Annotated in this window: 59 protein-coding genes and 1 tRNA gene (2 of these 60 cut by a window edge); 29 read left to right on the forward strand and 31 right to left on the reverse strand. The window is 61.8% G+C overall.

Features of this window, described 5'->3' with window-relative positions; genetic code table 11:
• The 4 genes in view from D6201_RS03170 to rsmI are tightly spaced (at most 23 nt apart) and all read right to left on the reverse strand, a layout consistent with a single transcriptional unit that may run on beyond the window.
• A protein-coding gene (locus D6201_RS03170) for a DedA family protein (protein WP_120047432.1) crosses the window boundary here: on the reverse strand, positions 1-295 show its start. 317 nt of this gene lie to the left of the window's left edge; the window shows 295 of its 612 coding nt (coding positions 1-295); its start codon is at positions 293-295; the stop codon falls past the left edge of the window.
• Positions 296-317: 22 nt separating this feature from the next.
• Positions 318-1,280: a glutathione synthase gene (gshB, locus tag D6201_RS03175; protein WP_120047434.1), complete on the reverse strand. Its 963-nt coding sequence runs from the start codon at positions 1,278-1,280 to the stop codon at positions 318-320.
• A 23-nt stretch (positions 1,281-1,303) separates the two neighbouring features.
• Complete coding sequence (locus D6201_RS03180; protein WP_120047436.1) at positions 1,304-1,654, reverse strand: YraN family protein; 351 nt, start codon at positions 1,652-1,654, stop codon at positions 1,304-1,306.
• A complete protein-coding gene (gene rsmI / locus D6201_RS03185) occupies positions 1,651-2,526 on the reverse strand; it encodes a 16S rRNA (cytidine(1402)-2'-O)-methyltransferase (protein WP_242447403.1) in 876 nt (291 codons plus the stop codon). The genes D6201_RS03180 and rsmI overlap by 4 nt, the downstream gene beginning before the upstream one ends.
• A 2-nt stretch (positions 2,527-2,528) precedes the next feature.
• On the opposite strand from rsmI, the gene D6201_RS03190 reads away from it, so the two are divergent.
• Positions 2,529-3,695 carry a penicillin-binding protein activator gene (locus D6201_RS03190; protein ID WP_120047438.1) on the forward strand — a complete coding sequence of 389 codons (1,167 nt, stop codon included), beginning with the start codon at positions 2,529-2,531 and terminating at the stop codon, positions 3,693-3,695.
• 62 nt (positions 3,696-3,757) lie between these two features.
• On the forward strand, positions 3,758-5,734 hold the full coding sequence (gene parE, locus D6201_RS03195) for a DNA topoisomerase IV subunit B (RefSeq protein WP_120047440.1): 1,977 nt from the start codon (positions 3,758-3,760) through the stop codon (positions 5,732-5,734).
• Here parE and D6201_RS03200 read toward each other — a convergent pair.
• On the reverse strand, positions 5,731-6,639 hold the full coding sequence (locus D6201_RS03200) for a class I SAM-dependent methyltransferase (protein WP_120047442.1): 909 nt from the start codon (positions 6,637-6,639) through the stop codon (positions 5,731-5,733). The genes parE and D6201_RS03200 overlap by 4 nt on opposite strands.
• A 101-nt stretch (positions 6,640-6,740) precedes the next feature.
• Here D6201_RS03200 and D6201_RS03205 point away from each other — a divergent pair, with 101 nt between their 5' ends.
• Positions 6,741-7,088, forward strand: a complete 348-nt coding sequence (locus D6201_RS03205; protein WP_133303926.1) for a hypothetical protein — start codon at positions 6,741-6,743, stop codon at positions 7,086-7,088.
• Here D6201_RS03205 and D6201_RS03210 read toward each other — a convergent pair.
• Positions 7,082-8,284, reverse strand: coding sequence for an exo-beta-N-acetylmuramidase NamZ family protein (locus D6201_RS03210; RefSeq protein ID WP_120047446.1), 1,203 nt, complete (start codon positions 8,282-8,284; stop codon positions 7,082-7,084). The two genes, D6201_RS03205 and D6201_RS03210, sit on opposite strands and share 7 nt — an antisense overlap.
• On the reverse strand, positions 8,281-8,748 hold the full coding sequence (locus D6201_RS03215; RefSeq protein ID WP_242447404.1) for a DOMON-like domain-containing protein: 468 nt from the start codon (positions 8,746-8,748) through the stop codon (positions 8,281-8,283). The genes D6201_RS03210 and D6201_RS03215 overlap by 4 nt, the downstream gene beginning before the upstream one ends.
• 137 nt (positions 8,749-8,885) lie before the next feature.
• Here D6201_RS03215 and tyrS point away from each other — a divergent pair, with 137 nt between their 5' ends.
• The 4 genes from tyrS (at position 8,886) to cysK (ending at position 12,819) form a co-directional block, all read left to right on the forward strand.
• The gene (gene tyrS, locus D6201_RS03220; protein WP_120047450.1) at positions 8,886-10,118 is read left to right on the forward strand and encodes a tyrosine--tRNA ligase; all 1,233 of its coding nucleotides are present in this window, start codon (positions 8,886-8,888) and stop codon (positions 10,116-10,118) included.
• 67 nt (positions 10,119-10,185) lie between these two features.
• Positions 10,186-10,524: a PilZ domain-containing protein gene (locus D6201_RS03225; RefSeq protein WP_120047452.1), complete on the forward strand. Its 339-nt coding sequence runs from the start codon at positions 10,186-10,188 to the stop codon at positions 10,522-10,524.
• Positions 10,525-10,596: 72 nt separating this feature from the next.
• Positions 10,597-11,895 (forward strand): MFS transporter, encoded by a 1,299-nt coding sequence (locus D6201_RS03230; protein ID WP_242447405.1) that lies wholly within the window; start codon positions 10,597-10,599, stop codon positions 11,893-11,895.
• A gap of 3 nt (positions 11,896-11,898) precedes the next feature.
• Positions 11,899-12,819 (forward strand): cysteine synthase A, encoded by a 921-nt coding sequence (cysK, locus tag D6201_RS03235; protein ID WP_120047454.1) that lies wholly within the window; start codon positions 11,899-11,901, stop codon positions 12,817-12,819.
• A 3-nt stretch (positions 12,820-12,822) separates the two neighbouring features.
• On the opposite strand, the gene hisI is transcribed toward cysK, so the two are convergent.
• Both hisI and D6201_RS03245 read right to left on the reverse strand, forming a co-directional pair.
• The gene (hisI, locus tag D6201_RS03240) at positions 12,823-13,200 is read right to left on the reverse strand and encodes a phosphoribosyl-AMP cyclohydrolase (protein ID WP_120049168.1); all 378 of its coding nucleotides are present in this window, start codon (positions 13,198-13,200) and stop codon (positions 12,823-12,825) included.
• Positions 13,201-13,520: 320 nt separating this feature from the next.
• Positions 13,521-14,264, reverse strand: a complete 744-nt coding sequence (locus D6201_RS03245) for a ComF family protein (RefSeq protein WP_120047456.1) — start codon at positions 14,262-14,264, stop codon at positions 13,521-13,523.
• A gap of 41 nt (positions 14,265-14,305) precedes the next feature.
• Here D6201_RS03245 and D6201_RS03250 point away from each other — a divergent pair, with 41 nt between their 5' ends.
• Positions 14,306-15,064, forward strand: coding sequence for a methyltransferase domain-containing protein (locus D6201_RS03250; RefSeq protein WP_120047458.1), 759 nt, complete (start codon positions 14,306-14,308; stop codon positions 15,062-15,064).
• On the opposite strand, the gene ppdK is transcribed toward D6201_RS03250, so the two are convergent.
• The 3 genes from ppdK to D6201_RS03265 all read right to left on the reverse strand — a co-directional run bounded on the left by ppdK (position 15,047) and on the right by D6201_RS03265 (position 21,192).
• Positions 15,047-17,719, reverse strand: a complete 2,673-nt coding sequence (ppdK, locus tag D6201_RS03255; RefSeq protein WP_120047460.1) for a pyruvate, phosphate dikinase — start codon at positions 17,717-17,719, stop codon at positions 15,047-15,049. The two genes, D6201_RS03250 and ppdK, sit on opposite strands and share 18 nt — an antisense overlap.
• 120 nt (positions 17,720-17,839) lie before the next feature.
• The gene (gene glyS / locus D6201_RS03260; RefSeq protein ID WP_120049169.1) at positions 17,840-20,248 is read right to left on the reverse strand and encodes a glycine--tRNA ligase subunit beta; all 2,409 of its coding nucleotides are present in this window, start codon (positions 20,246-20,248) and stop codon (positions 17,840-17,842) included.
• Entirely contained in the window at positions 20,245-21,192 is a 948-nt protein-coding gene (locus tag D6201_RS03265; protein WP_120047462.1) for a glycine--tRNA ligase subunit alpha, read from the reverse strand. Before D6201_RS03265 ends, glyS begins: the two co-directional genes overlap by 4 nt.
• A gap of 94 nt (positions 21,193-21,286) precedes the next feature.
• Here D6201_RS03265 and D6201_RS03270 point away from each other — a divergent pair, with 94 nt between their 5' ends.
• The 12 genes from D6201_RS03270 to pth all read left to right on the forward strand — a co-directional run bounded on the left by D6201_RS03270 (position 21,287) and on the right by pth (position 28,977).
• Positions 21,287-22,258, forward strand: coding sequence for a TraB/GumN family protein (locus D6201_RS03270; RefSeq protein WP_120047464.1), 972 nt, complete (start codon positions 21,287-21,289; stop codon positions 22,256-22,258).
• 307 nt (positions 22,259-22,565) lie between these two features.
• Complete coding sequence (locus D6201_RS03275) at positions 22,566-22,895, forward strand: UrcA family protein (RefSeq protein ID WP_120047465.1); 330 nt, start codon at positions 22,566-22,568, stop codon at positions 22,893-22,895.
• Positions 22,896-22,977: 82 nt separating this feature from the next.
• The gene (locus D6201_RS03280) at positions 22,978-23,376 is read left to right on the forward strand and encodes a hypothetical protein (protein WP_133303927.1); all 399 of its coding nucleotides are present in this window, start codon (positions 22,978-22,980) and stop codon (positions 23,374-23,376) included.
• A complete protein-coding gene (locus tag D6201_RS03285) occupies positions 23,376-23,816 on the forward strand; it encodes a hypothetical protein (RefSeq protein ID WP_120047469.1) in 441 nt (146 codons plus the stop codon). Before D6201_RS03280 ends, D6201_RS03285 begins: the two co-directional genes overlap by 1 nt.
• Positions 23,817-23,963: 147 nt before the next feature.
• Complete coding sequence (locus D6201_RS03290; protein ID WP_133303928.1) at positions 23,964-24,449, forward strand: hypothetical protein; 486 nt, start codon at positions 23,964-23,966, stop codon at positions 24,447-24,449.
• Positions 24,446-24,643: a helix-turn-helix transcriptional regulator gene (locus D6201_RS03295; protein WP_120047473.1), complete on the forward strand. Its 198-nt coding sequence runs from the start codon at positions 24,446-24,448 to the stop codon at positions 24,641-24,643. The genes D6201_RS03290 and D6201_RS03295 overlap by 4 nt, the downstream gene beginning before the upstream one ends.
• A 25-nt stretch (positions 24,644-24,668) precedes the next feature.
• Positions 24,669-25,289: a hypothetical protein gene (locus tag D6201_RS03300; protein WP_120047475.1), complete on the forward strand. Its 621-nt coding sequence runs from the start codon at positions 24,669-24,671 to the stop codon at positions 25,287-25,289.
• Between the two features lie 50 nt (positions 25,290-25,339).
• Entirely contained in the window at positions 25,340-26,296 is a 957-nt protein-coding gene (locus D6201_RS03305; RefSeq protein WP_120047477.1) for a TraB/GumN family protein, read from the forward strand.
• Positions 26,293-27,168, forward strand: a complete 876-nt coding sequence (locus D6201_RS03310) for a TraB/GumN family protein (RefSeq protein ID WP_165853484.1) — start codon at positions 26,293-26,295, stop codon at positions 27,166-27,168. Before D6201_RS03305 ends, D6201_RS03310 begins: the two co-directional genes overlap by 4 nt.
• A 100-nt stretch (positions 27,169-27,268) precedes the next feature.
• On the forward strand, positions 27,269-27,973 hold the full coding sequence (locus D6201_RS03315) for a 50S ribosomal protein L25/general stress protein Ctc (RefSeq protein WP_120047481.1): 705 nt from the start codon (positions 27,269-27,271) through the stop codon (positions 27,971-27,973).
• Positions 27,970-28,395, forward strand: a complete 426-nt coding sequence (locus tag D6201_RS03320; protein ID WP_133303929.1) for a hypothetical protein — start codon at positions 27,970-27,972, stop codon at positions 28,393-28,395. The genes D6201_RS03315 and D6201_RS03320 overlap by 4 nt, the downstream gene beginning before the upstream one ends.
• 12 nt (positions 28,396-28,407) lie before the next feature.
• Positions 28,408-28,977 carry an aminoacyl-tRNA hydrolase gene (gene pth, locus D6201_RS03325; RefSeq protein WP_120047485.1) on the forward strand — a complete coding sequence of 190 codons (570 nt, stop codon included), beginning with the start codon at positions 28,408-28,410 and terminating at the stop codon, positions 28,975-28,977.
• Here the strand turns inward: pth and D6201_RS03330 are convergent.
• A complete protein-coding gene (locus D6201_RS03330; protein WP_120047487.1) occupies positions 28,974-30,086 on the reverse strand; it encodes a tetratricopeptide repeat protein in 1,113 nt (370 codons plus the stop codon). The genes pth and D6201_RS03330 overlap by 4 nt on opposite strands.
• A 149-nt stretch (positions 30,087-30,235) precedes the next feature.
• Here D6201_RS03330 and D6201_RS03335 point away from each other — a divergent pair, with 149 nt between their 5' ends.
• The gene (locus tag D6201_RS03335; RefSeq protein WP_242447407.1) at positions 30,236-30,970 is read left to right on the forward strand and encodes a cistern family PEP-CTERM protein; all 735 of its coding nucleotides are present in this window, start codon (positions 30,236-30,238) and stop codon (positions 30,968-30,970) included.
• Positions 30,971-31,026: 56 nt separating this feature from the next.
• On the opposite strand, the gene D6201_RS03340 is transcribed toward D6201_RS03335, so the two are convergent.
• Genes D6201_RS03340 through D6201_RS03350 form a run of 3 tightly spaced genes read right to left on the reverse strand, consistent with a single transcriptional unit; the run spans position 31,027 to position 32,541 of the window.
• Positions 31,027-31,266, reverse strand: a complete 240-nt coding sequence (locus D6201_RS03340) for a hypothetical protein (RefSeq protein ID WP_165853485.1) — start codon at positions 31,264-31,266, stop codon at positions 31,027-31,029.
• Between the two features lie 39 nt (positions 31,267-31,305).
• The gene (locus D6201_RS03345) at positions 31,306-32,262 is read right to left on the reverse strand and encodes a tetratricopeptide repeat protein (RefSeq protein WP_120047491.1); all 957 of its coding nucleotides are present in this window, start codon (positions 32,260-32,262) and stop codon (positions 31,306-31,308) included.
• 36 nt (positions 32,263-32,298) lie between these two features.
• Positions 32,299-32,541 carry a hypothetical protein gene (locus tag D6201_RS03350; protein WP_120047493.1) on the reverse strand — a complete coding sequence of 81 codons (243 nt, stop codon included), beginning with the start codon at positions 32,539-32,541 and terminating at the stop codon, positions 32,299-32,301.
• A 124-nt stretch (positions 32,542-32,665) separates the two neighbouring features.
• Here D6201_RS03350 and ychF point away from each other — a divergent pair, with 124 nt between their 5' ends.
• Positions 32,666-33,766, forward strand: a complete 1,101-nt coding sequence (gene ychF / locus D6201_RS03355; protein ID WP_120047495.1) for a redox-regulated ATPase YchF — start codon at positions 32,666-32,668, stop codon at positions 33,764-33,766.
• On the opposite strand, the gene D6201_RS03360 is transcribed toward ychF, so the two are convergent.
• Positions 33,756-34,601: a DUF2167 domain-containing protein gene (locus tag D6201_RS03360; protein ID WP_120047497.1), complete on the reverse strand. Its 846-nt coding sequence runs from the start codon at positions 34,599-34,601 to the stop codon at positions 33,756-33,758. The two genes, ychF and D6201_RS03360, sit on opposite strands and share 11 nt — an antisense overlap.
• Positions 34,602-34,708: 107 nt before the next feature.
• Positions 34,709-35,983 carry a hypothetical protein gene (locus tag D6201_RS03365; RefSeq protein WP_120047499.1) on the reverse strand — a complete coding sequence of 425 codons (1,275 nt, stop codon included), beginning with the start codon at positions 35,981-35,983 and terminating at the stop codon, positions 34,709-34,711.
• Positions 35,984-36,272: 289 nt separating this feature from the next.
• Between D6201_RS03365 and gyrA the strand changes: the two genes are divergently transcribed.
• Complete coding sequence (gyrA, locus tag D6201_RS03370; RefSeq protein WP_120047501.1) at positions 36,273-39,113, forward strand: DNA gyrase subunit A; 2,841 nt, start codon at positions 36,273-36,275, stop codon at positions 39,111-39,113.
• Here the strand turns inward: gyrA and D6201_RS03375 are convergent.
• Positions 39,110-39,805: a lysoplasmalogenase family protein gene (locus D6201_RS03375; protein WP_165853486.1), complete on the reverse strand. Its 696-nt coding sequence runs from the start codon at positions 39,803-39,805 to the stop codon at positions 39,110-39,112. The genes gyrA and D6201_RS03375 overlap by 4 nt on opposite strands.
• 64 nt (positions 39,806-39,869) lie before the next feature.
• On the opposite strand from D6201_RS03375, the gene trmFO reads away from it, so the two are divergent.
• The gene (trmFO, locus tag D6201_RS03380; protein ID WP_120047505.1) at positions 39,870-41,237 is read left to right on the forward strand and encodes a methylenetetrahydrofolate--tRNA-(uracil(54)-C(5))-methyltransferase (FADH(2)-oxidizing) TrmFO; all 1,368 of its coding nucleotides are present in this window, start codon (positions 39,870-39,872) and stop codon (positions 41,235-41,237) included.
• 1 nt (position 41,238) lies between these two features.
• On the opposite strand, the gene D6201_RS03385 is transcribed toward trmFO, so the two are convergent.
• Positions 41,239-41,709, reverse strand: coding sequence for an EF-hand domain-containing protein (locus D6201_RS03385; RefSeq protein ID WP_120047507.1), 471 nt, complete (start codon positions 41,707-41,709; stop codon positions 41,239-41,241).
• 891 nt (positions 41,710-42,600) lie between these two features.
• On the opposite strand from D6201_RS03385, the gene D6201_RS03395 reads away from it, so the two are divergent.
• From D6201_RS03395 to D6201_RS03405, 3 genes are read left to right on the forward strand one after another with little or no spacing between them, the layout of a single operon-like run.
• Positions 42,601-44,112, forward strand: a complete 1,512-nt coding sequence (locus tag D6201_RS03395; RefSeq protein WP_120047511.1) for a TadE/TadG family type IV pilus assembly protein — start codon at positions 42,601-42,603, stop codon at positions 44,110-44,112.
• Positions 44,109-44,732 carry a TadE/TadG family type IV pilus assembly protein gene (locus D6201_RS03400; RefSeq protein ID WP_120047513.1) on the forward strand — a complete coding sequence of 208 codons (624 nt, stop codon included), beginning with the start codon at positions 44,109-44,111 and terminating at the stop codon, positions 44,730-44,732. The genes D6201_RS03395 and D6201_RS03400 overlap by 4 nt, the downstream gene beginning before the upstream one ends.
• Position 44,733: 1 nt before the next feature.
• Positions 44,734-45,363, forward strand: coding sequence for a TadE/TadG family type IV pilus assembly protein (locus D6201_RS03405; RefSeq protein WP_120047515.1), 630 nt, complete (start codon positions 44,734-44,736; stop codon positions 45,361-45,363).
• An 18-nt stretch (positions 45,364-45,381) separates the two neighbouring features.
• Here the strand turns inward: D6201_RS03405 and D6201_RS03410 are convergent, their stop codons facing one another.
• The 4 genes from D6201_RS03410 to D6201_RS03425 all read right to left on the reverse strand — a co-directional run bounded on the left by D6201_RS03410 (position 45,382) and on the right by D6201_RS03425 (position 48,704).
• Positions 45,382-46,785 carry a pyruvate dehydrogenase complex E1 component subunit beta gene (locus tag D6201_RS03410; RefSeq protein WP_120047517.1) on the reverse strand — a complete coding sequence of 468 codons (1,404 nt, stop codon included), beginning with the start codon at positions 46,783-46,785 and terminating at the stop codon, positions 45,382-45,384.
• Positions 46,785-47,135, reverse strand: coding sequence for a DUF4440 domain-containing protein (locus D6201_RS03415; protein ID WP_120047519.1), 351 nt, complete (start codon positions 47,133-47,135; stop codon positions 46,785-46,787). Before D6201_RS03415 ends, D6201_RS03410 begins: the two co-directional genes overlap by 1 nt.
• On the reverse strand, positions 47,135-48,232 hold the full coding sequence (pdhA, locus tag D6201_RS03420; RefSeq protein ID WP_242447408.1) for a pyruvate dehydrogenase (acetyl-transferring) E1 component subunit alpha: 1,098 nt from the start codon (positions 48,230-48,232) through the stop codon (positions 47,135-47,137). The genes D6201_RS03415 and pdhA overlap by 1 nt, the downstream gene beginning before the upstream one ends.
• Before the next feature lie 151 nt (positions 48,233-48,383).
• Positions 48,384-48,704 carry an FtsB family cell division protein gene (locus tag D6201_RS03425; protein ID WP_120047522.1) on the reverse strand — a complete coding sequence of 107 codons (321 nt, stop codon included), beginning with the start codon at positions 48,702-48,704 and terminating at the stop codon, positions 48,384-48,386.
• Between the two features lie 119 nt (positions 48,705-48,823).
• Between D6201_RS03425 and hppD the strand changes: the two genes are divergently transcribed.
• Positions 48,824-49,933: a 4-hydroxyphenylpyruvate dioxygenase gene (gene hppD, locus D6201_RS03430; protein ID WP_120047524.1), complete on the forward strand. Its 1,110-nt coding sequence runs from the start codon at positions 48,824-48,826 to the stop codon at positions 49,931-49,933.
• Between the two features lie 54 nt (positions 49,934-49,987).
• Here the strand turns inward: hppD and D6201_RS03435 are convergent.
• The 4 genes from D6201_RS03435 to grxC all read right to left on the reverse strand — a co-directional run bounded on the left by D6201_RS03435 (position 49,988) and on the right by grxC (position 51,667).
• Positions 49,988-50,064, reverse strand: a tRNA-Arg gene (locus D6201_RS03435).
• Positions 50,065-50,103: 39 nt separating this feature from the next.
• Entirely contained in the window at positions 50,104-50,580 is a 477-nt protein-coding gene (locus D6201_RS03440) for a DUF1178 family protein (protein ID WP_120047526.1), read from the reverse strand.
• Positions 50,577-51,407 carry a carbon-nitrogen hydrolase family protein gene (locus D6201_RS03445; protein ID WP_120047528.1) on the reverse strand — a complete coding sequence of 277 codons (831 nt, stop codon included), beginning with the start codon at positions 51,405-51,407 and terminating at the stop codon, positions 50,577-50,579. The genes D6201_RS03440 and D6201_RS03445 overlap by 4 nt, the downstream gene beginning before the upstream one ends.
• Entirely contained in the window at positions 51,404-51,667 is a 264-nt protein-coding gene (grxC, locus tag D6201_RS03450; protein ID WP_120047529.1) for a glutaredoxin 3, read from the reverse strand. The genes D6201_RS03445 and grxC overlap by 4 nt, the downstream gene beginning before the upstream one ends.
• Before the next feature lie 125 nt (positions 51,668-51,792).
• On the opposite strand from grxC, the gene D6201_RS03455 reads away from it, so the two are divergent.
• Positions 51,793-52,260: an Hsp20 family protein gene (locus D6201_RS03455; RefSeq protein WP_120047531.1), complete on the forward strand. Its 468-nt coding sequence runs from the start codon at positions 51,793-51,795 to the stop codon at positions 52,258-52,260.
• Positions 52,261-52,551: 291 nt separating this feature from the next.
• On the opposite strand, the gene D6201_RS03460 is transcribed toward D6201_RS03455, so the two are convergent.
• The 3 genes from D6201_RS03460 to tpiA all read right to left on the reverse strand — a co-directional run.
• A complete protein-coding gene (locus D6201_RS03460; protein WP_120047533.1) occupies positions 52,552-54,189 on the reverse strand; it encodes a CTP synthase in 1,638 nt (545 codons plus the stop codon).
• A gap of 90 nt (positions 54,190-54,279) precedes the next feature.
• The gene (gene secG, locus D6201_RS03465) at positions 54,280-54,672 is read right to left on the reverse strand and encodes a preprotein translocase subunit SecG (RefSeq protein ID WP_120047535.1); all 393 of its coding nucleotides are present in this window, start codon (positions 54,670-54,672) and stop codon (positions 54,280-54,282) included.
• A 62-nt stretch (positions 54,673-54,734) separates the two neighbouring features.
• Positions 54,735-55,062, reverse strand: the final stretch of a protein-coding gene (tpiA, locus tag D6201_RS03470) for a triose-phosphate isomerase (RefSeq protein ID WP_120047538.1). The gene runs 428 nt beyond the window's last position; the window shows 328 of its 756 coding nt (coding positions 429-756); the start codon falls outside the window, past its right edge; it ends in the stop codon at positions 54,735-54,737.

Consider the following 55,062-nt stretch of genomic DNA (forward strand, 5'->3'; position numbering starts at 1 on the left):
CCATATGCTCCCAATCCACCGTCAGCCAGCGGCCCCAGCGGTCGATAAAGGGCCGCAGCCGCTCATAGCCCCATTTGTCGCCGACCCAATACCAGGCGTAATTGCCCGCAGTCGTGCCCGCCGTGCCGATCAGCAGCAGCGGCCAGAAATCCATCGCCCCGCGCTGCACCAGCAATCCGCCGACGCCCATGATGACTTCGCTGGGTACAGGTGGCACGATATTCTCGAGCGCCATGAGCAGGAATATCCCGAGATAGCCGCCGCGCTCGATCAGATCGATGATCAGGTCGTCCATGTCGGCTGAACGGACGGCGCGGTCAGTCTTTCCCCATCTCGGCGTGGCGACGCTCCAGCGCGTCCCAGATTATGCCTGCCGTGTCGGTGCCGTTGAACGCGTCGATGGCGACGATGCCGGTGGGGCTGGTGACATTAATTTCGGTCAGCCATTCGCCGCCGATCACATCGATGCCGACAAAGGTCAGCCCGCGGCGCTTGAGATCAGGTCCCATCGCTTCGCAGATTTCCCGCTCGCGCTTGGTCAGGCCTGATGCTTCGGCCGATCCCCCTTGAGCGAGGTTCGAGCGGAACTCCCCCTTCCCCGGCTTGCGATTGATTGCGCCCGCCACTTCTCCGTCGACCAGGACGATGCGCTTGTCGCCTTCGGAAACGCTGGGGAGGAAGGGCTGCACCATGTGCGCCTCCGGCCAGGTCTGATTGAACACCTCGAACAGCGCGGACATGTTCGTGCCATCGGCGTCGATCTTGAAGATCGCCTTACCGCCATTGCCATGCAGCGGTTTCACGACCACCGCGCCATGCTCTCGCTGGAAATCGCGCACGTCTGCCAGTGTTCGGGTGATGAGCGTCGGCGGCATGAAATGCGCGTAATCGAGAACATACATCTTCTCCGGCGCGTTGATCACTTCGCGCGGATCATTGCTGACCAGCGTCTTGCCTTTCAGCCGATCGAGCAGCAGCGCGGCGCTGATATAGCCGAGGTGAAATGGTGGATCCTGCCGCATCAGGATGACGTCGATGTCTTCGCCGAGATCGATCTTCCGGCGCTTTCCGGCAGTGAAGTGGTTGCCCTCCTCCCGCTGCACGGTCACGGGCCGCGCCCAAGCGCATACTTTGCCAGCTTCCCAGCTCAGCGTTTCCACCTGATATTCCCACAGCGAATGCCCGCGTGCCTGTGCGGCGAGCATCAGCGCGAAGCTGGAATCGCCTGCTATTTTGATGCTTTCGAGCGGGTCCATCTGGACGGCGACGCGAAGGGACATTCGATAGGTTCTCCGATGGAAAGCTAGGGCATCCAGGCGTTTTCGATGTGGCGGGGCGGTGTGCCCGGTGCAAGCAGGATGACGTCGACCCGCAAATCCTCGCCTTCTCTCGCATATTCATGCGCGACCGCTTCGGCTGCCGCGGCGACGCGGCGCAGGCGATATTCGTCGATGGCGGTGTCGAGGTCGGCCGCGCGCTTGCGCCACTTTACCTCTACGAACGCCACAAGACCGTCGCGCTTGGCAATCATGTCCACCTCGCCGGCTTTCACCTTCACGCGGCGGGCAAGTATCTCCCAACCCTGCGCTTCGAGCCATTTGGCGGCCTCGTCCTCGGCCTTGCGACCGCGCGCCTCCGCCAGCTGACGCTTCATTCGCCCTTGATCTCCATCGCGCGGGCATAGAGCGCCTTGCGATCCATACCCGTCGCCTTGGCCACCTGTGCCACCGCTTTCGAGGCCTTCTCGGTTTCGAGCAAGTCGCGAAGCATCGCGTCTGCGTCATCCGCGCTCGTCTCGCGCTCCGGCGGCGGGCCGATGAGCAGCACGATCTCGCCCCTGGGTGGATGCGCGGCGTAGTGCGCGGAGAGGTCTTCAGCGGTGCCGGCGCGGCATTCTTCGTAAAGCTTGGTCAGCTCGCGCGCGACCGCAATTTCGCGGCCGGGCAATGTGGCCGCAACGGCGTCGAGGCTCTTGGTAAGACGCGGAGCTGTCTCAAAGAAAATCAGTGTAGCGCGAAGCTCTGCAAACTCTTCGAGCGCTTCGCGGCGTGCCTTGTCCTTGTTCGGCAGGAAACCGGCGAAAAGGAACCGGTCGTTGGGCAAGCCGGACAATGCCAGCGCAGTCAATGGAGCATTTGCACCCGGCAGAGCCGCGATCGGCACGCCCGCTTCCTTCGCATCCTGCACGAGACGATAACCAGGGTCTGACACTAGCGGCATGCCAGCATCGCTTACCAGCGCCACGGCGCGCTGCCGCATGCTGTCCACAAGCCGCGCGCGGTCTTTCGGAGCCGAATGGTCGTCATACCGCCAGAGAGGCTTGGAAATGCCGAGATGGCGGATCAGTTTCTGCGTCACCCGCGTGTCTTCGCAAGCGATGCCGTCGCAATTCGACAGCACTTCCACCGCCCGCCGGGTGATATCGCCGAGATTGCCAATCGGCGTCGCGACTATATAGAGACCGGGAGCAAGGGGATCGCCGTCTGACACGCGCGCACCCTTGGACTTGGGTAGCGGAGACTTCAACCATGTTCGGCAATGTGAAGCGTCTTGTGACCGTCGGCCTCGGCAGCGTGCTGCTGGGTGCTTGCTCGGTCATCCCCGGTGGCGATGACGGCATGGCGGATCGCGGCCCTGTTGCGGACGCGCCGCCGGTGGCAGGGCCCAGCGCGGATATGTTGCCGGACGACACCGGACGACACCGCGTCGCGCTGCTCGTGCCGATGAGCGGTGCGAATGGCGATGTCGGCCTGGCCATCGCCAATGCGACGACGATGGCACTGCTCGATACAGGGGCAGAGAACCTGCGGATTACCACATACGACACCTCAGGCGGCGCTGGTGCCGCTGCAAGCCGGGCGATCGGCGACGGCAATCGCCTTATCCTCGGCCCGCTAATGCGCGACAATGTCGGCGATGTACTCGGCCAGGCGCGCCCGTCCGATGTGCCGGTCATCACCTTTTCCAACGATACCACCGTCGCTCGCAACGATGTCTTCGTAATGGGCCATGTCCCTGAGCAATCTGTCGCGCGCGCCGTCAACTTCGCGATCGATCAGGGCGCACGCAATTTCGCCGTCCTCGCTCCGCGCGGCGATTATGGTGAGCGCACGCTGACCGCGACCGAGCGCGCGGTGAATGCGCGTGGTACCAGGGTCGTCGGGATCGAGCGGTACGATCGCACCAACACCGGGATTGCCAGCGCAGCGGATCGGCTTGCCGAGCGCGGCGGCTTCGACACCGTGCTTATCGCCGAAAATGGAAGGCTTTCCGCCATTGCCGCACCTCGCCTGAAGGAGGCCGGCGCGAGCCTGCCATCCATCCTCGGCACAGAGCTGTGGAGCCGGGAAACCGAGCTGACCCGTGTGCCCGCCCTTCGCGGCGCGTGGTTCGCGGCCGTGCCCGACGCGCGCTATCGCCAGTTTGCCGACAGCTATCAGAGCCGGTTCGGTGAAGAACCCTACCGCATTGCCACGCTCGGTTACGACGCCGTACTGCTTACGCTTCGGCTCACGCGCGACTGGCGCCCCGGACGCGCTCTCGACACGGCGTTGCTGACAGACAGCGAGGGTTTCCTCGGCCTCGACGGCTCTTTCCGCTTTCGTGACAATGGCGTGGGCGAGCGCGCCTTCGAAGTTCGCCAGATCGGAAACGGCGCCTTTACCGTGGTCGATCCCGCCGCGCAGGGTTTCTGATCCCCGGATAAGTCCGTCCGCGCCGCTTGTGGCGGGCCAGCGCGGGGGCCATATCTTCTTGCATGAGCGACGATCTTTTCGATGGCAGCACCGCCAGCGGCGGCGATTACGATTCCTCCTCCATCGAGGTGTTGGAAGGCCTCGAACCGGTGCGTCGGCGGCCCGGCATGTATATCGGCGGCACGGATGAGCGCGCCCTGCACCACCTTGCCGCCGAGGTGCTCGACAATGCGATGGACGAGGCCGTGGCGGGCCATGCGAGCCGGATCGAGGTGCAGCTCGAGGAAGGCAATTGCCTCACCATCACCGACAATGGTCGCGGCATCCCGGTGGACGAGCATCCGAAATTCCCCGGCAAGTCCACGCTGGAAGTGATCCTCACAACGCTGCATTCGGGCGGGAAGTTCTCCGGCAAGGCTTACGCCACCAGCGGCGGTCTGCACGGCGTCGGCGTCTCCGTTGTCAATGCGCTGTCCAGCCACACGCGTGTCGAAGTGGCGCGGAACAAGGAAGTCTTCGCGCAGGAATTTTCCAAGGGTCAGCCGCAGGGCAAGATCGCGAAGGTTGGCGATACGCCCAACCGCCGTGGCACGAGCGTCACCTTCGTACCCGATACAGAGATTTTCGGTGACCGCCAGTTCAAGCCCGCTCGCCTGTTCAAGCTCGCTCGATCGAAAGCCTACCTGTTTGCTGGCGTTGAAATCCGCTGGAAATGCGCGCCTGTCCTCGCCTCGGATGATGTGCCGGAAGAGGCGGTGTTCCAGTTTCCCGGCGGCCTTGCCGATCATCTGAGGGAACAGGTCGGCAGCCGCGAGTGTGTCACCGCCGAATTCTTCACCGGCAATCAGGACTTCCCCGAGCAGCAGGGCCGCGTGGAGTGGGCGGTAGCCTGGCCGCTATGGTCCGACGGATCGACAAGCTGGTACTGCAACACGGTGCCCACCCCCGACGGCGGCACGCATGAGCAGGGTCTGCGCGCCGCGCTGACGAAGGGTCTGCGCGCGTTTGGCGATCTCACTGGCACGAAGAAGGCGAAAGACATCACCGCCGACGACGTCATGACGGGCGCCGAGGTGATGCTGAGCGTCTTCATCCGCGATCCGCAATTCCAGAGCCAGACGAAGGACAGGCTCACCAGTCCCGAAGCCGCGCGGCTCGTGGAGAATGCGGTACGCGATCATTTCGATCATTACCTCGCCGACAACATGGAGCGTGGCAAAGCGCTGCTCGGCAATGTCATGGAGCGCATGGAGGAACGGCTCAAGCGTAAGCAGGAGCGCGAGATCAAGCGCAAGACTGCAACCAATGCCAAGAAGCTGCGTCTGCCTGGCAAGCTCACCGATTGCAGCGGCGACGGTGAAGGCGAGACGGAGCTGTTCATTGTCGAAGGGGACAGCGCCGGTGGCAGCGCCAAGCAGGCGCGCAACCGGAAGACCCAGGCGATTCTGCCAATTCGCGGAAAGATCCTGAACGTCGCCAGCGCCACCGCCGACAAGATCCGCGCAAACAGCGAGATCGCCGATCTCGTCCTCGCGCTGGGCTGCGGCACGCGAAAGGACTGCGATCCGGAGCAACTGCGTTACGACCGCGTCGTCATCATGACGGATGCCGATGTCGACGGCGCGCATATCGCTACGCTGCTGATGACCTTCTTCTTCCAAGAAATGCCCGAACTGGTGCGCCGCGGGCACCTTTATCTCGCGCAGCCGCCGCTATACCGTCTCACCGCCGGGAAGGAGAGCGTCTACGCACAGGACGACGCGCACCGCGAAAAGATCGAGAATGGCGTTTTCAAGGGCAAGAAGGTCGATGTGGGTCGGTTCAAAGGCCTTGGCGAGATGAACCCCGGTCAGCTGCGAGAAACGACGATGGATCCCGCCACCCGCAGCCTCATCCGCATCACTTTGCCGGACCAGCACGAGCAGCGCTTCGCAGTGAAGGAACTGGTCGATCAGCTGATGGGTCGCAATCCGGAACATCGCTTCAATTTCATCCAGAACCGTGCCGGCGAAATCGACCGCGAGATGATCGACGCCTAGCTTGGCGTGGCGGCCAGGTAGAGCCAGTCGCCCTTCCCGAGCCATTCTCCGATTATCGCCACCGGCGCGAACAGCGCGGCATAAGCGAGCATTTTCGGGCTGCGCTTCCAGCTCTCCATCGTGCCGAAATTGTAGGCCAGATCCATCGAGGTATGGCGCGCGCCTTCCACCGCGAAACCCGCCTTGTGGACCATTGCCGACAGCGTCGTTTCGGAGAACTGGAAGAGATGATGCGGGGGTTCGGGATGCGGCCAGTAATCGAGCCGCTTGGCCAATGGCTCCGATGCGCGCGGAAACAGGCCGTCGATATCGGGTGTCGATTGCAGCAACAGCCCGCCCGGCTTCAACAGGCGGCGGATTGCCTGCAGCTCCGACAGCGGGTCTGGCAAATGTTCGATGACGTCGAACAAGGTGACGACATCGAAACTGGAATCGGCATAGTCGCCATCGCGCCAGTCTCCCCGATGCACCGGCAGGTCGAAATGGAATCTGGCGAAATTCGCCGTTTCCGGTGAAAGCTCCGCCCCGTGCGCATCCATGCCGGCGTCGCGCGCTTTTGCCAAGAAGATGCCCGATGAACAGCCGATGTCGAGGACGCGCAGGCCCGATAGCTGGGGCCGAAAGATTTTCATCATGCGCAAATGCTGATCGGCGATCTCGCTCTGCCGCGCGAATTGTTCGGACGCGGGGTCGAGCAGCGCGTCGTGATAATCGGCAGCCGTGGTGTAGATCGCAGCGATGCCCTCCGCGTCGGGAGGATTGGCGATATAGGCGAGTTCGCAAGCCGTGCAACGCACGAGGTCGTAGCCTTTTTTCGTGAAGAGATGCTGCGCCTCACGCGCCCCGCACAGATTGCACGCGACGGATTGCGATGTGCCAATCGAGATCGAACCGAGCTGTTCCATATGCTCGGCGCTAACGGAAATATCGAAAAGCCGGGTTAACCGGGAAATTTGCCGATCGAGCCGATCGTGATATTATCGGGTGTCTTCAGGAGGTTCGCACCATGCATGCCGCTTTACCCGCTCTGATGTTCGTCGCCCCACTGCTGGTCGCAGCCGACCGCCCGCAACAGGAAACGCCCGACGCACCCTTTGATGAGATACCGGCGGAGCAAGCCGCGGGAATTGTCGCGGATCCCGACATAATCTGCCGCGACACGATTCAGCAGGTGCGTGAGGCACGCGACTTGCCGGAGCTGGAGCGTGAACCTGCCGACCCGAACGAAGCTATTCTATTCAAGGCCTTGGCGCATCGGATCGACGGGTGCGACGTGCTTCTGGTCGGCAATGGCGACATTCGTCCGATTCCGGCGCCCGCAGAAGGGCCGGTACGGCCAATTCCCGCTCAATAGAGCAGCAGTTCGGCGGTTTCTTCGCGCCAACGCGCTTCGTCAGGCGAGGCAAGCGCATCGAGATCGCCGGGAGCAGCTTCGGCGTCATCGACCCATTCCCGCAGTGACGGGCCACCATTGATCACGTCTATGGCGAGCATGTCCTCGGTATATTCGTATTTGAAGTCTGTGCCCCGCCAGATCGGATAATTCGGATATAGGGAGCGGACTGCTTTGAAAGCGAGCGCCTGCAGGCGCCACGGACGAAACGCGTCGTGATCGTAGAATGCCTTTTCCGCATGGATCATCAATGCATTGCAAAGCGTTCCTGCGTGTTTGTGAAAGGTGGGCTCGAACCAGCAGTCGCGCAATGCGCAACCTGACAGCCAATCAGGAGCAAGGCGCTGCATTTCCGCCAGCACAGCCTTCGCATCGATGTCCGGCGCGCCGAACAGCACTTCGAGCGGGCGGGTGGTCCCTCGCCCTTCGCTCAGCGTCGCGCCTTCCAGCATTACGGTTCCTGCATAGGCGCGGGCCATGTTGAGGCTGGCGGCATTGGGAGAGGGATTGATCCAGACGCGATTATCCGGCCAGCCATGGCCTGCGGCTTCGGGCAGCCAGTCGTGCATTTCGATGACACGATAATCGACGTCGAGATCGAAATGGCGGATGAACCAGTGGCCCATTTCGCCCAGCGTTAGGCCATGGCGCATCGGCATGGGCGCGGCACCGACGAAACTCTCGAAACCGGGTTGCAGCATCGTGCCTTCCACCGGTCGCCCGGCGGGGTTCGGTCGATCCAGCACCCAGACGCTCTTGCCGTGCTTTGCTGCCTCTTCCAGCATGTAGAGCAGCGTTGTGACGAAGGTATAGATGCGGCAGCCAAGGTCTTGAAGATCGAACAGAAAGATGTCGGCGCTGGACATCATCTGGCCCGTTGGCCGGCGCACTTCCCCGTAAAGCGAGAACACCGGAATGCCGTAAACCGGATCGGTCTCATCCTCGGTCTCGACCATATTGTCCTGCTTGTCGCCCTTGAGCCCGTGCTGCGGGCCGAAAGCGGCGGTGACGTTCACGCCCGCTGCGATCAGTGCATCCAGGCTATGCGTCAGGTCCGCGGTGACGGACGCGGGATGGGCGATGAGGGCCACGCGGCGGCCATCGAGGGGCGCGCGCAGGTCAGGTTCGGCGAGGAGCCGGTCTATTCCGAATTTCATGCAGCGCGGGTTCGCGCAAGTCCGGCGGTGAAGCAAGTGGGATCGTGAAAATCGGGCACGTCCTTTGCGTGGTCGAGCGCCCAGTAGCTGGTATGGCCGCCCTCCTCCTCGATCACCGCGGCAAGGCCGATCGCGCAAGGTGGTCCGGGCACTTGCACGCGCGGCAGGGCGGCATCGAAGATCGCCATCGAGAGCCCGGTCCGCATGGTGCAGTCCGGCTCGCGGGCGAATTCGCGATCCGTCCGCCCTTCGCGATAATCCTTGAAGTCGTACGCGGCCCAGCGCTCCGACGGGGACATGTTGAACTCGCTGTAGGAAGGCGTTCCGTCCTTCTCCATGATGAAAAGCTCGAAGCAGGTCGTCTTCCACAGACCGTCTTCCCGCCCGCGGCCGGCAAATGCGGGCACGACGAGTTTCTGCGGACCATCGATGCGCCAGCGAACGCGCATCCAGCTATCCGTCAAAGAGAGTATCCTTGCCTCGACCCGTCTTACGGCAAGTGGTGGATGCGCGGCATGTGCGACCAGTTCATGCGTTTGCAAGCGGAGTTCCCCGTGCTAATCGCCCCCGACCCTATTAATAAGGCGCCAAATCCCCCGAAATGACGACTTACGATTCCGATTTGCTTCAAGTGCTTAATGCGCGCGGCTATGTCCATCAGACGACCGATGCCGAGCGACTGGATGCCCTAGCCGCGCGACAAACCGTGCCCGGCTATATCGGTTTCGATGCGACCGCACCTTCCCTTCATGTCGGTTCGCTTGTCCAGATCATGATGCTGCGTCGCCTGCAGCAGACCGGCCATAAGCCAATCGTCGTAATGGGCGGCGGGACCACCAAGATCGGCGATCCTTCCGGCAAGGATGAGAGCCGCAAAATGCTCACCTCCGCGGATATCGACGATAATATCGCCGGTATCCGCAAGGTGTTCGAGCGGCTGCTGACTTTCGGCGATGGCGAGACCGACGCCGTGATGGTCAACAATGACGAATGGCTGAGCGAGCTCGGCTATATCGAGCTGCTGCGCGACGTTGGCCCGCATTTCACGGTCAATCGCATGCTGACCTTCGATTCGGTGAAGCTGCGGCTCGACCGGGAGCAGCCGCTCACCTTCCTCGAATTCAACTACATGATCCTTCAGGCTTACGATTTTCTCGAGCTTGCGCGCCGTTACGATTGCCGATTGCAAATGGGCGGCAGCGATCAGTGGGGCAATATCGTCAATGGTATGGAGCTCGGTCGCCGAATGGAGCAGCGCGAGCTCTTCGGGCTGACGACGCCGCTGCTGACGACGGCTGATGGATCGAAGATGGGCAAGACCGCATCGGGCGCGGTCTGGCTCAACGAAGAGCAATTGCCGTCATACGACTTCTGGCAATACTGGCGCAATGTGGACGACCGCGATGTCGGGCGTTTCCTCCGTCTGTTCACGGATCTTCCTCTGGACGAAGTCGCGAAGCTCGAATCGCCCGAAGGCAATGAGATTAACGCTGCGAAGAGCGTGCTCGCCGACGAAGTCACGGCGTTGGTACGTGGCCGCGAAGCGGCGCAGCTTGCTCGCGAAAGCGCGCATGCGACATTTGCCGGTGGCGGCATGGGAGAGGACTTGCCGACGCTCATGATCCCCGAAGAGGGCATGCGGATAGGCGCGGCCTTGACCCAATTGGGCTTCACCGCCTCCAATGGAGAGGCCAAGCGCAAATTGGCCGAGGGCGCGGTGAAATTGCACGGCGACATCATCACCGATCCTGGTTTCGTCATCGTGCTTCGCGACGACAAGGAAACTCGCCTCAGCCTTGGCAAGAAGAAGCATGCGATTATTCGCGCCGGCTGACTTTACAAAAAATCCACTATTTCCTGCCAGATAGCTGCTTCAGCCATTTGAAGGAGTTAGGCGGAACATGGCCGGGGGCGCACAACTTTCCGTAACCGACATGCGACGTGCATCGCGGCATCCTGTCGATTACTCCGTAATCAGCGAGCATTTGCTGCATGGCGATGTGAAGCTTCACGTCGCCAACATTTCCGCGCATGGCTTTATGGTGGACGAAATGTCCGGCATTTCGCGTGGCGATCGCATGATCATTCGCCTGCCGCATGTCGGCCGCATCGAAGCCTATTGCATCTGGACGACCGAAGACCGCGCCGGCTTCCAGTTCGAGCGCATAATCCGTCTCGACGATTTTCAGGCGATGATCACTGAAATGCAGCCCAACCCAGCCCTGCGCCGCCGCGGCTGATCGCGCCCAGGCTTTTGCGCCTGCAACCATAGCTAGCTTGGCAAGCCGCCGCCGCGCTGTCATGGCGCGGGGGTGAGCGAGGCGACCCACCCCCTGAGGATCGGCAATTTCCGCGCCTATGTCATCTCGCGCTTCGCGAAGATGCTGGCGCAATATGCGATGCTGCTCATCATCGGGTGGCAGACATACAACCTTGCCCGCGATGGCGGGATGGGCGTTGCCGAGGCGTCCGGCCAGCTTGCCCTGATCGGCCTGCTGCAATTCCTCCCGCTTTTCGTGCTCACGCCATTCACCGGTCTCGCGGCGGACGTCTTCGACAGGCGCAATCTCGCGCGGCTGACCCTGTTCGGGCAGATTGCATGTGCCGCCGTGCTGGCTGTGGCGACCTGGCAGGACGCCATCACCCTTCCCCTGCTCTTTGCCATCGCGGTGGTGCTCGGCGTGGTGCGCGCTTTTGCCGGACCGGCTTACTCGGCGCTTGCCCCCAATCTCGTGCCGCCCGCTATCCTGCCGCAGGCTATCGCCCTGTCGTCTATCGCCTGGCAGACCGGCATGATCGTCGGCCCGGCCCTTGGCGGTTATCTTTACGTTGTCGATCCCGCCTTGCCCTATGCAGTGGCGAGCGCGCTCTACGTCGTTGCGCTGATCGGCGTTTCGACGATCCGCAATTTGCCGCCGAGGAAGGCCAGCAGTCGCAAAAATTCGCTCAAGCAGATCCGCGACGGACTGTCTTACGTGCGCCGCAACAGGATGGTGCTGAGCACGATTACGCTCGACCTGTTTGCCGTATTTCTGGCCGGGGCAACGGCGCTGTTTCCCGTGTTCGCGCGCGACATACTGGAAGTCGGCGCAAGGGGTCTCAGCCAATTGGCGATGGCACCAGCGGTCGGCGCATCGGTGACGGCGATCTGGTTCAGCTTCCGCCCGCTCAAGAACAATGTTGGCCCGGCCATGCTGATCGCCGTCGCCATGTTCGGTTTCGCCACGATCGGATTTGCATTCTCGAAATCGATGACCCTTAGCCTCGCCCTGCTTTTCGTGGTCGGCGCGGCGGACATGTTCAGCGTCTATATCCGCCAATCGCTGATCCAGCTGCATACGCCGGATGAAAAGCGCGGGCGCGTTTCGGCAGTCTCGCAACTGACGATCAGCGCGAGCAACGAATTCGGCGATTTCTTCTCGGGCAGCCTGGCCTTCCTGGTCGGTCCAGTCGCCGCCGTCGCACTTGGCGGCGTGGGCGCGGTGCTGACGGTCGGTTTGTGGGCAGTGCTGTTTCCGGTGCTCCGCAACACCCGGACCTTCGACCCGCCCGAAGAGTTGCTAGACACAAACACATCATCCCATCACGAACCCGCGAAAGAAGGGGCCTGACCCATGAAATTCGACACCGTCCTGCAATCCATCGGCAACACGCCGCATATCCGCCTTGCCCGCATGTTCCCCGACCACGAGGTATGGGTGAAGAGCGAGCGTGCCAATCCCGGCGGATCGATCAAGGATCGTATCGCGCTGGCCATGGTCGAAGACGCCGAGCAATCCGGCGACCTGAAACCAGGTGGCACGATTATCGAGCCGACAAGCGGCAATACCGGTATCGGCCTTGCCATGGTGGCCGCAGTGAAAGGCTACAAGCTGATCCTCGTCATGCCGGAAAGCATGAGCCTGGAGCGCCGCCGCCTGATGCTGGCCTACGGCGCGAGCTTCGATCTCACGCCAAAGGAAAAGGGCATGAAGGGCGCGCTGGAACGCGCGGCGGAGCTGGTGGAGCAGACCGACGGCGCATGGATGCCGCAGCAGTTCGAGAACCCGGCGAATGTCGAAGTGCATGTGCGCACGACCTCGCAGGAAATCCTGAAGGATTTCGCAGACAGCCCGATCGACGCGATGATTACCGGCGTCGGCACTGGCGGTCACTTAACTGGTTGCGCCGAAGAGCTGAAGAAGCATTGGCCCGACATGAAGGCATGGGCGGTGGAGCCCGAGCTTTCCCCCGTCATCAGCGGCGGCCAGCCCGGCCCTCACCCGATACAGGGCATCGGCGCGGGTTTCATTCCCGGCAATCTGCATACGCAGGCGATCGATGGCGCGATCAAGGTCGGTGCCGAGCGGGCAAAGGAAATGGCGCGCCGCTGTGCTGCCGAGGAAGGTCTGCTCGTCGGCATCAGCTCGGGTGCCACGCTTGCGGCCATTGACGCGAAACTGCCCGATCTCGACAAGGGTTCGCGGATCATGGGTTTCAACTACGACACCGGTGAACGCTATCTTTCGGTGCCAGACTTCCTACCGACCGAGTAGCGATTACTCCGCCGGTTCGAGCCCATCGTCGGTTAGCGCGCGGTAGAAACAGCTGCGCGCGCCGGTGTGGCATGCCGGCCCGGCGGGTGTGACTTTGAGGACAAGAGCATCCTGGTCGCAGTCGACAAGGATGCTCTCGACCCGCAGCAGATTGCCGGACGTCTCGCCCTTTTTCCACAGCTTGCCGCGGCTGCGCGAGTAGAAATGCGCTTCGCCGGTTCGCTGAGTAGCCTCCAGCGCCTTTGCATTCATGAAGGCGAGCATCAGAATCTCACCTGTTTCGGCGTCCTGCGCGACCGCGCTCAGCAGCCCGGCGGCATCGAATTTGGGCATGAAAGCGGTGCCGGTTTCTCGATCGTTCTCGGGAGCAGTTTCAGTGATGCGAAGGCCCTTTCGATTATTTGCGACTGGTTGCAATTCGCATACGCATTTGTTGCAGGATAATCACATTTTTCGCGCAAAATCCATCGCCAACCAGATAGCGGTTTCCACGTTTACATTTCGGTGGGATGAATGCCCCTCGGCTTGACGGGCCGACTTTCATTTCAGGTCAGGTTGGCCGGGGAATGGGGGGCTTCGGAACCGTTCCTCGGATCCGATTCATGAGGGTTTGGGACTGCCGCGTCGCTGGGGGGCGATGCGAGGTTCCAGCGATATCGTCACGCGAACGCCCGGGGGGAAACCTCCGGGCGTTTTGCATTTCATAGCGCTTCGTCCAGAACCCGGGAAAAGCAGCCGATGACGACGCGCGAAGCACCCGACTGTTTGAGCGCCTTCACACAGGCATCGCTGGTCGCCCCGCTGGTCAGCACGTCATCGACAAGCAGCACTGGCGCTCCCCGAATAGCATCCGCGCGCGCCGGATTGACCTTGATCGCGCCTTCGAGCGTGCGCGCACGCTGCCGCTTTCCAAGCCCGCCGAGCGAGGGGGTGGCACGCGTTCGCAAAAGTCCATCCACCAGTAGGTTTGCAGGCGTTCGCTTCGCCAGCTCGGTCGCCAAAAGCGCCGACTGGTTATAGCCACGCTTCCACAATCTCGTGCGATGGAGTGGTACCGGTATCGCCAGCCAGCTCTCGTCCATAGGCGGCAGGCGAGCCGCAATCAGGCCGGCAAGCATCGGTGCCAGCGCGATCTTGCGGCCATGCTTGAAGTTCAGCACCAGTCTGCGCGCCGTGTCGTTATATAGCGTGCCAGCGGCAATTCCATCGTGGCGTGGCCTTGCCTGCTGGCACGGCGCACAGGTCAATCCGCTCGCCGCGTCTGCTGCGAAAGGGCGCTGGCAGGCGGAGCAGGCAGGCACTCCGGGTATTGCCAGCTCTCCCCAGCATCCGGCACACAGGCCGTTCTGCGCGGCAAGGCCGTCTCCGCAGATCGGGCAACGCGGCGGATAGACGGCGTCAACCAGCGGGGCGAGGCTTTCCGAGATTAGCTTGGCGGTGGACATCTGCGCTATGCTGCCCCGGGCGCGATGTGTAGGCAAGCGCCATGGCATCCACTCCGCCGCGCATCTTCTCCGACAGACGACGCGTCTCTCGCCGCCAGCGGGCGCTGTCGCAGCAAACCGAGCCGGGCTTCGTCCTCGACGACATGGTCGAAGACGTGCTCGATCGACTGGCCTTTACCCGGCACGAGCCAGAACGCTCGCTCATCGTGGGCGACACCAGCGGTCGCATCGCCGCATCTCTCGAAGGCGAGGTCATTACCCGCGACATCACCAGGCGAGACGCGCTCGATCTGGAGGCACCCTACCCGTCTTCCGACTTCGACCTCATCGCCGTCTTTGGCCTGCTCGACGCCGTGAACGATCTGCCCGGCGCGCTCGTCCATATCCGCAACGCGCTTGCTCCCGGCGGGATGGCGATCGCCAGCTTCGTCGGCGGGGCGAGCCTCAAGGCGCTGCGACGCGCCATGTTCGAGGCGGAGGCCGAGCGCCCGGCCGCCCGGATGCATCCGCTGATCGATCACCGTGCCGCCCCCGGACTGCTCCAGCGCGCCGGATGGGCCGATCCGGTGGTGGACAGCCACTCGCTCACGGTCCGCTATTCCTCGCTTGAGAGGCTGGTGCAGGACCTTCGCGAAATGGGCCTCGGCAACGTCCTTGCTTCGCCCGGCCCGCCGCTCACCCACGCTGCCTATCACCGTGCGCGGGACGCGTTCGCTGCGCAGGCCGATGCCGATGGCAAGGTCAGCGAGACATTCGAGATCATCACGCTGACCGGCCGCAAGTCACGCCCGCGCTTTTAGCGCCGCCTGCGCTGCGGCGAGCCGGGCAATCGGCACGCGGTAAGGCGATGCGCTGACGTAATCGAGACCGACTTCCTCGCAGAAAGCAATGCTCTGCGGATCGCCGCCATGCTCCCCGCAAATGCCGAGCTTGATATCGCCGCGGGTGGCGCGGCCCCGCTCGGCCGCGAGCTCCACAAGCTGGCCGACGCCATCGATATCGAGGCTGACAAAGGGGTCGCGCGCGTAAATGCCTTTCTCGACATAGGGGCCGAGGAAGCGTCCCGCATCGTCGCGGCTGACGCCGAGCGCAGTTTGCGTGAGATCATTCGTGCCGAAGCTGAAGAAGCGCGCTTCATTGGCGATTTCGCCTGCCATGAGCGCGGCGCGCGGCAATTCGATCATTGTGCCGACCAGGTAATCTACGCGCGCGCCTCTCTCTGCGAAGACCTCTTCGGCCACGCGGTCCACCAGCACGCGCAGGATTTCCAGCTCGCGCCGCGAAGCAACAAGCGGGATCATGATTTCGGGGACGACCGGCTCTCCACCGTCCCCGGTGACCTCGCACGCCGCCTCGAAGATCGCGCGCGCCTGCATCTCGTAGATTTCGGGAAAGGTGATGCCCAAGCGGCAACCGCGATGGCCGAGCATCGGGTTGAATTCGTGAAGCTCACTCGCCCTGCGCTTGAGGTGATCGGCGCTCACATTCAGCTCGTCGGCAAGCGCGTCGAATTCCTCATCGCGCGTCGGCATGAATTCGTGCAGCGGCGGATCGAGCAGGCGGATCGTGCAGGGCAGGCCCGCCATGGTGCGGAAGATTTCGGCAAAGTCGCCGCGCTGTTCGGGCAACAGGCGGTCGAGCGCGGCGCGCCTTCCAGCTTCGTCATCGGCTAGGATCATGGCGCGCACGGCGCTGATGCGGCCTGCGTCGAAGAACATGTGCTCGGTGCGGCAAAGGCCGATACCCTCCGCTCCGAACTGGCGCGCCGTGCGGCAATCCTCGGGCGTTTCGGCATTGGTGCGAACGCCCATGCGGCGATGGCGGTCCGCCCATTCCATCAGCGTGCCGAAGTCGCCTTCCATCTGCGGTTCGATGGTCGCGACCCGGCCAGCCATGATCTCGCCCGCCGCGCCATCCAGCGTCAGCACGTCGCCTTCCTGCAGCTCCCGATCCCCGATGCGCAGCGTGCGCGTGGCAAGGTTGATCGAGACGGCGGAGGCCCCGGAAACGCAGGGCCGACCCATTCCCCGTGCAACGACGGCGGCGTGCGACGTCATACCGCCACGAGCGGTGAGGATGCCCTTCGCCGCGTGCATGCCGTGGATGTCTTCGGGGCTGGTCTCGACACGGACGAGGATGACGGCTTCCTCACGCTTGGCCCACAGTTCCGCCGTGTCGGCATCAAGCACGATCTTGCCGGACGCCGCGCCGGGAGAAGCAGGCAGCCCCTTCGCCAACACATCTCGCGCCGCATCCGGATCCAGCGTCGGGTGCAGCAGCTGATCAAGCGCCATGGGATCGACGCGCAGAATGGCGGTTTCCTCGTCAATCAGCCCCTCGGCCACCATGTCCACCGCCATTTTCAGCGCGGCCTTGGCGGTGCGCTTGCCATTGCGGGTTTGCAACATCCACAGCGTGCCTTCCTGCACGGTGAATTCGATATCCTGCATATCCTTGTAGTGCGTTTCGAGCAGGTCGAAGACGCGCGCCAGTTCTGCAAATGCGTCCGGCATCGCCTCTTCCATGCTTGGAAGGGTCGCCCCGGCGGCCTCGCGGCGCGCTCTTGTCAGATATTGCGGCGTGCGTATGCCGGCGACCACGTCCTCGCCCTGCGCGTTGACCAGCCACTCGCCGTAATAGGCGCGTTCGCCGGTGGAGGGATCGCGGGTGAAGGCGACGCCAGTCGCGCTCGTCTCGCCCATATTGCCGAACACCATCGCCTGCACGTTGACGGCTGTGCCCCAGTCGGACGGGATGTCGTTGAGGCGGCGATAGACCTTGGCGCGGTCCGCATCCCAGCTCTCGAATACGGCGGCGATGGCACCCCAAAGCTGCTCCTGCACGTCCTGCGGAAACGGTTCGCTCCGCTCCCGCTCGACGATGGCCTTGTACTCGGCGACAAGCGCCTGAAGGTCTTTCGCTTCGAGTTCGGTATCGCTGAAATAGCCGCGATCTTCCTTGGCGATTTCCAGCGCTTCCTCGAAAAGGCCGTGCTCCACGCCCAGCACGACGTCGGAATACATCTGGATGAAGCGGCGATAGCTGTCCCAGGCGAAGCGCTTGTGGCCGCTATTGGCGGCAAGCCCTTCCACCGTCGCGTCGTTCAGGCCGAGATTGAGCACCGTGTCCATCATCCCCGGCATGGAGACGCGCGCGCCGGAGCGCACGGATACGAGCAGCGGATCGCCAGCATCGCCCAGCCGCTTGCCGACGGCGCGCTCGATATGGGCGATGGCGTTCGCGACGTCGGCGCGCAGCTTGTCGCTGAAGGCTTCGCCTTCGTTCAGGTAGCGGACCGACTCTTCCGTCGTGATGGTGAAGCCAGGTGGCACCGGCAGGCCGATGCTGGCCATCTCCGCGAGGTTGGCCCCTTTGCCGCCAGTGACGGTCTTGTCCCGCTGGCGCGGATCGTCATGCCGGGCGTCACCGCCGAAGGGGTAGACCGTTTGCATCATCGAAGAGCCTCGAAGGTGTTACAGAGAAGTGCGATTTTGTGAACCTTTGGGAGTGACGGCAACGCATTGAAACACGGGGAGTTTCCGAGGTTTTCGCTCGTTCGGAGTGTTACCTTCCCTTCAGCCCTCGATTTTGGAGAAGTCGGCCACCTGGTGGACGGCCGCGCGGAAGCGGTCGAGCAGGGACAGTCGCGCGGAGCGTCTGGCAGGATCCTCGTCATTCACCGTCACCTCGTCGAAAAACGCATCGATCGGCGAGCGCAGGGATGCGAGCGCGGCCATGGCAGCGGCGAAGTCTTCCTTCGCAATCGCCGCTTCGGCCTTCGGTTCGGCAGCATCGAGCGCGTCGATCAACGCCTTTTCCGCAGGTTCGGGCGTGTAGGAAAGACCGTCAGTGCGAACCGCTTTGGCCTGTTCGGCATAGATTTCGCGCATGTCGGGATCGTCGACATTGTCGAGCGGGTCTTCATTGCCGGTATGTTCCGGCTCTGCGGACCAGTCCTCTTTCTTCAGGATATTGGCCGCCCGCTTGTATCCGGCGAGGAGGTTTTCGCCATCGTCGGTGTCGATATAGGACTGGAGCGCGTGGACGCGGGCAAGCAAGCGCACGAGATCGTCCTCTCCGCCGAGTGCGAACACGGCGTCGATCAAGTCGTGGCGGACGCCCGCCTCGCGCTGCTGGACTTTGAGGCGGTCGAAAAGGAAAAGATAGACTTCAGCTGCAAGATAGCGCGAACGTCTAATCTGTTCTTCATTGACCGGCTCATGCGCTTTCCAGACTTCACGCGCGGCCGCGACCATAATATCTGCCATGTTTTCACGCGAAAGCACGGCTCCTTTCGCCGTTTCGAGCAATGCGCCAAGCTTTGCGGTGTGACTTTGATCTATCTTTCGAATGAACACAGAAGCGATTTCGGTGAACACGAAACGTGCATCGAACCGGAGATCGTTCTCGATCATGCTTGCTATGATCGCGAGGCCCGCCCGGCGAAGAGCGAACGGATCCTTTGAGCCTGTTGGCTTTTCGTCAATTGCGAAAAATCCAAACAGCGTATCCAGCTTATCCGCCAGCGATACCGCCACCGTCACCGGCGCGGTAGGCACGTCGTCGCCCTGCCCGACAGGCTTGTAATGATCGCGGATTGCGTCGGCGACTTCATCCGGCAGGCCCTCGGCGCGGGCGTAATAGCCGCCCATCAAGCCCTGCAGTTCGGGAAACTCGCCGACCATCTCGGTGACCAGATCGGCCTTGGCGAGGCGCGCGGCCTGGTCGGCCAGATCGGCGAGCTCGGCTCTATCTTCGTCATACCCGCGCAGGCGGGGGTCCAACTGACCTTCGTCATTCGAGCCGCCAGTGTCACTTGGATTCCCGCCTTCGCGGGAATGACGAGAGGTGGCTGTGACGATCCCCTCCTCGACCAGCCAGCGCGCCAGCTTCGCCACCCGCTCGACCTTGTCGGCGACGGTGCCCAGCTTCTCGTGAAAGGTAATCCGCTCCAGCTTCTTCGCATGTTCGCGCAGCGGGGTCTTGCGGTCCATCTCCCAGAAGAAGCGCGCATCTGAGAGCCGCGCAGCGAGCACCTTGCGGTTGCCTTCGACAACGACGGCGGGATCCTCGGCCGCGATATTGGCGGTGCAGATGAAGGCGTTGGCGAGCTGGCTCTGGTCGTTCTCGCAGACGAAATATTTCTGGTTCACCCGCGCGGTGAGCTGGATGACTTCGGGCGGCACATCAAGGAAATCGTCCTCGAAACGGCCGAGTAGCGGCACCGGCCATTCGGTTAGCCCTGCATTCTCGACCACCAGCACCTCATCCTCGACCAATTTCAGGCCCGCCTCTGAAGCGACCTTCGCTGCGCCATCACGGATAAGCGTCGCGCGCTCCTCGTGATCGACGATGACATGGCCCGCGCGCAGTTTCATCGCGTAATCGTCGGCGTTGCCGATGGTGATATCGCCTTGGTGATGAAAGCGATGGCCAAGCGTTACCGCGCCGCTCGTTACCCCGTGCACTTCGCATTCGACCACGTCGTCGCCCAGAAGCGCCATGATGCCCGAGAGCGGGCGCACCCAGCGCAGACTCTCGGTGGAAATGGACGCCGCGCCCCAACGCATCGACTTAGGCCAGCTGAAATCGCGGATGATCGTCGGGATGGCCTCGGCCAGCAGGTCGCGCATCGCCCTGCCCGGCACGTTCTTCATTGCGAAATAGGTCTCGCGGCCCTTCACATCACGCGTTTCGAGATCGTCCCGCGTCACGCCCAGTTTGCGGCAGAAGCCATCCACCGCCTGGTCCGGCGCACCGACGGGCGGGCCCTTGGCCTCCTCGCTCACAGCCTCGGTCGCGTCGGGCAGGTCGCGCGCGATCAGCGCCAGGCGACGGGGTGTGGACCAGATCGTCAACGCGCCGACGCTTACGCCAGCTGCCTCCATCTCACGGCGGAACAGTTTTTCGAGTTCGGCACGCGCGCCCGCCTGCATCCGCGCGGGAATTTCTTCGGAGCGAAGTTCGAGAAGGAAGGCGCTCACAGCGACCACTCCGGAAATTTCTCTTTCCACTCCGGTGTCATCACCTCGGCATACTTCTCGCAACTCCCGCGAGCGAGATCGCGGACGCGCGCCATGTAGCTGGCGCGTTCCTGCACGCTGATGACGCCGCGAGCCTGGAGCAGATTGAACAGATGGCTGGCTTCCACCGCCTGTTCGTAGGCGGCGATGGGAACCTCATGCGCGATGGCGTTGCGGCACTCCGCCTCCGCCTTGTTGAACAGGTCGAACAGGGCATCGGTATCGGCGATCTCGAAGTTCCACTTCGACATCTGCCTCTCGTTCTCGAGAAAGACCTGCCCGTAGCTGTAGCCCTGAATTTTTGTCTGCCCTACCGCTTCGCTGCTTGAGGGCGAGTTGAAATTCAGATCGTAGACGTTGTCGACGCCCTGAATGTACATGGCCAGGCGTTCGAGGCCGTAAGTCAGCTCGCCTGCCACCGGCTTGCAGTCGAAACCACCCATCTGCTGGAAATAGGTGAACTGGGTGACTTCCATCCCGTCGCACCAGACTTCCCAGCCAAGGCCCCAGGCGCCCAGCGTCGGGCTTTCCCAGTCGTCCTCGACAAAGCGAATATCGTGCTTGAGTGGATCCACGCCGATCACACGCAGGCTTTCGAGATAAAGATCCTGGATGTCGGGCGGGCTCGGCTTCAGGATCACCTGATACTGGTAATAGTGCTGCAGCCGGTTGGGATTTTCGCCGTAACGGCCATCGGTCGGGCGGCGCGAAGGCTGCACGAAGGCGGCGTTCCACGGCTCGGGCCCCAACGCGCGCAGTGTCGTCGCGGTGTGAAACGTGCCTGCGCCCATACGCATGTCGTAAGGCTGGAGGATGAGGCAGCCTTGCGCGCTCCAGAAATCATGCAGCGCAAGGATCATGTCCTGGAAGCTTTTCGCGGGGTTCCGGGCGGGCGTGCTGCTCATGGTGCGGCGCAATGGCGGATGGGTTTTGCAGCGTCAATGGCGCGTAGGCGACAGCGGTTGACAGGAGGGCGGCGATGCGGCTGAAATATGCCGCATGGTCCATCGTTTCCTTGCTTCGGCCCTTGGTGCGCTCGCTGCCTTCATGGCCGCGGCGCCGCTCGGCGCGCAGGACGCCCCGATCGATTACAGCTTTACGCAGGATTACGAGCCCTCGCCCGCCATGTGGATCCTGTCCGACGAGGACACGACGATCTACATGCTCGGCACGTTCCACGCGCTCCCCCGCGGTTTCAAATGGCGCAGCGAGCGGATCGAGGCGATTATCGAGGAGGCCGATACGCTGGTGCTGGAAAGCAGCGATTACGACCAGCAATTGTCGATGATCGACATGGACCGCAAGCTCCAAGCGCGAATTGCCGCGCGCACCCCCACCTCCAATCGCCTGTCGAGCGCTGCGCGTCTGCGCTGGGAGCGGCTTGTCGGCATGACGGAACTGGACTTCGCGACGGTGGACGAGATGCCAGTCCTGCTCGCATTGTTGGCCATCGGCGTTACGGGCGACGGCTCGCAGGCCGGAGGGGAGTCGCTCGGCGCATATGGCGTCGAGACCGTGCTCGAGCGGGAATTCCGGGCGCGCGACAAGCCGATCCTGTCGATCGAGGATTCGGGAGAGGTCATGTACAGCCTGTTCCGCCAGGACGGCCCCGCCATCGTGGCAGAACTCGACAGCAAGCTGACCGAATGGGACGGGCAGTCGCTCTATGCGTTCTACGATGAAGGTTTCGTGCGCGAAACGGGCGACGATTACTGGCGCGAAGAGCACAATTGGGCACAGGGCATCGTCGCCGACGATTTCGACATGGGCTTCGGCGATGGGCGGATCGGCCGTGCCTTCGACACCAACCTGCTCGATCGCCGCAACGCGGCCTGGGCCGAATGGGTGCAGACCCGGCTGGGCGAACCCGGCACGGTGCTGCTGGCTGTGGGCGCAGGCCATTTCGAAGGCGATGCCTCGCTGCTCACCATGTTGGCGCAGCGCGGGCTGATCGCACGACGTCTCGATTGATCGGGCCTTTCCGGGGCGGTGTCCCGACCTTCGAATCGAGCCTTCTCCTTTGCGCGATTCGAGTGCGATTCGCTAATTTCTCATCGCCAGGCGCGGCTTGGTGATCGTGCCTCGCTGCGCAACCTGGCCGAAATTGACCAAGCGCCATCTCTTTTAATTTCAGATGCTTGCTGCACGCCAGGTCATGTCTACAGCACTTTTTGTCAGATAATGTTGACATCGGAAAGTCGACGCGACATAAAGTAAGGGCAACCTGACATTCGGAAAGGTTGAACTGACATACTGACTAGCTTACAGGACATGACCCATGCGCAAGACCTTCATCGCCATCGCCGCCGCTTCCGCCATCTTCGCCGCTCCCGCAGCGGCTCAGGATGCCGCTGAGGACGTCACCATCGCGGTGCAGACCGACGACCTCGATCTGACCGACACCGCCGATCAGGACCGTCTCGACGCTCGCGTCGAAACCGCCATCCGCCAGGCCTGCCGCAGCGGTGGCCGTGATCTCACTTCGCGCCGCGTCGAGGCCGCCTGCCGGAATGCACTGGCCGACAGCATCGCCCCGCGTGTCGAGCTGGCCATCATCGACGCCAACGCACCGCGCCTCGCGGCGCTCGATCTCGAACCGGGCGCCTGATCGCCGGACATGACCACAACCACCCCGTCCCTCGCCGCATAGTCCACCACGCGGCGAGGGGCACCAGACAGGGGAAGACCACGTGAAGACGACAAAACCTCGCAAGAACCGTGCGTCACTTAATCTGACAATGGGATGGCTAGGGCTTTTGGCCACTATCGTTTTCGTGGCTGCGCGGGTGGCAGACAGCGAAGCTCTGTGGACAAGTTTTGTTGGCTTTTTCGTGCCACTATCGCTGATCGCTCAATTCCTGACGCGCAAGAGCGATGAGTACACACTCTCACTCTGGTCGACCGCCGCAAATGCGGCCTTCGCCATTACGATCGCCTGGTTGTTTCTCCCCCCATTCTTCGAGGGCTTCTACGATGGCCTCAGAGGGAACGACAGTGGACAGGATATACCGACGGATGGGGCACCCTATGCCGCGCTCCTCGCCTTCTACATCACGTTCAACATCAAGCGCCTCACGGGAGCCTTTTGATGCCCTACAAGCCAATGACCCAAAATCCCGATGCTGCAGTGCGCGCACATCGCGAGCGGCTCTACTCGCTGACGCTGGCTAGCGGCGTCGCAAACATCGTTGCGCTCGTCATGCATTTGAATGGCGCGTCGAGCATCCTGCTCGGGCCTATCTTCGGTGCAACGTGCGGATCGCTGATCGTCGCCGGCATCAAGGGTAATACGGACAGCTATTACAACGCGCTTGTGTCCGTCGGGCTTCGCTGGATGGCGTTTTCACTCGGCGTGTTGCTGCTGTTGCTGTGGATGCAGGCGGAAGCGTCGATAATCGATCGCCTGATCCCCGGCTTCGAGATTTTGGCGAAGGACAGCTTTATCCTCGCTCTGACCCTCGGTCTGTTCTTCCACGGCGGATATGCCTTCGCCTTCCTCTTCGACACGCTGCGCAGCGGAAAAGACTGACATGGCTAGAGTTGATCTGGAGATTCGTTGTCGTCTTTCAGTTTCTCCATTTTCGGGACAACCGGTGAAGAACCAGCTTCTAAGTGGCGCGCGCAATACGCGATGAACGCCACGCAGCTCAGCTAAATGAAATTCGAGAGGCGAAGAATGACACAAATTGCTGAAAGAAACACAGATAAGCTACGCTACCGGCTGTATTTTCCGCTGATGAATGTTGCGGCTGTCATCTACATTCTCGGCATTGCCTATACCCTTGGCTTTCATGAGCATAGCGTTTCGGACACGTTCGAAGAGCAGCCCTTAGTGATAGCCTTCGCAATCATCCTCAACGTGTTTGCCGTGCTTGTCGGGCCATTCCTCATCGTGGCTCGCTTAATGCGAGACGAATATGCGGAGCAGCTATGGCACAAAACGGCCAGCACGATGATACCGGTGCTCGTCATTGTGCCGATTGCAACCTTCATATTCGTGAGCCTGGCCTATGCGATCATCGGCGGTGACGAACCGCCCGCCTGGCTGGCCTGGCTATTCGAGGAAACACCGATCTACACCGCCATTCGCCTCTCTGGCTCATATCTGATCGCGACCTTCCTGGTCATCTTCCAGTTCCTTCGCTGGAAGGACAGCCGTTGAAGAACCAGCTCAAGGTTTTGCGCGCGATGCGCGACTGGAGCCAGGCGGATCTGGCCGGCCATCTCGACGTGTCGCGCCAGGCGGTAAACGCGATCGAGACTGGCAAGCACGATCCTTCGCTTCCTCTCGCCTTCCGCATCGCCCGCCTTTTCGAAATGCCGATCGAGGAGATCTTCGATGACACCAAAATCTGACGCTGCCGAGGAGCGCCCCTTTCACATGGGCCGCTATTCCGCGCATATCGCGGGCTGGAGCTTGCTTCTATCAGGCTGGATAATCTCGCTTATCTTTGCGTTGGTAGGTAGCCGACGGCTCCTGCGCGGAAAGGAATCTGTCTTCACGGACGCGACCTTGCTCGTCATCGGTGTGATTGGCACCCTCGTCCTCGGGTATCTCTGCTGGCGCTGGCGACCGGACTTTACGATGGGCGAGCCAAAGACGCCTCGCGGAAACCGCATGCGGCTGGTCCTCGTAGTCGTCGTGTTGGTAGGCGTCGCGACCGCCATATTGGGATATCGCAGCGACGCTGCGAGCAGCGACCCCTACTTCCTTTTCTCGAACTCTCCGCTGCCCGTCTCATTCGGCCTACCGATCATCCTGATATTTGCGATGGTGCTTCCGCCGCTCGCAGTTTTCAGCAGGCGCAACGTGGATGATTTTGGGCGCTGTGCCCATGATTTCGGACTGATGATCGGCATGAGCGTTTTCATGTGGGCCGCGCCGATCTGGTGGCTGGCCTGGCGTATCGATTACGCACCGCGACCGGACGCGATGATCTTATATGTCGTCACATCCGCGATTGCGGTGGGCGCGACACTCTGGAAGCGATCACATGGTTGACCTTACTTGCGTCATCCTCTCTCCCATCGGAAGAAGTCAGGAGAATAAGCATGTTCAAGAAACTCGCTCTCACCGCCTCGGCCATCGCGTTTGCCCTGTCGGGTTGCGCCACCACGCCGGGTGCGACCACCAGCGTCGATGCGCAGACCGCGCAGACGATGACCTCGAACGGACCGGCGCTGTGGCGCGTGTCGGACGAGGATACGACCGTATATCTGTTCGGCACGGTCCACGTCCTGCCGGAAGGTCTCGACTGGCTCGATCCGACCGTAGCGAATGCGCTGGCGTCGTCCGGGCAGTTTGTGAGCGAGATCGACACGAGCCTGGTGCCCGAATACGATCCCACGTCCGGTGAGGCGCCGCCGCCCGAATTGATGGCGATCGCGCAGATGCAGGCGCAGATGGCGCTTCTTCAGACCGGCGGCACGCTGCGCGACCTTATGGAAGAGGACGACCGCGCCGAGTACGAGGCCGCGATGCAATCGCTCGGTCTGCCGGTGAATGCTTTCGATCAGTTCGAACCGTGGTTTGCCATGATCAGCATCGGCCAGGTCGCCCTGATGCAGTCCGGCTTCGATCCCGCAAGCGGCGTCGAACGCACGCTCGATCGGATGATCGACGGCAAGGAACGCTATGCCTTTGAGACGGTCGAGCAGCAGCTCGGCTTCTTCGATGGCCTGCCTCTTGAAAGCCAGCTCGAATTCCTGGACGAAAGCGTCGAAGGCCTGCCCGAGGGTACCGACTTGCTCAATGCGATGATCGCGGAATGGATGGAAGGCGATGCGGACGAGCTCGCCGAAATTCTCAACGACAATATCGCAGATGCCGAAATCTATGACGTGCTGCTGTCCCGCCGCAATGCGAATTGGGCGGAGTGGATCGAGGGCCGCATGGACCAGCCGGGCACCGTTTTCATTGCTGTCGGCGCGGGCCACCTTGCCGGTCGCAACAGCGTCCAGGACTATCTGGCTGCGCGCGGCTTCGATGCGGAGCGCGTGCAATATTGATCCGCGCTTTTCTTTGCGTGGTCGGGGCGCTTTGGCTGGCAAGCTGCAGCGCCCCTTCTGCGTCCGACGATCAGGACTGGCCGGATCCCTCCCCCGCTCTATGGGAAGCGATCGGCCCCGATGACCAGCGCGCATTCCTCTTCGGCACGATCCACGCTTTGCCGGACGGCGCCGACTGGCGGACGCCCGCGCTGGAGCGCATCCTCGCCGATACCGATATCCTGCTCGTGGAGATCGGTGATCTGGAAAGTCGTGGCCGCGCCGCCAGTGCCTTCGAACAGCGCGCTTTCGATACCGGCCTGCCGCCACTGATCGAGCGTGTGCCGGTCAGCGAGCGCGCGCAGGTTATCGCGCTGGCCGAACGCGCCGAAGTCGATCCCGCCTCGCTTGTCCATACCGAAACCTGGGCGGCCGCATTGCAGCTCGGTAATGGACTCGCGTGCTCGGACAGCGCCAACGGAGTCGATCGCGCATTGATCGAACAATTCGATCAGGTGCGCGCGCTAGAGAGCTATGCATCGCAATTCGATGCTTTCGATACCTTGCCCGAAGGCGCGCAGGTAGCCCTGCTGTTGACGATCGCAGAGGAACAGGACTGCGCCGCCGGACAGGACCGCGTCCGCCACTGGCTGACGGGCGACATGGATGCGCTCTCCGCCTCTGTGGAGCGGGGCTTTCGCGGAAATGCGGCGCTGCGCGAGGCTTTGCTGGCGCGCCGCAATGCTACTTTTACCGAGCGGCTCGCCCAGATGCACGCCGAAGAACCGGACGAAACATTGCTGATGGCAGTGGGCGCTGGCCATATGGGCGGCGCTGACGGCATCCCCGCGCTGCTCGCCGCGCGCGACTACACCGTCCGCCGCATCCAATAGTTGCTTTTCGCGCGCGCGCTGCTAAACGCGCGCCTCCCCGTCATGGTCATCCCTGGAGGCGCGGCGGGTTGCGTATCCAATCTTTTGAAAGGCAAGACTTATGAGCGATGCTCTGAAACTGTCGGCCGACCTGCGCGAAAGGGCTGGCAAGGGAGCCTCCCGAGCACTTCGTCGCGAAGGCCGCATTCCCGCCGTGATCTACGGCGGCAAGGAAGAACCCACCCCGATCCATGTCGAGGAGAAGGAGCTGGTCCGGAATCTGATGACCGGCCATTTCATGAACTCCATCGTCATGATCGATATCGATGGCAAGACCCACCGCACGCTGCCCAAGGACGTGGCGCTGGACCCGGTGAAGGATCGCCCGATTCACGTGGACTTCTATCGTCTTGCCAAGGGCTCCAAGATCGTCGTGAACATCCCGGTGGTGTTCGTGAACGAAGAAGAAAGCCCCGGTCTGAAAAAGGGCGGCGTTCTCAACGTCGTGCGTCACGAACTCGAACTGGATTGCGAAGCGGACAAGATCCCCAGCCAGATCGAAATCGACGTCACGGGTCTGGAAGTCGGCGACTCGATCCACATCAGTGCCGTCAGCCTGCCCGATGGCGCCGAGAGTGCGATTACCGACCGTGACTTCACCATCGCCACCATCGTCGCACCGTCCGCTCTGAAGCGTGCGGAAGGCGAAGCGGCCGAGGGTGAGGAAGATCTGACGGGCGAAGGCATGGAGCCGGGCGAAACCGCTGCGACCGAGCAGGGCCCCGACGCCGATGCCGCGCAGGAGCAGGAAGACAAGAGCGAGTGATCGCTCACCGAGCCATGGCAGCCGCCACGGCTCTGGCATCGGGGCTGGCCAGCATCGCTGCGCCAGCCCCGATCGCCGCCGCCCAACAGACGCGGATCCTTCCGGCCGATCCGCAGGATTTTCAGTGCTACGTGCTGCTGCAGCAACGCAGATCGGCCTTTCTCGCCAATGCGACTCTGCCAACGGAGCAGCGCGCCGAATTCGTCAACAATCTGACGATCATCTCTGCCTTCTATGCGGGACGGATCAGCCACTATTCCTCCGCCGAGGCCGTTTCGCAATTTCAGAGCGCACGGACCGAGCTGGATGCGGCGTCGGCTGAGCAGCGCGACGCCTTCGCCAATGTCTGCACCAGCTTTTACGTTTCTGTCGCCAACCTGCTGTCTGCGACAAGCGAGCAGGTTCCCTCCCCCCGGCAATAGGGCGGATGCGCCATGCAGCTTTGGGTTGGCCTCGGAAATCCCGGTCCGCGTTACGCGATGCACCGGCACAATGTCGGTTTCATAACGTGCGACCTCATTGCCGACATGCACGAATTCGGCCCGGTGCAGAAAAAGTTTGCCGGATGGTTTCAAGAAGGCCGTATCGGCAGCGCAAAGGTGCTGCTGCTGAAGCCCGGCACCTTCATGAATGAAAGCGGGCGCGCGGTCGGGGAAGCGATGCGCTTCTACAAGTTGCCGATAGATGCGCTAACCGTGTTTCACGATGAGCTCGACCTCGCACCGTTCAAGGTGAAGGTGAAGCGCGGTGGCGGCCATGCGGGTCACAATGGCCTTCGCAGCATCGACCAGCATTGCGGCGCAGACTTCCGCCGCGTCCGCCTCGGCATCGGGCATCCAGGTCATAAGGACCGTGTGCACGGCCATGTCCTCGGCAATTACGCCAAGGCGGAGATGGACGGATTGACCGACATGCTCGCGGCCGTGGGAGCGGAAGCGGAATGGTTGGCCAAGGGCGACGACGCGCGCTTCATGAGCGACGTTGCCTTGCGAATGCAGGACTAGCCGCGCGCCGCGCGGGCGGCGAGTTCGCGGTCTATGGCCTCCGCACCGCTGCGACTGGCGAAGGGCGCAATCGTGCGGCGAGCGGCAGCCACTTCGCCGCTTTCGAGCAGGATGCGCGTCAGCAGGCGGGCATAAGCGGCATTATCCGGATGTCGGCGATGCAGCGGAGCGATCATCGCCCGCGCCTGCTCCACCTGCCCGACATTGAGTAACGCCTCACCATACAGACCCCGCGCGTCTTCGTGATCGGCGACCGCACTCTCGTGGTTCTGCAGCAGGTCTCTCGCAGCCTGCCATCTGCCTTTGAAGGCCTCGAGGCTCGCCGCGAGATAAACGAAATCGATATCGGCGGGATAGGTGCGGCGCCCGCGCTGGATCAGTGGCGTGATCAGGTCGAGCCTGCCGAGCTTATCCAGTTCACGAATGGCACCAAGCAAAGCCGGCCTGTCGGTCGGGTCGCGTTCGAGGATCGCAAGATAGGCACGCGCAGCAAGTTCGGGCTTGTCGTCCAGCTGTGCGAGGCGCGCAGAAACGAATAGCGTTTCGATACTGCCTGGTGAGAGGCGCTGAGCTTCCCCAATCGCACGCCTCGCCGCAGGGGTATCCCCACGCGCGAGGTAAAAGCTGGCTGCAGCTGTGAACAGCTTGCTGCGATCGCCAGCCGCCATCGTGCCCTCGCGAAAGGCGTCCGCCGCCGCACGGTCGTCACCCGCCATCTGCGCTGCCAACGCCCGCAGCCGCCAGGCCTCGGCACTGTCAAGATCTGCCAAGAGTTCGAGCGCGTCCTCCCGATTGCCCGCCTGCAATAACGCTTCTGCGCGGATCAGCGTGCCTTGTGGCGACGCCGCGTCGGGGTCTTTCAATCTGTCCAGCGCCGCAAGAGCATCCGCCCCCTGCCCCATCGCGATATTGGCCTGCGCCAGCAAAAGCAGTGCTTCGCCATTTGCGCCATCTGCCTTCACAGCGGCAAGAGCTTGTTGCCTCGCTTCGGCATAGTCCTGCGCCGCGAACGCATCTCTCGCGCCATCGAGCGGATCGCCGGAGCACGCAGCCAAAGGCAGCACGAAAGCGGCGAACGCCAGACGCAGTTTCAGCACACGGAGCATCATCCGCCGTTTAACTGCAAACCCTCAATCTTTCGTGAAACGTCGAGAATCTTAACATGCGGCACGGCATTCGGCGAAAGAAACGGCGGAATTTCGGGATTGGCAAGACGCTTGCTTAACATCGCATCAAGCAAATGTCTTCGAGATCACGAATGATGAAGAAACTCGCCACTGCCCTCGCAACCATCGCGACCCTCGCCATCGCGGCGCCCGCGCATGCGGATCCGATCACACTCGATAGCGGCAATATCGGCGACACGTTCCAGATCGATCTGAACGGGTTTTCCGGGAATAGCAGCGGCGTCGTCGACAACCTCACCAGCACGCTTTTGCTGACGCTGGATGAAGTCACCGGCGATCGTTACACTTTCTCTTACGAAGTGCAGAACACGACCGGCAACGGCCTGACTTCGAACATTTCGAGCTTCGCGTTCAATGTCGATCCGGACATTTCAGGCGCCAGCGTCACCGGGGCCTACAGCTTCGCCTTCGTCGCCGACGGCCGGGGAAGCGATCCGCGTTATCCGAACCAGGTCGGCAATGTCGATGTCTGCTTCAAGGCCCGCAACAGCGGCTCGTGCTCGAATGGCGGCGGCGTGTCGGAAGGCAGCACCGGGGCCGGCATGCTGAACCTGTTCTTCGATCAAGACGAGACCGAAATCACGCTGAGCGATTTCTTCGTGCGATATCAAGGCATCACCGGGGCCGGTCACGTGACTTCGGCCACGGGCGGTCAGACACTGACAAGCGACATGCCTCCGGGCGGCACGACCACCACCGGCACACCGGTTCCGGCACCGGGTATGCTCGGCCTGCTCGCTCTGGCTCTGGCTTCGCTGGGTTTCGTCCGGCGGTGGCGTCAGCTGGCGAAACCTGCTTACGCCTGAGAAGCGCGAACTGATCAAACGGGGGCGTCGTCCGAAGGGGCGGCGCTCCTTCTCGTTCAGCCTTGCGCTTCGGCCAGATGCCTGGCGATGACCGGATTGTCGGGCGCCAGCTTCGCCGCGCGCTCCAGAAGAAGCAATCCTCGAGATCTGTCGCGTCCGCTCTGCACCAGAAGCCATCCTGCCGTGTCCATGACGCTGGGATGATCGGGCGCAAGCGCCAAGGCGGCTTCCGCAACGCGGATCGCCTCCTCCATCTCGCCCGCCCTACTGCGGGCATAGGCGAGATTGTTCAGCACTATCGCATTGCTGTCGCCCGTCCAGCGGCGCAGCTCTTCTTATGCGTCGATTGCGGCGCGCCAATTCTGTTCACGAAGCGCGGCGTCGCCTGCGGCCAGTAGAGTGCCCAGACGCTCCGCCGCCGGTGCACGCTCCAGCGCCTCCTCGACTTGTGAAGGCTGACCCGATGTGCGCGCTGCGCTCGTGAAAATGGCAAGGTCCTGCGATGTGCCGCGTGGGCTGGTCGCCAGGGGTCGGATCGTCGCATAGGCTGCCGCGCTCTGCCCGCTTTCAAGCTGCGCGCGCGCGAGAAGGCGGCGCGCCACGGCACGGTCCGGATACCGGCGAAGCTGCGCCTGCAATCGTGGCATCGCCTGCTCCGGCAGGTCGAGCTCGATCAGGGCGCGGGCGTAGAGCATCTGCATGCGCGCATCCTCGCGCCCCTCGATCGGCTGGAGGTAGCTGCGCACGGCGCGCCAGTCATTGTCCTCCGCCGCCAGGCGCGCTTGCAGGTAAAGTGCGTCTGGATCGCCCGGTGCGCGCTGCACGAAGGCATCGATCAGGGGGCGCGCTTCCCGTGTGCGCCCGAGTTCGCCAAGCATGCCGATCCGACCAAGCAGCGCCGCGCGGCTCTCGGGCCAAACCTCCGCTGCGACCTCGTAGAAGCGTAGCGCATCGGAGAGATTGCCGCGTGCCTGTGCGACGCGCGCATTGGCAAACAGCGGATCGAGTCCGTCGGGGTCGATATCAAGAGCCTGGCCTGCGAGACGCCGGGCGGCATCGCTGTCACCAGCTTCCAGCAGAAATATCGCATAATCGGCCAAAAGACGTGATCTGTCACCGCTGCGGCGCAAACCCTCTTCGAATGCCGCCTGCGCCGATCGGAGATCTTCCAATCCGATATGCGCGAGCGCCGCGATGCGCGCGCCGTTCGCGTCGCGAACCCTATCCGCGGTCGCAAGCGCCTGCTCGAAACGCCCCCGCAGCAAATCGGCCTCGGCAGACAGCTGCGCCATGTCTTCGAGAGTGGCTCCGAGGTCATGCAGCCTTGCTTATGAAGAGGCGGCCCCCTCGCCATCGCCGAGCTGCAGTTGCACGCGCGCCAGCATTTCCAGCGCGGCAATATCGTTCGCATCTTCTTCCAGGATACTGGCGAGATCGAGGCGCGCCTCGGTGAAGCGATTTTCGGCATAGGCCGCTTCCGCGCGCTCCATCCGCTCCGCCGGCGAAAGTCCGCAGGCGGCGAGCGAAAGCGCCAGTGCCGTGCCGAGCAGGATGCGCGATCTTGCAAACATCTCATCGCCGCTAGGGCAAGAGCGTTGAGAACCGGTTTACCAGTGCGCCAACCCCTTCCCTAGCGTCGCCGCGGCGGCTAGGGCGCGCGCAGCAAATTACATTCACGCAAAAAGGCACACAGTCATGGGATTTCGCTGCGGGATCGTCGGCCTGCCCAATGTCGGCAAGTCCACCCTCTTCAACGCGCTCACCGAAACGCAGGCGGCGCAGGCGGCGAATTATCCGTTCTGCACGATCGAACCCAATGTCGGCCAGGTCGCCGTGCCGGACGAACGGCTGGAGAAGATTGCCGGTATCGCGCAGAGTGCCAAGATCGTGCACACGCAGCTTGGCTTCGTCGATATTGCGGGGCTCGTGAAAGGAGCCAGCGCGGGCGAAGGGCTCGGCAACCAGTTTCTCGGCAATATCAGGGAGGTGGACGCGATTGTTCATGTTCTTCGGTGCTTCGAGGATGACGATATCCAGCATGTCGCCAACCATGTCGACCCGATCGCCGATGCGGAGGTTGTCGAGACGGAATTGATGCTCGCCGATCTCGAGAGCCTCGAAAAGCGTGTCGACAATGCCGCCAAGCGCGCGACGGCGGGCGACAAGGAGGCCAAGGCGCTGGCCAGCGTGCTCGGGCAGGCGCTCGAATTGCTGCGTGACGGCAAGCCCGCGCGCCTCACCGAGCCGAAGGATGACGAGGAAGTGCGCCTGCTTCGCCAGGCGCAGCTGCTGACGGCGAAGCCCGTGCTCTATGTATGCAATGTCGCGGAGGAGGATGCGGCCGAGGGCAATGCCCTGTCCGCGCGGGTATTCGAGAAGGCTGAAGCCGAAGGCGCCCAGGCCGTTGTCGTATCCGCTGCGATCGAGGCGGAGCTGGTGGCGATGGACGAAAGCGAGCGCGCCGAATATCTCGCCGAGCTGGGCCTTGAGGAAAGTGGCCTCGCCCGCGTTATTCGTGCCGGTTACCGCCTGCTTGGCCTGCAGACCTTCTTCACTGCCGGGCCTAAGGAAGCTCGCGCCTGGACCTTTCCCGAAGGTGCCAAGGCGCCGCAAGCCGCTGGCGAGATCCACACCGATTTCGAGAAAGGCTTCATCCGCGCCGAAACCATCGCTTATGACGACTATGTGTCGCTGGGCGGTGAAACTCCCGCAAAAGACGCTGGCAAATTGCGGCAGGAGGGCAAGGAATACGTCGTGCAGGATGGTGACGTGATGCTGTTCAAGTTCAACGTTTAACGGCCCGGTCCTTCGTACCGAACCACCGCCTGAATGGGACGGCGAGGGCGGCCGCCAACACCAGTAGCGCGATACCGAGCGGCTGAAGCAGCTTGGCGATCACTGCGAACACGCCTGCATTCTTCGCCACCGCAACACCGACCCCGGTCGCGACGAGGCCGGCGACGCCATAGCCGGCGACCTCGTCCCGCTCGGCATCGAAATCGGCGTAGCGCGCACCCGGGACAAATTCCGTGCGCTCGGAAAGCTGCTTGGCCACGGTTGACACCTCCGCAAGGCGGTCCATCGGCGCGACGATATTCATGCTCAGAACGCCATATCGACCAAGTATGCGCACATTATAATGCAGCGTGTTCTCCCCGCCATCGAAAAAGCGCAGTTCGCGCGCCCAGGTCACGGTGTTGGATACGCTGTCATATGAAGGGCGCTCGGCCCAGCCGAGCAATTGCACAGGCGTATAGCCGTCTTCGCGCCGTTTATCGTTCTGCGCGCGGACCTGCGCCTGCATCTCGTCCATCAATGCGTCGTAATCCGCCTCTCGCGCAGTGTCCGCCGCGACATGTCCGATCGGCTCCCACCGAATGACCGCACCCCATTCCGGCGATTTGGCATCGGCACTTTCGGGTACGATCATGCCGAGTATGTCGTCGGCTTCGGTCGAAGGATTTTCCCACAAATCGACGACGATGCGCCTTGCGTCGGCTGGCGGCAGGAAGCGCAAATCCGGCCCCAATGCGATCCGCGCATCCGCCGCGGAGAGTGGCACGACGCGATCTTGCGCAAGCAACGCTTGCGGCCATAGCAGCAAAAGGAAGGCAGCGATCAGACGGATCATGCCGTGCCGCTTAACGCCCAATCCTTTCGATCCGGTTGGGCAAAAAAAGAAACGGCGCGAGAAAGCAGAATGCCTTCCCGCGCCGTTCGCAATCGTAAGTCGCAGAGTTACTGGTTCATCATCGTGTCGGCGTATGCCGCCCAGAGTTTGGCGATCGGATCACGCTCACCGGCAATCTGCTCGAAATTCGCTTTGGCAGCAGTGTAATTGCCCTGCTGCGTCTGCGCGATTCCCAGTCGCAGGCGCGCAGCGTCGGCGTCAAAACCGCGATCGAGCGCCAATTGGTAGAAACGCTCCGCATCGTCGTAGCGCTCGAGCGAGTAGAGCACGTCACCGGTGCTGAAGGCGGTTCGCGCATCGCCGCTTTCGGCTTCGCTGATATAGTCGTTCACCTCACTGCGGTCGCCCGCGGCGCGCGGCGTGGCAATGCCACGCAGCTCGACCAGATAGGCATCGCCCGCGTCGATGACGCCGCTATCGACACCGCGCTGCAGGACGGCGAGCACTTCGCTACCCATGATGCGCGGATCGAGATCGTCGGCGAAATTGAAATATTCCTGCGAGCTCGAGATCGTGCCAGTCGCATCCATCAGGCGGTAAAGATCGACCCGCGTGGCAGGCTGGAACTCATACAGAGCACGGACGACCTGCAGCGCATTGGTCCAGTTCTGCTGGGCGTTGTTATTGCGGAGCAGAAGCTGCGAGACCGTCACGGCTTCATTGCGAAGATCGTTGTCGTAGCTGTCCTGCAGGGCGCGCAGCAGCCAACGCTCCGGTACAGGCTGACCAGCGGCGAGCCTGCGTTCGGCCTCCTGCGAAAGGTAAGCGATGGACGCCGGGAAGTTTTCCTCAGCGGCGTAGCTCTGCGCGTAGATATATGCCGGGTCGTTCGCCGGATCACTGTCCGCATCGACGTAACCCGCAGCAACCGCCGCATCGAGCGCAGTCCGCGCGGCGGCATAATCGCCCGCGTTGAAGGCGAATTGCGCGTTGTAATAGTGATAGCGCGGGATGTCTGCAGCAGGCAGCTTTCCACTCTGCAACATCAACTGGATACCGCGTTGACGAAGGCCCGCGTCCTGCATGTTCTGACCGATCGCCTGAGCAAGATTGCCGACGACGAACAGATCGTCCGGCGTACTGGCCGATGCGATCACCGCATCGACGCGCGCCCGCGCACCCTGCCAGTCCGGCGTTTCATTCGTCACCATGTCGGCAACGGGCTGATATGCAGCTGCAAAGGCTTCGGAAAAGTCGCGGTCTTCCTGCGCGATCGCGGCAGGGGCATAGGCAGCGGAAGCGACAGCGCCGCCAGTGGCCAGCGCGATGGCGAGTGCAAGGTGCGAGGATTTCCGGCGAACGGAAAGGAAAGCACGGTACATCAATATGTTCTCCTGAAAGCTTCATGGCACGTCCGCTTTCGCGAACGCGTCGTTCCGGGGCGTATGGGTCTGTAACGCCCGAGATTGCCCATCTTTCCTACAAAATCGCCGCTGAATGGCGATTTAACGCGTCTGCCAGCCCTGTTCATGAGGCGTCGGCGGTCGAAGTGCCGCAAGTGTGGAAAAGCACGCAATTCGGGGCGAATCGCATTCCGCGCAACTGGCGCCGCTTGCGCCCGTCCCCTACCCTTCCAGATATGAAATTGGCAGCCACGGAAACACCCGTTCAGTGAGCGACGAAAGCAACATTCCCGCGCCCGACCAGGGCCCTGAACAATACGGCCGCATCGACATCGTCGATGAGATGAAGACCAGCTATCTCGATTACGCGATGAGCGTGATCGTCAGCCGCGCGCTGCCGGATGTGCGCGACGGGCTGAAGCCGGTCCATCGCCGCATTCTCTACGCCGCGCAGGTCGGCGGATACACGGCGTCACGGCCCTATCGAAAATCGGCCAAGATCGTCGGTGAAGTGATGGGTAGCTATCACCCGCATGGCGACAGCGCGATCTACGATGCGCTCGCCCGGATGGTGCAGCCGTGGTCGCTGCGCCTGCCGCTGATCGATGGCCAAGGCAATTTCGGCAGCATGGACCCGGATCCGCCGGCGGCCATGCGCTATACAGAAAGCCGCCTTGCGCGCGCGGCGGAGCCGCTGCTGAGCGACCTTGACAAGGACACGGTCGATTTCGTCGACAATTACGATGGCAGTGAGCAGGAGCCTTCCGTCCTGCCGGCCCGCTTCCCGAATCTGCTGGTCAATGGCGCGGGCGGTATCGCGGTTGGCATGGCAACCAATATCCCGCCGCACAATCTGGGCGAGGTGATCGACGGCTGCTTTGCCTACATGGACGATCCGGGCATCACGTCCGAGGCGCTGCATGAGATCATACCGGGTCCGGACTTTCCGACTGCGCCCTTGATCCTCGGCAAGGCCGGTGCGCGCTCAGCCTACACCACGGGTCGCGGTTCGATCCTGATGCGCTGCCGCCATGAAATCGAGACGGCGCGGGGCGACAAGGAAAGCATCGTCCTCACTTCCATTCCCTACCAAGTCGGCAAGGCCGGTTTGGTCGAAAAGATCGCCGACGCCGCGAAGGAAAAGCGGATCGAAGGTATTTCCGACATTCGCGACGAAAGCAGCCGCGCCGGTGTGCGCGTGGTGATTGACCTGAAGCGCGATGCGACGCCCGATGTGGTGCTCAACCAGCTGTGGCGGCATACGCCCGCGCAGACGTCCTTCCCCGCCAATATGCTCGCCATCCGCGGCGGCAGGCCGGAAACGCTGGCGCTGCGCGATTTCATCCAGGCCTTCATCCAGTTCCGCGAACAGGTCATCACCCGCCGCACCAAGTTCGAGCTGAACAAGGCGCGAGATCGGGCGCACGTCTTACTCGGCCTGGTGGTCGCGGTGTCGAACCTCGACGAGGTCGTGGCGATGATCCGCGGCTCCTCGAACCCACAGCTCGCGCGCGAGAAACTGCTCGCAAAGCAGTGGCCCATCGGCGACATCGCGCAATATATCGCGCTGGTGGAAGCCATCGAGCCCAGCGATACGGAAGAAGGCGGCACGTATCAGCTCTCCGAGCGGCAGGTGAAGGCCATCCTTGCCCTGCGCCTTTCCAGCCTGACCGCGCTTGGCCGGGACGAGATTGCCGACGAGCTCAAAGAGCTCGCCACGCAGATCGAATATTATCTGTCGATCCTCGCCGACCGGGCGAAACTCTATGGCGTGATGCGTGACGAGCTGCAGGAAGTGCGCGACCAGTTCGCAACGCCGCGCATGTCCGAAATCGCCCCTGCCTGGGACGGGATCGAGGACGAGGACCTGATCGAGCGGGAGGAGATGGTCGTCACCGTCACCCATTCCGGCTATATCAAGCGTACGCCTCTGGCGACGTTCCGGGCGCAGGCGCGTGGCGGCAAGGGCCGCAGTGGCATGGCGACGAAGGACGAGGATGCCGTCGTCGAAATGTTCGTAACGTCGACGCATAACCCCGTGTTGTTCTTCACGAATACCGGCCGCGTCTATCGCCTGAAAGTCTGGAAACTGCCCGAAGGGGGGCCGCAGACGAAGGGACGGCCGATGGTCAATCTGCTGCCACTCGGTGATGAGGAGCGTGTCACCAACGTGCTGTCGCTGCCGGAGGACGAAGCCGATTGGGAAGCGCTCAACATCGTCTTTGCCACCGAGCAGGGCATGGTGCGGCGTAATTCCATGGATGCCTTCACCAATGTGCCGACGGCGGGCAAATATGCGATGGGCTTTGTCGAGGGTAGCAATGACCGGCTGATCGGCGTCGAGTTGTTGAGCGAGGACCAGGAAGTCTTTCTCGCGTCCGACGCGGGCAAGGCCATCCGCTTCGCCGCCACCGATGCGCGCGAAACGAAGAGCCGGACAGGTATCGGCGTGCGTGGAATGGCGCTGAAGAAGGACGCCAAAGTCGTCAGCCTCGCCGTGCTCAACCGGCTGGATGCCGACATGGAGACGCGCGAAGCCTATCTGCGCGCCGCTGCGTGGAAGAACAACGAGGCCGAAGTGACACTGGACGCCGACACCGTGGAGGAAATGGCGGAGCGTGAGGAGTTCATCCTTACGCTCACCGCCAATGGCTACGGCAAGATCTCATCGGCCTACGAATATCGCACCATCGGTCGCGGCGGACAGGGCCTTGCCAATATCGGCGAGCCCTCGGACAAGGATCGCAACGGGCCAGTCGTCGCCAGCTTCCCGGTCAAGCATGGTTCGCAGCTGATGCTGGTCACTGACCGGGCAAAGCTGATCCGGCTGCCGATTGAATTTCGCCACATGGTGGATGGCGGGTTCGCGGAGCATAAGGGATTTTCGATCTACGGGCGCGGTTCGTCGGGTGTGCGCATCTTCGATGTCGCCAAGGGTGAGACCATCGTCGGCGCAGCGCTGATAGACGAGGACGAATCGCCCGAGAACGAGGCCGAAGAAGCGGTTGTCGAGGAGATGCTCGAACGGCGCGGCGGCGGTGACGAGACGACCCCGCACACCACCCCGCATTCGGATAACGATATTGAGGGCGAGCCCGACTCGAGCTAGGCCGCCCCGCCCTGTATCACGCTCAGCTCGGGATCGCGCTTGCGCAGCGTCGTGACGATGCCGACGGTGATCAGGAATTGTCCGAAGTAATAGATCGGCCAGACGAGATATTCGGGCAGCGGGCTTCCCGATAGCGGCCCTAGCCCGGCAAAGATCAGGATGTCGGAAAGGACGAACAGGATTGCGCCCGCGGCAACGCTGGCGCGCGGAAAGGTGCTCGTCCAAGCGGCAGCGGCCATGATGCCGAGCGCAAGTCCGTAGACTCCGGCGCCGATGGCGAAGAGCCCCTCGGCAAAGGTGTAAGCGATCACCGCCGGCAGAACGCAAAGCGCGATGAAAATGACGCTTTCCACGCCCTTCCCGGGTCCGCGCGTATGGCGCATGAAGAGCCGGATCATCATGAGATGGAAGATGACGAATATTCCCGCGCCAACGCGCAGGTCGAATTCGATCGCCATATCGGCCACGCTGGCGACGGCCATCGCAGCTGCGAGTAGTCGCGCATCGCTGCTGCCGTGCCGTAGCCAGGCATAGATCGCCAGAAAGGCGCAGGCGCTGCCCTTGATCGGCCAGAGATACAGCTCCGGCAGCGCGCTCACCCGCATATAGTAGAATGCCAGCGCCGCGATGACGCTCAGGACGAGGTAGGGGCGCTTGTCGACCAGTGCCTTTGAGGGTGCTCTGCGCGGCATGCGCCCTGCACTATCGCCGCCCCCGCGATTGCGCCAGCGCGCTTTCCGACTTATCTGCGCCGCCATGACCCATCAGGTGCACATTATCGGTGGCGGCCTCGCCGGAAGCGAAGCCGCCTGGCAGCTCGCCCAGCGCGGCGTGCGGGTGCGCCTTTCCGAAATGCGCGGCGGCGGCGGATCCACGCCGGCGCACCAGACGGACGGTCTGGCGGAAATGGTGTGTTCCAACTCCTTCCGCAGCGATGACGATACGAAGAACGCCGTCGGCCTGCTCCATCACGAGATGCGTCGGCTCGACAGCATAATCATGCGCGCAGGCGAAAAGGCGCGTGTGCCGGCAGGCAGCGCAATGGCGGTGGACCGGGACGTGTTCAGCGCAGAGGTCGAGCGACTGCTGGCGGAGCACCCGAATGTGGAGCTGGTGCGCGAGCTGGTGTCCGAATTGCCGCAGAGCGGCCTCACCATTGTTGCCACCGGTCCGCTCACCGCCGACGCGCTTGCCGCCAGCATCGTCAAAGCGACCGGTGAGGACCGCCTCGCTTTCTTCGATGCCATCGCGCCCATCGTCCACCGCGACAGTATCGACATGTCGAAGGCGTGGATCCAGTCGCGCTGGAACAAGCGAACCGAAGCCTCGAACGAGGATGGCGACTACATCAATTGCCCAATGACGAAGGAGGAGTACCTCGCCTTCCACCAAGGCTTGCTCGATGCCGAAAAGGGCGAATTCAAGGAATGGGAAGCCAACACGCCCTATTTCGACGGTTGCATGCCGATCGAGGTGATGGCGGAGCGTGGGGTCGAGACCCTGCGCTACGGCCCGATGAAGGGTGTCGGCCTCGATAATCCCTACGATACGAGCGAAGAGCATCCACAGGGCAAATGGCCCTACGCGGTCGTGCAGCTGCGGCAGGACAACAAGCTCGGCACGCTGTGGAACATGGTCGGCTTCCAGACGAAGATGAAATACGGCGCGCAAGTGGAGCTTTTCCGCACCATCCCGGGGCTGGAAAATGCCGAGTTTGCACGTCTGGGCGGGATGCATCGCAACACCTTCCTCAATTCGCCCATCGTGCTCGATCGCCAGCTGCGATTGAACAGGGGGCCGCATATCCGCTTTGCCGGGCAGATCACCGGCTGCGAAGGCTATGTCGAAAGCGCTGCGGTCGGCCTCATGGCCGGGCTGATGGCGGCGAGTGAAGTCGCTGGCGATGACTGGAGCGCGCCGCCGCGGACATCGGCGATGGGTGCGCTGCTATCGCACATCACAGGCGATGCGGAGGCGAGTAGCTTCCAGCCCATGAACGTCAATTTCGGGCTTTTCCCACCGCTGCACGAGGTGAAGAAGAAGCAGCGCAAGGAAGCCTATACCTCGCGCGCGAAGACGGAATTCGGCGAATGGCTGCGGTTGCGCGAGCGTGTGCCCGCCTGAGTTAGCAGCGGCAGCTGGAGGTTCGGCGCGGCGTGGGGCGGCTGGTGGCGAATTCGCCCTGCGTGAGCTCTCGATCGCCATTGCCATCCATCGCGTCGAAGCGCGTGGCAGTGGTCACGGCCCACTCCTCGAAGGTCAGCAGATTGTTGCCATCCTTGTCGAGCCGGCGGAACGCTTCGGTGCGGGTCGAGAGCATTTCATTGCGCGTGATCTTCAGATCGCGATTGCGGTCGTAGCGAAAGAAGCGTCGCTGTTCGCGGGTCAGCTCGCTTGCTTCGGGCGGTGCGGGCCCTTCCATGTCGGCGACATCGGCGCTGGGCAGCGCATCGGGATCATCCACCTCCGCTTCGGCAAGTGCATCCGGATCGGGCGGCGGCGCGGCCTGCTCGACCTGAGCCCTTCCCTGCATCCAGAACAGGCCCACGCTTAAGGCAATGAGCGTGAGGGCAGCCCCTAGAATCGCCTGTTTCAAAAATTGCCTTTCGTTCGTCTACAAAACTTTCTCTAGCGGCCGATAGCCCCAATCTTCAATGCTCTTAGGGCGGCTCCCCTACCCTCCATGAGGGGACGGCCACCGCGTCGGATTCCTCTCCTGCCTAAACCGGCCAATATCGCCAGAGGTCGCAACCTTCGCGGTAGTATGCCGAAATCTGAATGCACAGCGGCGAGACTGAGCACACGATCTCGCTCAGACCGGCTTACGACATTCGCAGCGAGGCCAGCCAAGGCCCAAGTCCGAACAGCCCTCTCTACCGTAGTAGGCGAAACGGTTATCTTTGCGATACTGACAAAAGAAGCCCACGCCGCCGTTCTGCCGAGCACGAATTTCTCAATCGCGAGCTCATCGAGGGCTTCTTCGAGCAGCGCCTCCCACCCGTCAACTAGGCCGACCAGCTCATGCAAGTCGTCCTTCCAGATGCTGCTTAAACAAGCCATCAATGGCTCTTTGATAGGCTGAGATATCGTAGACCCTCGCATCGCATCGCGCCACCACGCAAGACGCATTTGTCGGATCAACACTTCGCCACCGTTAGCCACCACCTGAGCGAGGCGTGCATCCAGTTTGAGCAATGCTTGCAATGCTGATCGGTCGCGAGGCGAAGCGTAAGCTACTGCAATCTCCAAATCAGGTGTCAACTTTATCTCTGCGCCATTCATTGTGCGCTCTTGCTTCCATGGTCAACTTCTGTCGAGGATTGGAAAAACAACCAAATTAAATCCAGTTCCCATCTAACGATTTATTATGTCGGCCTTAACCATATGGCGTCAAGAATTGTTTACTCGCTGCACCTAAAGCATGCGATGATTTATCAGGGATTGGGCTGTGAACAACGCAAAATCAACGCGATTTGGCTGGCGGCGGATGAAGAATCTGGCCTCCGATCAAAGCGGGAACGTATTGATGATGTCGGCAGCGGCCTTTTTGCCGCTCATGATGCTGGTCGGTAGCGCAGTCGACATGGGCGCCGCATACATCATTCGCGGCAAACTACAGAATGCCTGCGATGCCGCTGTGCTGGCTGGTAGACAATCCATGAGAGGCACCGAATTCACCGCAGCCTCCGAACGCGAAGCTAGAAAATTTTTCGACTTCAACTTTGCCGAAGGGAGCCTCAGAACGAGCGACCGCGAATTCAATATCACGCAGAATCCTTCTGACAGGCAGGAATTACTTGGCAGTGCTTCTGCTTCCTTTCCTACCTTTATCATGCAGATTTTTGGTTTCGACAGTATGGATTTGTCTGTCGACTGCGAAGCAAAGCGTGACGAGGCGCACAACGACATCGCTTTGGTTCTCGACGTCACCGGCTCGATGGCCGATTCCCCAGTAGCTGGCGGTCAATCGAAGATCGAGTTGCTTCAGAACGGGGCGCTTGGCCTATACCGTGCACTCGCAGACGCGCCAAACTCTCAGACGCGATACGCAATTGTTCCGTATTCTCACACGGTCAATGTTGGCGGTCTACTAGCCAATAAGGACATCCTTCGCACCCAAAACTACGTCGGTGGAAATTGCAATAGAGATTACTACTGCTGGCCAACAACGAAAAGCGTGCACATCGACGATTCGAGTTGGAAAAACGACGGATCATCTACTGGTTCGCGACTGACCGCTTTTCGCAGAGATGATGCTGGGTGTATCGAAGAACGACCAAGCCGCGGGCAAAGCGGCAGTTCTCCAACCATCTTGGCCTCCGTAACGAGGGCTGACGTCGATGAATACGCTTCTGGCAACAACGATATCGCGCGCCAGTTCGGCCGATACGACCCGGCAATGCACCACCATTACAACGGCTATTGGAATGGCGCGGCATATATTCTCAGATATGACCGAGACACCTGGATTCAGACGGGCTGTCCGGCAAGAGCATCAGGCTTTTCGACTTTCACCAACGAACGAAGCTTCGACAACGCGATAAAAAGCGCGACCTCGCGCGTAACCGGCGGCACTTACCATGACGTCGGCATGCTTTGGGGTTTGCGCTTGATGTCACGGACCGGCCTATTGGCCGACACAAATCCAACCGAGATTGGCGCTGTGCCGGTAAACCAGCACATCGTATTTATGACGGATGGACGGCTTGATACCGGATCGACTTTGTATTCGGGGCATGGTGTGGAAGCATATCAAAACCGCACTTCGGGTTCTGGCGACCTAAATAGCAAGCATCTTGCCCGGTTCCACTCGACATGTGACCTGGCCAAATCGATGGGCATCACCACTTGGGTGATAGCGCTCGATGTTACCGATACGGATGACATCGAACCTTGCGCGACCAGCGCCGATCACTTTTACATCAGCGATGGATCGGATCTAGAGGGCGTTTTCGAGTCAATCGGGCAAGGTATCGGTAATCTGAGGCTGTCGCGATGACTGCGTTCAAAGAAAAATTCGTCGCTATGCTTGAAGACGAAACGGGCGCTACCGCTGTCGAATTCGCAATGGTTCTCATCCCATTCTTGACGATTGTCATCGCGGGCATGGACGTGGCTCACCATGCGTTCATGCGGACGCAGCTGCAAGGTGCCCTAGCTGACGCAGCCCGCCGGGCCAGTGTGGAAGACCCCGAGTTCATTGCAGCGGGCGACACTCTGGAAGATCGAATTAAAAATGCGGTGAAAGATCAGGTCAATATTGTTGCGCCAAAAGCGACATATGACATCGAAATTTCCAATTTTTATGACTTCAGCGGAATTCGAAATCCCGAAAAACTCATGCGCGACAATAATGAGAACGGCGTTTTCGATTCATGGGACAACGACTGTTTCCAGGATCTCAACGAAAACGGACAGCATGACAGCGATACGGGGCGCGCTGGCGTTGGCGGAGCAAGCGACGTTGCGTTCTATCAGGTCACGGTCACCGTGCCACGGCTTTTCCCGGCGCATGCTTATGTAGGCGTGTCTCCGAAAATAACGATGCAGGCCGAGATTGCTGTGCGCAACCAGCCGTACGATAACCAGCGCGAACCCCCGGTAGTGTGCGGAGAGTGACATGATCATTCACTTTATCAAGAGAATGCTTAAGTGTTGCGAAGCGGTGGCGATGGTCGAGTTCGCCCTAGTCTTTCCTTTGCTTTTGCTAACGATCTTTGGCGGAGTTGAACTGGCGAACTACGCCGTCGCACACAATCGCATCAACCAGATGGCAATGACCGTCGCGGACAATGCAGGTCGCATCCCGGTTGCCGTGGATGAAGCCAACATCTACGAGGTTTTCGCAGGCGTGGAAGTGATTGGAGAACCGCTTGACTTCGAGAAACGAGGGCGGGTCGTCCTGTCGTCTTTACACGAAAACCGCGAAAAGGACTCAAGAAAAGGTCAGATGATTGGTTGGCAGCGTTGCTGGGGTGACCTCGACATAAGCTCTGCTTACGCCGAAGAAAACGACGGGAAAAGCGACGCCAGTTTAAAGGACGGGTTGGGCGCTTCAGGTAATCGCATCACGGCCGCGCCCGATACGGCGGTGATGTTTGCCGAGGTGACCTATCTTTACAAGCCTATCGTATCGGCGTTCTGGTCTGGTCCCGCGGAAATTAGGCACGAAAGCGCCTTCAATGTGCGTGGCCGCGTCAATCAATCGATAAGCAACGGCAACAGGCTGGATGTCATGCGCTGCAACTGAAGTTTGAATGAAGCTGCCTTAACTTCGGTAGCACACTTTCATCACGGCATCGACGACACGGTCCTTGTCGATCAGGGCCAGCTTTTCCAGGTTCGCCGCGTAAGGAAGCGGCACGTCTTCGTTGCAGACGCGCAGCACCGGTGCATCGAGATGGTCGAAGCCGTCCTCCATGCAGACCGAAATCACTTCCGAAGCGATCGAGCAGGTCGGCCAGCCTTCCTCGGCGATGACGAGTCGATTTGTCTTGGCAAGCGAGGTTAGGATTGCCTCGGTATCGAGCGGGCGTAGCGTTCGAAGGTCGATCACTTCGGCATCGATGCCCTGCTCCGCCAGTTCCTCCGCAGCGTCCAGCGCCACGCCGACGGCGATGGAGTAGGACACGATCGTCACGTCCGTACCTTCGCGCATGGTGCGCGCCTTTCCGATGGGCAGGACATGATCGTCCAATTGCGCCACTTCGAAATTCTGCCCGTAGACGAGCTCGTTTTCGAGGAAGACAACCGGGTCCTCGCTGCGGATCGCAGCCTTAAGCAGGCCCTTGGCATCTTGGCTGTCATAGGGCGCGATCACGATCAGCCCCGGCACGCTGGCATACCACGGCCCGTAATTCTGGCTGTGCTGCGCGCCGACGCGGCTTGCCGCTCCGTTAGGCCCGCGGAACACGACCGGGCAGCGCATCTGGCCGCCGGACATGTAATTGGTCTTGGCGGCAGAGTTGATGACGTGATCGATCGCCTGCATGGCGAAGTTGAAGGTCATGAATTCGACGATGGGGCGAAGGCCGCCCATCGCCGCACCCGCGCCGATACCGGCGAAACCATATTCGGTGATCGGCGTGTCGATCACGCGCTTGGGTCCGAATTCATCGAGCAGGCCCTGCGTCACCTTGTAGGCGCCCTGATACTCGGCGACCTCCTCGCCCATCACGAAGACACGCTCATCGCGGCGCATTTCCTCGGCCATCGCATCGCGCAGCGCCTCGCGCACGGTCAGCTTGACCATGTTGGTGCCGGCAGGAATGTCCGGATCCTCCGCCCGGGCCTTGGGCTGCGGCTTTTCGGCAATCGCTGCCTCGCTGCCGCCGCCTGAGCTATCCGGGCGACCGACATCCTTGCCCTCGCCCGGTACATTATCCACCTGCTCGGCATTCACCGGCGTATCGATGTCGGAGGCATCCTCACCCTCGCCCGCCAGGATGGCGATGACGGTGCCGACTTTCACCTCCTCGGTGCCTTCCTCAATCAGGATCTTGCCGACCGTACCTTCATCGATGGACTCGAATTCCATCGTCGCCTTGTCGGTCTCGATCTCGGCCAGAACGTCGCCGGCGGAAACGGTGTCGCCCTCCTTCACCAGCCATTTGGCGAGAGTGCCCTCTTCCATCGTGGGCGAGAGAGCGGGCATTTTGAGTTCGATGGCCATCAGTTCGCTTTCGTCTGCTGGTGCTGGATCAGCGTCCAGCCTTCATCCGCTCCGCGCCAGGTGCTGGAGCAATAGGCTTGATAGGGTTCGTCCGCGCCGCGCACGCCGCGGGCGCGATAGGCAAGGACGGTATTGGTCTTGCCGGGACGAGAAACGTGGCGCTCGGTCATTTCGACCGCGTCCCAGCGCGGGGCCGAGCGCATGCCGGCAACGGCGAAGTCGCGGTCCAGCACGCCTGCCTCGGGGAAGACCAACAGTGCATCCTCGGCGATAATGGCGGCGCAATCGTCGACGGGGGCAGTCCATAGACGCTCCTCCATCTCCCACAGCGCCTCATCGGTGATCGCCATCAATAGGTGTCCACGAGGACGTCGGTATAGAGCTCTGCGGCTTCCGGCTCGGGCGAGCTTTCCGCGAATTCGGCCGCGTCGGAGACGGTTGCGCGGATCGCCTTGTCGATTTCCTTGAGCCTGTCCTCGTCGATACCGGCCTTGCCGAGATCCTTCTTCACCCGCTCGATCGGATCGTTATTGTCGCGCTGGCCCTGAACTTCCTCGCGCGTACGATACTTCGCCGGGTCGGACATGGAATGCCCGCGATAGCGGTATGTATTGCACTCCATCAGCACCGGGCCGTTGCCATCGCGCACATGCTTGAAAGCGATTTCCGCGGCCTGGCGCACGGCGAGCACGTCCATGCCATCCACGTCCATGCCGGGAATGCGGAAGGCCGCGCCGCGGCGATAGAATTCGGTCTCTGCGCTGGAGCGCTTGACCGCCGTGCCCATGGCGTATTGATTGTTCTCGACCACGAACACCATCGGCAGGTTCCACAATGCCGCCATGTTCATCGTCTCGTAGACCTGGCCCTGGTTCGCCGCGCCGTCTCCGAAATAGGCGAGGCACAGCCCGCCATCTTCGTTGTACTGATGGGCGAGCGCGAGCCCGCCGCCCAAGGCGACCTGTGCGCCGACGATGCCGTGGCCGCCGTAGAATTTATGCTCAGTGCTGAACATGTGCATCGAGCCGCCCTTGCCCTTCGAAATACCGGCGGCGCGGCCCGTCAACTCGGCCATGATGACCTTGGGATCGATGCCATAGGCGAGCATGTGGCCGTGATCGCGATAGCCGGTAATCACGCTGTCGACGTCATTGTCCAGCGCGCTCTGCAATCCGATGGCGACCGCTTCCTGCCCGATGTAGAGGTGGCAGAAACCGCCGATCAGGCCGAGGCCGTAGAGCTGGCCCGCCTTTTCCTCGAACCGGCGGATAAGCAGCATCTGCTCGTAAAAATGCAGCAGCTGCTCTTCGCTGGCGTCGAACCGGCCTTCCTTCTCCAGCGATTCCTGCAGGCTCTTCAGCGCAAAATCGTCCGGCGCCGCTTCCGGCTTGGCATTCTTTTTCGCCGGTGCGCGCTTGCTCTTCGCGGGAGTGGAGGCTTTGGCCAAGACAGGTCCCCTTCTGGCACCGGACATCCGGCACATGTGTCGTGTGAAATGCCTATAGGCGCGCTTTCGTTTCGCTGGCAACGCCGCGCATACGAATTTAGCCGTTGCGGTTAGAATGCTTCGCCGCGCTCACCGGCGCGGCGCGAGTCGATCAGTCGACCGGATCGAGCTCGACGATCACCTCGTCGCGGTGGACGACATTCAAATCGCGGCGCACGAGCTCGGTTGCGAGATCGGGATCGACACTGTCGGGATCGAGCAGAGCCACGCGGTTCTCCAGCACGGCGCGCTCTTCCTGCAAAGCCGCGATGCGCGCATGATGCGCGTCGAGTTGTGCGGACTGATCGCTCCAGGCAAGCAACCCGTTGGGGCCGATCAGTGCCAGCATCGCGATCAGGATCAGCACGAGCAGCGCAGCGGCGTTGCCGACGCGTTCACGCACCACATCCCGCCGAGTCACGATCCCGTTCATGTCGCTCTTGAATCACAGCTTGCCGCCGGGCGCAAGGCAATTGCGCCGGAACCGCCTCCCGCGTCGAAACGTCGAGCAGGTGCTTGCGACGCTCCGGCAAAAAGGTTACAAGTGAAACCATGACTGACCTCTTCGAAAATCCCATCGGCCTCGACGGCTTCGAGTTCGTCGAATTCTGCGCTCCGGAAAAGGGCGTGATCGAACCCGTATTCGAAGCAATGGGCTTCCAGCACGTTGCCGATCACCGTTCCAAGGATGTCCAGCTATGGCGTCAGGGGCAGATCAACCTGATCCTCAATTACGAACCGCGCAGCGCCGCCTGGTTCTTCGCCCGCGAACATGGCCCATCCGCTTGCGGCATGGGCTTTCGCGTGAAGGATGCGGTCAAGGCGTATGACGAGCTGCTGGCGCGCGGTGCGGAGCCGGTCGAAGTGAACACCGGCCCGATGGAACTGCGCATTCCGGCCATCCGCGGCATTGGCGGGGCGATCGTCTACCTGATCGACCGCTACGCGGACGAGGACGGCAAGGGTCTGTCGATCTACGATATCGATTTCGAATATCGTGAAGGCGTCGAAAAGCATCCGGAAGGCGCTGGCTTCAACATAATCGATCACCTGACGCACAATGTCTATAACGGCCGGATGAAGTACTGGGCGGACTATTACGAAACGCTTTTCAACTTCCGCGAAATCCGCTTTTTCGACATCAAGGGCGAATATACCGGTCTCACGTCCAAGGCGCTGACCGCGCCGGACGGCAAGATCCGCATTCCGCTTAACGAGGAAGGTGAAGGCGGCAAGGGCCAGATCGAGGAATTCTTGAAGGAATTCAACGGCGAAGGCATTCAGCACATCGCCCTGATCTGCGACGATCTTCCCAAGGCGTGGGACAAGCTCAAGGAATTCGGCGTTCCCTTCATGACCGCGCCGCCCGAAACATATTACGAGATGCTCGGCGAGCGCCTGCCCGGCCATGGCGAGCCGGTGGACGAATTGAAGATGCGCGGCATCCTGCTCGACGGCACCACCGAAGGGGGGCAGCCCCGACTGCTCCTCCAGATTTTCGCAGAGGCGCAGGTCGGCCCCGTCTTCTTCGAATTCATCCAGCGCAAGGGCGATGAAGGCTTCGGCGAAGGCAATTTCAAGGCGCTGTTCGAAAGCATGGAACGCGATCAGATCAAGCGCGGCACCCTCGCTGTCGAGAATGCCGATACGGTCGACGCCTGATCATCCGATAATCTTTACGAGAAAGGGCGGGCCGAGAGGTCCGCCTTTTTTTTATGGCGCGCCCGACAGGATTCGAACCTGTGGCCTCCGGATTAGGAATCCGATGCTCTATCCGACTGAGCTACGGGCGCTCCGAGGCGCCGGTTAGCCAAGCGCAAGGCGGCTTGCAATCAGTTCAGTTCTTCGGGCGGCGCAACCGGAAATGGCAGGGGTGCAACCTGGACGCCCTCATTGATCAGATTTTTCGCTTCCTTCGCGCTCGCCTCTCCGTGGATAGGCGCGTGGTCCTTCTCGCCATAATGCATGGCGCGGGACTGTTCTGCGAACTGCTTGCCGACATATTCGCTGTTCGCCAGCGCCTTCTTCTGGGCCTCGGCAAGTTTGCCCAGCGCCTCGACAACCTCCTTGGGCATGGGCGCATTGCTGACCGGGCGCTCCTCATTCGTGGACGCGGTTGCTGGCGAAACAGCCTGCTGGCTGCCCTTCTTCGGCACCGCGGGCGCCATCGGTGCCTTCGTCACAACATCCGATCCGCAGGTAGGACAGGCGAGCAGGCCGCCATCGCGCTGCGCGGCAAACTGGTCGGACGAACCAAACCAGCCCTCGAAACGGTGGCCCTGGTCACAAACGAGGTCGAAGACGATCATGGTGCGCGCGATGTAGGGATATCGCGCCTGTTGGCAAGGCTGGGCAACTGCCGGCGGACTTCCGCAATTCGCGCCAAGTCCAGATCGCAAAAGCCTAGGCCGGGCTCGTCACCGCCCATGTCGAGCAGCACTTCGCCCCACGGATCGACCACAAGGGAGTGCCCATAGGTTCGCCGGCCGTCCTCATGCTCGCCGACTTGCGCGGCAGCAATCACGAACGCGCTCGCCTCCACCGCCCTTGCCCGTTGCAGGAGGTGCCAATGCGCCCGGCCCGTCGGGACGGTAAAGGCAGCGGGAATGGCGATGGCGTCGCACCAAAGTCGGCCAAGCTTCTCGAACAGAGCGGGAAAGCGGATATCGTAGCAGGTTGCCAGGCCCACGCGACCGAGCGGCGTCTGCTCCGTCGTCACCACCTCTTCGCCGGGCGCATAGGCATTGCTTTCCCGCCAACTTTCACCGCCTGCCAGATCGACATCGAACATGTGGATCTTGTCGTAACGCGCCGCGACCTCGCCGCTGTCATCGAACAGCAGCGTGCGGTTTGCCCAGCGACCGTCCTCGCGCGCAACGGGGAGGCCGAGCGTAATCCAGATACCGGCCTCTCGCGCAGCCTCGCCGACCAATACCGGCACCTCGCTGTCGCTTTCCGGCACCACACTGTTCGCTGCCCTCGCCCTGTCCCGGTCCAGCAATCCAGCCATTTCCGGTGTGAAAAGCATCGCGGCGCCCTGCCCGGCCGCTTCTCGCGCCGCAGCGCAGATCGCATCCGCATTGGCCGCCGGGTCCACACCCGACGTCATCTGCAGCAGCGCGATCTTCCGTGTCATAGCCCCAGCAGGGGATCCAGCCGGCCTTCGCGATCGAGCGCGGCGAGATCGTCCGATCCGCCGATCGCCGTATCGTCGATAAAGATCTGCGGCACCGTCATCGCGCCGGGCTTGCGCTCGACCATTTCCGCGCGCCTCGCAGGCTCCATGCCGATATCGTATTCTGTGTACGCTACGCCCTTATCGTCGAGCAGGCGTTTCGCGCGCGAGCAAAAGCCGCACCAAGCCTTCGTGTAGATTTCGATCTTTGCTTCGCTCACAGCAAACCCTTGATTTTCTGCGACTCTTTCTGGCTTGAAAGCGTCAGGAGACAACCCATCTTGGTTACCGGATGCCGGACACCGGGTCCACTAAATTCAAATTGCTCACAGGAGGATTTGCTAAAATGAACCGTTTCGATCTCACTCCCTATCGCCGCTCGACCGTTGGCTTCGACCGTCTTTTCGACCTGCTCGAAAACAATGCGCGGGCCAGTTCCGGTGATAATTACCCGCCGTTCAATATCGAACGCCGCGACGAAGATGCCTACCGCATCACGATCGCCGTTGCCGGCTTCAGCCCGGCCGATCTGGACATCACCGCGCAGCAGAACCTGCTGACCGTGCAGGGGAAGAAGTGCGATGAGGCCATCGATGGCGAGATGCTGCATGTCGGCATCGCCAATCGCGGGTTCGAGCGTCGCTTCGAGCTGGCCGACTATGTCCGCGTCGAAAACGCCGACCTCAAGGATGGCCTGCTTATCATCGACTTGGTGCGTGAAGTGCCCGACGCGATGAAGCCCAAGAAGATTAAGCTGGGCGGCAATACGCTCGAAGTGGTCGATGGCGACAAGAAGGACGCCGACGTCGCCTAAAGCGCGCGGCAAACCTTCGCAAAATTGCCGTAGAACGTATGGGGGCGGGCCCGCTAAGGTCCCGCCCCCTCGACGTTAAACGCCGACTCGCCTCAGGAATAGGCTGTCCGGGTCGCAAGAGACGGCCTGTTTCATCGGCAAGACCGGGCCAACCGCGCGAGGAAAACCCCTGTTATCCGCGCGTGGCCGGTCGAATTTCGTGTCGGTATCCCACCGATAGCTGCACTTCTGGCGAAGCGAGCTTGGAATCACAAGGGTTTTATAGTCAATCCGCGCAGCGTGCGCGCGTGGTCAGACTAGGCGCGACTGCTTCAGAGCGGCCGCGACAAAGCCGGAAAACAGCGGGTGCGGCTCGAACGGGCGGCTCTTCAATTCAGGGTGGAATTGCACGCCGACGAACCAGGGGTGATCCGGCCGCTCAACGATCTCGGGCAGCAACCCGTCTGGCGACATGCCACTGAAAATCAGGCCGCCATCTTCCAGACGGTCGATATAGGCGGAATTCACTTCATAACGATGCCGGTGCCGCTCGGAGATCTCGTCCGCGCCGCCATAGATTCGCGAGATATGGCTATTTCCGGCCAGTTTTGCAGGATACGCGCCAAGTCGCATCGTGCCGCCGAGATCGGTTTCGGCAGAGCGTTGCTGCAAGCCCTCCTCGCTCATCCATTCGGTAATGATGCCGACCACCGGCTCCTTCGTTTCGCCGAATTCGGTGGAGGAAGCGGTGGTGACGCCATGGCTGCGCGCGCCTTCGATGCAGGCCATTTGCATGCCCAGGCAGATGCCGAAAAAGGGAACGTTGTGCTCTCTTGCAAAACGGACGCTGGCGATCTTGCCCTCGCTGCCGCGATCGCCAAAGCCTCCAGGCACCAAAATGCCATGAAGCGGCTCCAGCTCCGCGGTAATGTCGGCGTCGTCTTTCTCGAACAATTCGGCGTCGATCCAGCGGATATTGACCTTTGCCCGATTCGCCATGCCGCCATGCACCAGCGCTTCGTTAAGCGATTTGTAGGCGTCTGGCAGGCCGACATATTTGCCGACAACGCCGATCGTCACTTCGCCCTCGGGGTGTTCGTAACGGTCCACCACATCGTCCCACCGCGCCATGTCCGGCGTGTTGGACGTGCCCAGCATGCCGAAATGGCGCAGCACTTCGCTGTCGAGACCGGCATCGTGATATTGTTGCGGCACGGCATAGATGCTGGTGGCATCGAGCGCCGGGATGACCGCCTCGCGCCTTACGTTGCAGAACAGCGCGATCTTGCGGCGCTCGCTTTCGGGCAACGGATGCTCGCAGCGACAGAGCAACACATTGGGTTGTACGCCCAGGCTGGTCAGCTCACGGACGGAATGTTGCGTGGGCTTGGTCTTCAGCTCTCCGGCAGCGGAAATGTATGGCACCAGCGTCACGTGGACGAGGCAAGTCTGCTCCGGCTCTAGCTCGTTGCGCAGCTGACGGATCGCCTCGATAAAAGGCAGGCTCTCGATATCGCCGACCGTGCCGCCGATCTCGCACAGGATGAAATCGTGATCGCCCTGATCCGCCAGTGCAAAATCCTTGATCGCGTCGGTGACATGCGGAATAACCTGCACCGTCGCTCCGAGATAGTCCCCGCGGCGTTCCTTGGCGATAATGTCGCGATAGACACGGCCCGACGTGATATTGTCGTTCTGATGCGCAGATACGCCGGTGAAGCGTTCATAATGGCCGAGATCGAGATCCGTCTCGGCCCCATCATCGGTAACGTAGACCTCGCCATGCTGATACGGGCTCATCGTGCCCGGATCGACGTTTAGATAGGGGTCAAACTTGCGAATGCGGACTTTGTAGCCGCGCGCCTGCAACAGCGCTGCGAGCGATGCCGCCATGAGACCTTTGCCGAGCGAGGAGACCACGCCGCCGGTGATGAAAATATACCGCGCCATGGGAGTCGGGCCTTAAGGTGCCTCGGGGATTCGGCGCAAGCGGATTGCGACGGATGTCCCCGCTTCACGCGCGATTTTTCCGTGGAAGAATTACTCGGCGACGTCGGCGAGCGGATCGGCATCCGCATCGGGGATCGAATCGACGGGCGCCTCTCCGTCGAGGCCGGGATCACCCGGGATCAGCGGATCGTCACCGCCAATGTCCTGCGACGATGTCGAGCGATCAAGCGTGTCGTCGAGCGTGGTCGGGCTCGATACGTCAACGGCAAGCGCAGCAAGGACGATGGCCAAGGCCACGAACAGGATCGCGGACCACTTCGTCGCGCGGGTCAGGAAGTCCGCCGCGCCGCGCGCCGACATCAAACCGCCGGGGCTCCCCCCGCCGCCGATACCAAGGCCGCCACCTTCGGAGCGCTGCATGAGCACCAGGATGACGAGCGTTGCGGCCACGATGGCCTGAATGACGATGAGAAAGGTGAACATGGTGCCTGGTCTGTCTGCTGTGCTGCCGCGCATTTAGGCGGACCGCGCCGCCCCCGCAAGGCCTAGTCCGCGCGTTCTGCTGCGGCGACGATGATGCCGAGGAAGCTCTCCGCCGTCAGGCTCGCGCCGCCGACGAGCGCGCCGCCCACTTCATCCGCAGCCAGCAATTCGGCGGCGTTGTCCGGATTGACCGATCCGCCATACAGAATACGAACTTCGCTGCCCGCCTCGCCATAGATTTCCACAAGCTTGGAGCGGATGTGGCTGTGCATCGCAGCGATATCGTCCGGCGTCGGCGTGCGGCCGGTACCGATGGCCCAGACAGGCTCATACGCGACGGTCACCTTATCGGCTACATCGTCACCCGTGGGGAGAGAGCCCTGCAACTGG

This window comes from Aurantiacibacter aquimixticola (assembly GCF_003605475.1).
GTDB classification, from domain to species: Bacteria; Pseudomonadota; Alphaproteobacteria; order Sphingomonadales; family Sphingomonadaceae; genus Alteraurantiacibacter; species Alteraurantiacibacter aquimixticola_B.

Bases quoted from the DNA above. Each gene is read 5' to 3' on its own strand.
- gshB (WP_120047434.1), bottom strand. From the start codon at position 1,280: ATGTCCCTTCGCGTCGCCGTCCAGATGGACCCGCTCGAAAGCATCAAA.
- D6201_RS03180 (WP_120047436.1), bottom strand. From the start codon at position 1,654: ATGAAGCGTCAGCTGGCGGAGGCGCGCGGTCGCAAGGCCGAGGACGAG.
- D6201_RS03190 (WP_120047438.1), top strand. From the start codon at position 2,529: ATGTTCGGCAATGTGAAGCGTCTTGTGACCGTCGGCCTCGGCAGCGTG.
- parE (WP_120047440.1), top strand. From the start codon at position 3,758: ATGAGCGACGATCTTTTCGATGGCAGCACCGCCAGCGGCGGCGATTAC.
- D6201_RS03200 (WP_120047442.1), bottom strand. From the start codon at position 6,639: ATGGAACAGCTCGGTTCGATCTCGATTGGCACATCGCAATCCGTCGCG.
- D6201_RS03205 (WP_133303926.1), top strand. From the start codon at position 6,741: ATGCATGCCGCTTTACCCGCTCTGATGTTCGTCGCCCCACTGCTGGTC.
- D6201_RS03210 (WP_120047446.1), bottom strand. From the start codon at position 8,284: ATGAAATTCGGAATAGACCGGCTCCTCGCCGAACCTGACCTGCGCGCG.
- tyrS (WP_120047450.1), top strand. From the start codon at position 8,886: ATGACGACTTACGATTCCGATTTGCTTCAAGTGCTTAATGCGCGCGGC.
- D6201_RS03225 (WP_120047452.1), top strand. From the start codon at position 10,186: ATGGCCGGGGGCGCACAACTTTCCGTAACCGACATGCGACGTGCATCG.
- cysK (WP_120047454.1), top strand. From the start codon at position 11,899: ATGAAATTCGACACCGTCCTGCAATCCATCGGCAACACGCCGCATATC.
- D6201_RS03245 (WP_120047456.1), bottom strand. From the start codon at position 14,264: ATGTCCACCGCCAAGCTAATCTCGGAAAGCCTCGCCCCGCTGGTTGAC.
- D6201_RS03250 (WP_120047458.1), top strand. From the start codon at position 14,306: ATGGCATCCACTCCGCCGCGCATCTTCTCCGACAGACGACGCGTCTCT.
- ppdK (WP_120047460.1), bottom strand. From the start codon at position 17,719: ATGATGCAAACGGTCTACCCCTTCGGCGGTGACGCCCGGCATGACGAT.
- D6201_RS03265 (WP_120047462.1), bottom strand. From the start codon at position 21,192: ATGAGCAGCACGCCCGCCCGGAACCCCGCGAAAAGCTTCCAGGACATG.
- D6201_RS03270 (WP_120047464.1), top strand. From the start codon at position 21,287: ATGGTCCATCGTTTCCTTGCTTCGGCCCTTGGTGCGCTCGCTGCCTTC.
- D6201_RS03275 (WP_120047465.1), top strand. From the start codon at position 22,566: ATGCGCAAGACCTTCATCGCCATCGCCGCCGCTTCCGCCATCTTCGCC.
- D6201_RS03285 (WP_120047469.1), top strand. From the start codon at position 23,376: ATGCCCTACAAGCCAATGACCCAAAATCCCGATGCTGCAGTGCGCGCA.
- D6201_RS03290 (WP_133303928.1), top strand. From the start codon at position 23,964: ATGACACAAATTGCTGAAAGAAACACAGATAAGCTACGCTACCGGCTG.
- D6201_RS03300 (WP_120047475.1), top strand. From the start codon at position 24,669: ATGGGCCGCTATTCCGCGCATATCGCGGGCTGGAGCTTGCTTCTATCA.
- D6201_RS03305 (WP_120047477.1), top strand. From the start codon at position 25,340: ATGTTCAAGAAACTCGCTCTCACCGCCTCGGCCATCGCGTTTGCCCTG.
- D6201_RS03315 (WP_120047481.1), top strand. From the start codon at position 27,269: ATGAGCGATGCTCTGAAACTGTCGGCCGACCTGCGCGAAAGGGCTGGC.
- pth (WP_120047485.1), top strand. From the start codon at position 28,408: ATGCAGCTTTGGGTTGGCCTCGGAAATCCCGGTCCGCGTTACGCGATG.
- D6201_RS03330 (WP_120047487.1), bottom strand. From the start codon at position 30,086: ATGATGCTCCGTGTGCTGAAACTGCGTCTGGCGTTCGCCGCTTTCGTG.
- D6201_RS03335 (WP_242447407.1), top strand. From the start codon at position 30,236: ATGATGAAGAAACTCGCCACTGCCCTCGCAACCATCGCGACCCTCGCC.
- D6201_RS03345 (WP_120047491.1), bottom strand. From the start codon at position 32,262: ATGGCGCAGCTGTCTGCCGAGGCCGATTTGCTGCGGGGGCGTTTCGAG.
- D6201_RS03350 (WP_120047493.1), bottom strand. From the start codon at position 32,541: ATGTTTGCAAGATCGCGCATCCTGCTCGGCACGGCACTGGCGCTTTCG.
- ychF (WP_120047495.1), top strand. From the start codon at position 32,666: ATGGGATTTCGCTGCGGGATCGTCGGCCTGCCCAATGTCGGCAAGTCC.
- D6201_RS03360 (WP_120047497.1), bottom strand. From the start codon at position 34,601: ATGATCCGTCTGATCGCTGCCTTCCTTTTGCTGCTATGGCCGCAAGCG.
- D6201_RS03365 (WP_120047499.1), bottom strand. From the start codon at position 35,983: ATGTACCGTGCTTTCCTTTCCGTTCGCCGGAAATCCTCGCACCTTGCA.
- D6201_RS03375 (WP_165853486.1), bottom strand. From the start codon at position 39,805: ATGCCGCGCAGAGCACCCTCAAAGGCACTGGTCGACAAGCGCCCCTAC.
- trmFO (WP_120047505.1), top strand. From the start codon at position 39,870: ATGACCCATCAGGTGCACATTATCGGTGGCGGCCTCGCCGGAAGCGAA.
- D6201_RS03395 (WP_120047511.1), top strand. From the start codon at position 42,601: ATGAAGAATCTGGCCTCCGATCAAAGCGGGAACGTATTGATGATGTCG.
- D6201_RS03400 (WP_120047513.1), top strand. From the start codon at position 44,109: ATGACTGCGTTCAAAGAAAAATTCGTCGCTATGCTTGAAGACGAAACG.
- D6201_RS03405 (WP_120047515.1), top strand. From the start codon at position 44,734: ATGATCATTCACTTTATCAAGAGAATGCTTAAGTGTTGCGAAGCGGTG.
- D6201_RS03410 (WP_120047517.1), bottom strand. From the start codon at position 46,785: ATGGCCATCGAACTCAAAATGCCCGCTCTCTCGCCCACGATGGAAGAG.
- D6201_RS03415 (WP_120047519.1), bottom strand. From the start codon at position 47,135: ATGGCGATCACCGATGAGGCGCTGTGGGAGATGGAGGAGCGTCTATGG.
- D6201_RS03425 (WP_120047522.1), bottom strand. From the start codon at position 48,704: ATGAACGGGATCGTGACTCGGCGGGATGTGGTGCGTGAACGCGTCGGC.
- hppD (WP_120047524.1), top strand. From the start codon at position 48,824: ATGACTGACCTCTTCGAAAATCCCATCGGCCTCGACGGCTTCGAGTTC.
- D6201_RS03440 (WP_120047526.1), bottom strand. From the start codon at position 50,580: ATGATCGTCTTCGACCTCGTTTGTGACCAGGGCCACCGTTTCGAGGGC.
- D6201_RS03445 (WP_120047528.1), bottom strand. From the start codon at position 51,407: ATGACACGGAAGATCGCGCTGCTGCAGATGACGTCGGGTGTGGACCCG.
- D6201_RS03455 (WP_120047531.1), top strand. From the start codon at position 51,793: ATGAACCGTTTCGATCTCACTCCCTATCGCCGCTCGACCGTTGGCTTC.
- D6201_RS03460 (WP_120047533.1), bottom strand. From the start codon at position 54,189: ATGGCGCGGTATATTTTCATCACCGGCGGCGTGGTCTCCTCGCTCGGC.
- secG (WP_120047535.1), bottom strand. From the start codon at position 54,672: ATGTTCACCTTTCTCATCGTCATTCAGGCCATCGTGGCCGCAACGCTC.